54 protein-coding genes, 1 tRNA gene and 3 pseudogenes (1 of these 58 cut by a window edge) are annotated in these 56,957 nt (G+C 66.2%); 25 read left to right on the forward strand and 33 right to left on the reverse strand.

Annotated features, from left to right (window positions below; genetic code table 11):
- Positions 1-50: 50 nt before the first annotated feature.
- On the reverse strand, positions 51-1,112 hold the full coding sequence (locus AC5Y21_RS10335) for an RDD family protein (protein WP_499911950.1): 1,062 nt from the start codon (positions 1,110-1,112) through the stop codon (positions 51-53).
- Positions 1,113-1,301: 189 nt separating this feature from the next.
- Here AC5Y21_RS10335 and AC5Y21_RS10340 point away from each other — a divergent pair, with 189 nt between their 5' ends.
- Both AC5Y21_RS10340 and AC5Y21_RS10345 read left to right on the forward strand, forming a co-directional pair.
- Positions 1,302-1,748: a Zn-ribbon domain-containing OB-fold protein gene (locus tag AC5Y21_RS10340; RefSeq protein ID WP_499911951.1), complete on the forward strand. Its 447-nt coding sequence runs from the start codon at positions 1,302-1,304 to the stop codon at positions 1,746-1,748.
- Complete coding sequence (locus AC5Y21_RS10345; RefSeq protein ID WP_499911953.1) at positions 1,745-2,947, forward strand: lipid-transfer protein; 1,203 nt, start codon at positions 1,745-1,747, stop codon at positions 2,945-2,947. Before AC5Y21_RS10340 ends, AC5Y21_RS10345 begins: the two co-directional genes overlap by 4 nt.
- A 90-nt stretch (positions 2,948-3,037) precedes the next feature.
- On the opposite strand, the gene AC5Y21_RS10350 is transcribed toward AC5Y21_RS10345, so the two are convergent.
- Positions 3,038-3,652, reverse strand: a complete 615-nt coding sequence (locus AC5Y21_RS10350) for an ANTAR domain-containing response regulator (RefSeq protein ID WP_499911955.1) — start codon at positions 3,650-3,652, stop codon at positions 3,038-3,040.
- A 75-nt stretch (positions 3,653-3,727) separates the two neighbouring features.
- On the opposite strand from AC5Y21_RS10350, the gene AC5Y21_RS10355 reads away from it, so the two are divergent.
- The 8 genes and pseudogenes from AC5Y21_RS10355 (at position 3,728) to cydC (ending at position 12,729) form a co-directional block, all read left to right on the forward strand.
- Positions 3,728-3,801: transfer RNA gene (locus AC5Y21_RS10355), tRNA-Leu, on the forward strand.
- A gap of 332 nt (positions 3,802-4,133) precedes the next feature.
- Positions 4,134-4,640, forward strand: a complete 507-nt coding sequence (locus AC5Y21_RS10360; protein WP_499911957.1) for a DUF488 domain-containing protein — start codon at positions 4,134-4,136, stop codon at positions 4,638-4,640.
- 43 nt (positions 4,641-4,683) lie between these two features.
- Complete coding sequence (locus AC5Y21_RS10365; RefSeq protein WP_499911958.1) at positions 4,684-6,012, forward strand: adenylate/guanylate cyclase domain-containing protein; 1,329 nt, start codon at positions 4,684-4,686, stop codon at positions 6,010-6,012.
- Positions 6,013-6,042: 30 nt separating this feature from the next.
- On the forward strand, positions 6,043-6,684 hold the full coding sequence (locus AC5Y21_RS10370; protein ID WP_499911960.1) for an HdeD family acid-resistance protein: 642 nt from the start codon (positions 6,043-6,045) through the stop codon (positions 6,682-6,684).
- 82 nt (positions 6,685-6,766) lie between these two features.
- Positions 6,767-8,230 (forward strand): cytochrome ubiquinol oxidase subunit I, encoded by a 1,464-nt coding sequence (locus tag AC5Y21_RS10375; RefSeq protein WP_499911962.1) that lies wholly within the window; start codon positions 6,767-6,769, stop codon positions 8,228-8,230.
- 24 nt (positions 8,231-8,254) lie between these two features.
- Complete coding sequence (gene cydB / locus AC5Y21_RS10380) at positions 8,255-9,295, forward strand: cytochrome d ubiquinol oxidase subunit II (protein ID WP_499911964.1); 1,041 nt, start codon at positions 8,255-8,257, stop codon at positions 9,293-9,295.
- Positions 9,296-9,381: 86 nt separating this feature from the next.
- Positions 9,382-11,001: a thiol reductant ABC exporter subunit CydD gene (gene cydD, locus AC5Y21_RS10385; RefSeq protein ID WP_499912071.1), complete on the forward strand. Its 1,620-nt coding sequence runs from the start codon at positions 9,382-9,384 to the stop codon at positions 10,999-11,001.
- A pseudogene (gene cydC / locus AC5Y21_RS10390) lies at positions 10,988-12,729 on the forward strand (thiol reductant ABC exporter subunit CydC). The gene cydD and the pseudogene cydC overlap by 14 nt, the downstream one beginning before the upstream one ends.
- Here the strand turns inward: cydC and AC5Y21_RS10395 are convergent.
- From AC5Y21_RS10395 to AC5Y21_RS10440, 10 genes are all read right to left on the reverse strand, one after another.
- Positions 12,642-14,039 (reverse strand): bifunctional lysylphosphatidylglycerol flippase/synthetase MprF, encoded by a 1,398-nt coding sequence (locus AC5Y21_RS10395; RefSeq protein ID WP_499911966.1) that lies wholly within the window; start codon positions 14,037-14,039, stop codon positions 12,642-12,644. The pseudogene cydC and the gene AC5Y21_RS10395 sit on opposite strands and share 88 nt — an antisense overlap.
- Before the next feature lie 142 nt (positions 14,040-14,181).
- On the reverse strand, positions 14,182-15,048 hold the full coding sequence (locus AC5Y21_RS10400; protein WP_499911968.1) for an acyl-CoA thioesterase II: 867 nt from the start codon (positions 15,046-15,048) through the stop codon (positions 14,182-14,184).
- 3 nt (positions 15,049-15,051) lie between these two features.
- Positions 15,052-16,470, reverse strand: a complete 1,419-nt coding sequence (gene pyk / locus AC5Y21_RS10405) for a pyruvate kinase (protein ID WP_499911970.1) — start codon at positions 16,468-16,470, stop codon at positions 15,052-15,054.
- Between the two features lie 97 nt (positions 16,471-16,567).
- Positions 16,568-16,921 (reverse strand): DUF2752 domain-containing protein, encoded by a 354-nt coding sequence (locus AC5Y21_RS10410; protein ID WP_499912072.1) that lies wholly within the window; start codon positions 16,919-16,921, stop codon positions 16,568-16,570.
- Positions 16,922-17,104: 183 nt separating this feature from the next.
- The gene (gene lgt, locus AC5Y21_RS10415) at positions 17,105-19,750 is read right to left on the reverse strand and encodes a prolipoprotein diacylglyceryl transferase (protein ID WP_499911971.1); all 2,646 of its coding nucleotides are present in this window, start codon (positions 19,748-19,750) and stop codon (positions 17,105-17,107) included.
- Positions 19,747-20,559, reverse strand: coding sequence for a tryptophan synthase subunit alpha (trpA, locus tag AC5Y21_RS10420; RefSeq protein WP_499911973.1), 813 nt, complete (start codon positions 20,557-20,559; stop codon positions 19,747-19,749). The genes lgt and trpA overlap by 4 nt, the downstream gene beginning before the upstream one ends.
- The gene (trpB, locus tag AC5Y21_RS10425) at positions 20,559-21,836 is read right to left on the reverse strand and encodes a tryptophan synthase subunit beta (RefSeq protein WP_499911974.1); all 1,278 of its coding nucleotides are present in this window, start codon (positions 21,834-21,836) and stop codon (positions 20,559-20,561) included. The genes trpA and trpB overlap by 1 nt, the downstream gene beginning before the upstream one ends.
- Before the next feature lie 35 nt (positions 21,837-21,871).
- On the reverse strand, positions 21,872-22,690 hold the full coding sequence (gene trpC / locus AC5Y21_RS10430) for an indole-3-glycerol phosphate synthase TrpC (RefSeq protein WP_499911976.1): 819 nt from the start codon (positions 22,688-22,690) through the stop codon (positions 21,872-21,874).
- Between the two features lie 144 nt (positions 22,691-22,834).
- Positions 22,835-23,533: a TIGR02234 family membrane protein gene (locus AC5Y21_RS10435; protein WP_499911977.1), complete on the reverse strand. Its 699-nt coding sequence runs from the start codon at positions 23,531-23,533 to the stop codon at positions 22,835-22,837.
- Positions 23,533-25,080, reverse strand: a complete 1,548-nt coding sequence (locus AC5Y21_RS10440; RefSeq protein WP_499911979.1) for an anthranilate synthase component I — start codon at positions 25,078-25,080, stop codon at positions 23,533-23,535. Before AC5Y21_RS10440 ends, AC5Y21_RS10435 begins: the two co-directional genes overlap by 1 nt.
- Before the next feature lie 129 nt (positions 25,081-25,209).
- On the opposite strand from AC5Y21_RS10440, the gene AC5Y21_RS10445 reads away from it, so the two are divergent.
- Positions 25,210-25,665, forward strand: coding sequence for a peroxiredoxin (locus AC5Y21_RS10445; RefSeq protein WP_499911980.1), 456 nt, complete (start codon positions 25,210-25,212; stop codon positions 25,663-25,665).
- Between the two features lie 71 nt (positions 25,666-25,736).
- Here the strand turns inward: AC5Y21_RS10445 and AC5Y21_RS10450 are convergent, their stop codons facing one another.
- Entirely contained in the window at positions 25,737-26,828 is a 1,092-nt protein-coding gene (locus tag AC5Y21_RS10450) for a calcium:cation antiporter (protein ID WP_499911982.1), read from the reverse strand.
- Positions 26,829-26,939: 111 nt separating this feature from the next.
- Between AC5Y21_RS10450 and AC5Y21_RS10455 the strand changes: the two are divergent.
- Positions 26,940-27,098: pseudogene (locus AC5Y21_RS10455) on the forward strand (hypothetical protein); the annotation flags it as partial.
- Positions 27,099-27,103: 5 nt separating this feature from the next.
- Entirely contained in the window at positions 27,104-27,427 is a 324-nt protein-coding gene (locus AC5Y21_RS10460) for a TPM domain-containing protein (protein ID WP_499911984.1), read from the forward strand.
- Here AC5Y21_RS10460 and hisI read toward each other — a convergent pair.
- The 9 genes and pseudogenes from hisI to AC5Y21_RS10505 all read right to left on the reverse strand — a co-directional run bounded on the left by hisI (position 27,424) and on the right by AC5Y21_RS10505 (position 34,623).
- Positions 27,424-27,771 carry a phosphoribosyl-AMP cyclohydrolase gene (gene hisI / locus AC5Y21_RS10465; protein WP_499911986.1) on the reverse strand — a complete coding sequence of 116 codons (348 nt, stop codon included), beginning with the start codon at positions 27,769-27,771 and terminating at the stop codon, positions 27,424-27,426. The two genes, AC5Y21_RS10460 and hisI, sit on opposite strands and share 4 nt — an antisense overlap.
- The gene (gene hisF / locus AC5Y21_RS10470; RefSeq protein WP_499911988.1) at positions 27,768-28,553 is read right to left on the reverse strand and encodes an imidazole glycerol phosphate synthase subunit HisF; all 786 of its coding nucleotides are present in this window, start codon (positions 28,551-28,553) and stop codon (positions 27,768-27,770) included. Before hisF ends, hisI begins: the two co-directional genes overlap by 4 nt.
- Before the next feature lies 1 nt (position 28,554).
- Entirely contained in the window at positions 28,555-29,367 is an 813-nt protein-coding gene (locus tag AC5Y21_RS10475; protein WP_499911990.1) for an inositol monophosphatase family protein, read from the reverse strand.
- A gap of 8 nt (positions 29,368-29,375) precedes the next feature.
- Positions 29,376-30,131, reverse strand: a complete 756-nt coding sequence (gene priA / locus AC5Y21_RS10480; protein WP_499911991.1) for a bifunctional 1-(5-phosphoribosyl)-5-((5-phosphoribosylamino)methylideneamino)imidazole-4-carboxamide isomerase/phosphoribosylanthranilate isomerase PriA — start codon at positions 30,129-30,131, stop codon at positions 29,376-29,378.
- Between the two features lie 4 nt (positions 30,132-30,135).
- A complete protein-coding gene (gene hisH / locus AC5Y21_RS10485) occupies positions 30,136-30,756 on the reverse strand; it encodes an imidazole glycerol phosphate synthase subunit HisH (protein ID WP_499911993.1) in 621 nt (206 codons plus the stop codon).
- Positions 30,753-31,385 carry an imidazoleglycerol-phosphate dehydratase HisB gene (hisB, locus tag AC5Y21_RS10490; protein ID WP_499911995.1) on the reverse strand — a complete coding sequence of 211 codons (633 nt, stop codon included), beginning with the start codon at positions 31,383-31,385 and terminating at the stop codon, positions 30,753-30,755. The genes hisH and hisB overlap by 4 nt, the downstream gene beginning before the upstream one ends.
- A gap of 218 nt (positions 31,386-31,603) precedes the next feature.
- Positions 31,604-32,728 (reverse strand): annotated as a pseudogene (locus AC5Y21_RS10495) (histidinol-phosphate transaminase); the annotation flags it as partial.
- A complete protein-coding gene (hisD, locus tag AC5Y21_RS10500) occupies positions 32,725-34,041 on the reverse strand; it encodes a histidinol dehydrogenase (RefSeq protein ID WP_499912074.1) in 1,317 nt (438 codons plus the stop codon). The pseudogene AC5Y21_RS10495 and the gene hisD, both read right to left, overlap by 4 nt.
- 84 nt (positions 34,042-34,125) lie before the next feature.
- A complete protein-coding gene (locus AC5Y21_RS10505; RefSeq protein WP_499911997.1) occupies positions 34,126-34,623 on the reverse strand; it encodes a DinB family protein in 498 nt (165 codons plus the stop codon).
- A gap of 78 nt (positions 34,624-34,701) precedes the next feature.
- On the opposite strand from AC5Y21_RS10505, the gene AC5Y21_RS10510 reads away from it, so the two are divergent.
- Entirely contained in the window at positions 34,702-35,112 is a 411-nt protein-coding gene (locus AC5Y21_RS10510) for a nitroreductase family deazaflavin-dependent oxidoreductase (protein WP_499911999.1), read from the forward strand.
- Between the two features lie 148 nt (positions 35,113-35,260).
- Here the strand turns inward: AC5Y21_RS10510 and AC5Y21_RS10515 are convergent, their stop codons facing one another.
- A complete protein-coding gene (locus AC5Y21_RS10515) occupies positions 35,261-36,307 on the reverse strand; it encodes an alcohol dehydrogenase catalytic domain-containing protein (RefSeq protein ID WP_499912001.1) in 1,047 nt (348 codons plus the stop codon).
- Between the two features lie 40 nt (positions 36,308-36,347).
- Between AC5Y21_RS10515 and AC5Y21_RS10520 the strand changes: the two genes are divergently transcribed.
- On the forward strand, positions 36,348-36,914 hold the full coding sequence (locus AC5Y21_RS10520) for a TetR/AcrR family transcriptional regulator (RefSeq protein ID WP_499912003.1): 567 nt from the start codon (positions 36,348-36,350) through the stop codon (positions 36,912-36,914).
- Here AC5Y21_RS10520 and nadC read toward each other — a convergent pair.
- The 3 genes from nadC to nadA are packed head-to-tail and all read right to left on the reverse strand — an operon-like array spanning position 36,911 to position 40,406.
- Positions 36,911-37,771, reverse strand: a complete 861-nt coding sequence (gene nadC, locus AC5Y21_RS10525; RefSeq protein ID WP_499912005.1) for a carboxylating nicotinate-nucleotide diphosphorylase — start codon at positions 37,769-37,771, stop codon at positions 36,911-36,913. The genes AC5Y21_RS10520 and nadC overlap by 4 nt on opposite strands.
- The gene (locus AC5Y21_RS10530; RefSeq protein WP_499912007.1) at positions 37,771-39,360 is read right to left on the reverse strand and encodes an L-aspartate oxidase; all 1,590 of its coding nucleotides are present in this window, start codon (positions 39,358-39,360) and stop codon (positions 37,771-37,773) included. The genes nadC and AC5Y21_RS10530 overlap by 1 nt, the downstream gene beginning before the upstream one ends.
- On the reverse strand, positions 39,357-40,406 hold the full coding sequence (gene nadA / locus AC5Y21_RS10535) for a quinolinate synthase NadA (RefSeq protein WP_499912009.1): 1,050 nt from the start codon (positions 40,404-40,406) through the stop codon (positions 39,357-39,359). The genes AC5Y21_RS10530 and nadA overlap by 4 nt, the downstream gene beginning before the upstream one ends.
- Before the next feature lie 48 nt (positions 40,407-40,454).
- Here nadA and AC5Y21_RS10540 point away from each other — a divergent pair, with 48 nt between their 5' ends.
- Both AC5Y21_RS10540 and AC5Y21_RS10545 read left to right on the forward strand, forming a co-directional pair.
- Positions 40,455-41,162, forward strand: coding sequence for an NUDIX hydrolase (locus AC5Y21_RS10540; protein WP_499912011.1), 708 nt, complete (start codon positions 40,455-40,457; stop codon positions 41,160-41,162).
- A gap of 191 nt (positions 41,163-41,353) precedes the next feature.
- Positions 41,354-42,694 carry a lipase family protein gene (locus AC5Y21_RS10545; RefSeq protein ID WP_499912013.1) on the forward strand — a complete coding sequence of 447 codons (1,341 nt, stop codon included), beginning with the start codon at positions 41,354-41,356 and terminating at the stop codon, positions 42,692-42,694.
- Here AC5Y21_RS10545 and AC5Y21_RS10550 read toward each other — a convergent pair.
- Genes AC5Y21_RS10550 through bioB form a run of 3 tightly spaced genes read right to left on the reverse strand, consistent with a single transcriptional unit; the run spans position 42,689 to position 44,672 of the window.
- The gene (locus tag AC5Y21_RS10550) at positions 42,689-43,375 is read right to left on the reverse strand and encodes a DUF2567 domain-containing protein (RefSeq protein WP_499912015.1); all 687 of its coding nucleotides are present in this window, start codon (positions 43,373-43,375) and stop codon (positions 42,689-42,691) included. The two genes, AC5Y21_RS10545 and AC5Y21_RS10550, sit on opposite strands and share 6 nt — an antisense overlap.
- Complete coding sequence (gene bsaP / locus AC5Y21_RS10555) at positions 43,372-43,608, reverse strand: biotin synthase auxiliary protein BsaP (protein WP_499912017.1); 237 nt, start codon at positions 43,606-43,608, stop codon at positions 43,372-43,374. The genes AC5Y21_RS10550 and bsaP overlap by 4 nt, the downstream gene beginning before the upstream one ends.
- 14 nt (positions 43,609-43,622) lie before the next feature.
- On the reverse strand, positions 43,623-44,672 hold the full coding sequence (gene bioB, locus AC5Y21_RS10560) for a biotin synthase BioB (RefSeq protein WP_499912019.1): 1,050 nt from the start codon (positions 44,670-44,672) through the stop codon (positions 43,623-43,625).
- Positions 44,673-44,808: 136 nt separating this feature from the next.
- Here bioB and AC5Y21_RS10565 point away from each other — a divergent pair, with 136 nt between their 5' ends.
- The 6 genes from AC5Y21_RS10565 (at position 44,809) to AC5Y21_RS10590 (ending at position 52,334) form a co-directional block, all read left to right on the forward strand.
- On the forward strand, positions 44,809-44,964 hold the full coding sequence (locus AC5Y21_RS10565; RefSeq protein WP_499912021.1) for a hypothetical protein: 156 nt from the start codon (positions 44,809-44,811) through the stop codon (positions 44,962-44,964).
- 198 nt (positions 44,965-45,162) lie between these two features.
- Positions 45,163-46,890 (forward strand): hypothetical protein, encoded by a 1,728-nt coding sequence (locus AC5Y21_RS10570; protein ID WP_499912075.1) that lies wholly within the window; start codon positions 45,163-45,165, stop codon positions 46,888-46,890.
- 4 nt (positions 46,891-46,894) lie between these two features.
- The gene (locus AC5Y21_RS10575) at positions 46,895-47,257 is read left to right on the forward strand and encodes a hypothetical protein (protein WP_499912023.1); all 363 of its coding nucleotides are present in this window, start codon (positions 46,895-46,897) and stop codon (positions 47,255-47,257) included.
- Positions 47,254-48,621 carry a hypothetical protein gene (locus tag AC5Y21_RS10580; protein ID WP_499912025.1) on the forward strand — a complete coding sequence of 456 codons (1,368 nt, stop codon included), beginning with the start codon at positions 47,254-47,256 and terminating at the stop codon, positions 48,619-48,621. The genes AC5Y21_RS10575 and AC5Y21_RS10580 overlap by 4 nt, the downstream gene beginning before the upstream one ends.
- A gap of 141 nt (positions 48,622-48,762) precedes the next feature.
- A complete protein-coding gene (locus AC5Y21_RS10585; RefSeq protein ID WP_499912026.1) occupies positions 48,763-50,934 on the forward strand; it encodes an adenylate/guanylate cyclase domain-containing protein in 2,172 nt (723 codons plus the stop codon).
- Complete coding sequence (locus AC5Y21_RS10590; protein ID WP_499912028.1) at positions 50,931-52,334, forward strand: mechanosensitive ion channel domain-containing protein; 1,404 nt, start codon at positions 50,931-50,933, stop codon at positions 52,332-52,334. Before AC5Y21_RS10585 ends, AC5Y21_RS10590 begins: the two co-directional genes overlap by 4 nt.
- A gap of 27 nt (positions 52,335-52,361) precedes the next feature.
- Here the strand turns inward: AC5Y21_RS10590 and AC5Y21_RS10595 are convergent, their stop codons facing one another.
- The 4 genes from AC5Y21_RS10595 to AC5Y21_RS10610 are packed head-to-tail and all read right to left on the reverse strand — an operon-like array spanning position 52,362 to position 56,047.
- Positions 52,362-52,871 carry a 2'-5' RNA ligase family protein gene (locus AC5Y21_RS10595; protein WP_499912029.1) on the reverse strand — a complete coding sequence of 170 codons (510 nt, stop codon included), beginning with the start codon at positions 52,869-52,871 and terminating at the stop codon, positions 52,362-52,364.
- The gene (gene bioD, locus AC5Y21_RS10600) at positions 52,871-53,551 is read right to left on the reverse strand and encodes a dethiobiotin synthase (protein ID WP_499912031.1); all 681 of its coding nucleotides are present in this window, start codon (positions 53,549-53,551) and stop codon (positions 52,871-52,873) included. The genes AC5Y21_RS10595 and bioD overlap by 1 nt, the downstream gene beginning before the upstream one ends.
- Entirely contained in the window at positions 53,548-54,717 is a 1,170-nt protein-coding gene (locus AC5Y21_RS10605) for an 8-amino-7-oxononanoate synthase (RefSeq protein WP_499912032.1), read from the reverse strand. Before AC5Y21_RS10605 ends, bioD begins: the two co-directional genes overlap by 4 nt.
- A gap of 4 nt (positions 54,718-54,721) precedes the next feature.
- The gene (locus tag AC5Y21_RS10610) at positions 54,722-56,047 is read right to left on the reverse strand and encodes an adenosylmethionine--8-amino-7-oxononanoate transaminase (RefSeq protein WP_499912034.1); all 1,326 of its coding nucleotides are present in this window, start codon (positions 56,045-56,047) and stop codon (positions 54,722-54,724) included.
- An 82-nt stretch (positions 56,048-56,129) separates the two neighbouring features.
- Between AC5Y21_RS10610 and AC5Y21_RS10615 the strand changes: the two genes are divergently transcribed.
- Positions 56,130-56,540, forward strand: a complete 411-nt coding sequence (locus AC5Y21_RS10615; RefSeq protein WP_499912035.1) for a hypothetical protein — start codon at positions 56,130-56,132, stop codon at positions 56,538-56,540.
- 277 nt (positions 56,541-56,817) lie between these two features.
- Positions 56,818-56,957, forward strand: the start of a protein-coding gene (gene ripD, locus AC5Y21_RS10620) for an NlpC/P60 family peptidoglycan-binding protein RipD (RefSeq protein ID WP_499912037.1). 670 nt of this gene lie beyond the right edge of the window; 140 of the gene's 810 nt are visible here — the first part of the coding sequence; its start codon is at positions 56,818-56,820; its stop codon lies beyond the right edge, outside the window.

Here is a 56,957-nt window from a genome sequence, read left to right on the forward strand (position 1 = left end):
CCCCCGGTGACATCGAGTCAGCCGCCGCTCATAGCGAAATGTACGACGCGTCATTGCCGTTGCCCAGGGGGCCACTGACGGCCGTCCCAGTAGCGCTGCCGGCCGGGATCGCCCGACGGATCCGGGGACCAACCCGGCGGGGGCGGGTTCGCCATCATCCGCTGTTGTCTCTCCGCCTGGCGTTCCCGGTACGCTGCCGCCTCGGCTTGTCGCGCCGCGACACGCCGGTTGGCGCGCTGTGCGACGAGCACACACACCCCAGTCGGAACGAGAACGCACGCCAGGAACGCAAGCCAACTGTTTTGCCAGCCCCAGTCCTGTCGACCCTGCGCGAAAACGATGATCGCAACGATGCCGGCAACGGGAGCAAGCGCATACGTCAGGCCGTGGTACCGCCGCAAGATCAAGATCCCGGCAGTCCACAACAGCGGCACGAAGAACGCCTGAATGTACGGTTCCAAGATGTGCCCGGGGCCGTAGTTGGGACTCGATCCGTCGCCCGTGACGACAGTGCCGAAAGCCCTCAAGGTCGCCAGACAGACGACCGCGGTGAGGATGGCCGCGGTAGCGAGCACCACGACGCCGACGGCCAGCCGGATTCCCGGTCGCGCCGCGCGGCTGCGCGACGCTCGCGGTGGCCCGGTGGGCAGGCAGACGGTTTGCATGATCATGTCGGCGATCGTCTGCCGTTTAGCGGTGAACAACGGCAGCAGATAGCCGACGTAGCAGAATCCGTCCAGGGTATGGACGAACTGGCGTACCACTGACAACTTGAAGCCGATCGGCTGGCCGGTCCGTTCGCTGACCACCTTGAACTTCAGCACCGATTTGCCGACGCTCGAGCCGGTGGTGCCTTGCCGGTAGCCCGAATTCCAGATCAAGAACGCCAGCAGCGAAAGACTGCCGATCAGTGCGATCAGGGCTCTGGTGCGCTCCGAGCCACCCGCCTCAGCGACGAGCATGTAGACCACGGCGACGACCACGTACCCGACCAGGAAAAGGGTTTGGTCGATGATCGTGGCGCCCACACGCCTCGCCCACGAGGTATAGGTGACCATCGCCGGCTGGCCCAGGGGCGGCCGATAGGGCGCAACAGGCGGCTCTTCGGTCATCGGCCGAACCTCAAATCGCGAGGCCAGTTCGTCGGGTCAACGCTGACCCTACCGCCGTTCGACCTACCAAGGATCCGATTTTGACGACGGTTGGATCGACGGCGGCGCGCGACTACCGCGAAAGCGCTCGGGCGCTCCCGAAACTGGAACACGTTTCAGTTTTTCCGTCGTCGTGAGTAATCTGGCGTGGTGCCAGAAGCTCTTGACAACGTCCAACCGGCAATCGATGGATGGTTCGCCACCGATGACGCCGGTTCCGCGCATCTGATCGGCAGCAAGTGCCCGCAGTGCGCCACCTACGTCTTCCCGCCCCGGGAGAACAACTGCCCCAATCCCGCCTGCGACAGCGACACACTCGAGTCCGTCGCACTGTCCACCCGGGGAAAGCTGTGGAGCTACACCGAAAACCGCTATCCGCCACCGGCGCCCTATCCCGCCCCGGAGCCTTTTGAGCCGTTCGCCATCGCCGCAGTGGAACTGGCCGCCGAGGGGCTGATCGTGCTGGGCAAGGTGGTCGAGGGCACGCTGGCCGCCGACCTGAAAGTGGGCATGGAGATGGAACTCACCACGATGCCGCTGTACACCGACGACGACGGCATCGAGCGCATCGTGCACGCGTGGAGAATCGCATCATGAGCGCGCCCGAGCCGCTTTACATCCTCGGCGCCGGAATGCACCCGTGGGGCAAATGGGGCCGTGACTTCACCGAATACGGCGTGGTCGCCGCGCGGGCTGCCCTGCGCGAGGCCGGCCTGGACTGGCGCCAAATTCAGCTGGTCGCCGGGGCCGACACCATCCGCAACGGATACCCGGGCTTCATCGCCGGATCAACCTTCGCGCAGAAGCTGGGCTGGAACGGCGTGCCCGTCAGCTCCAGCTATGCCGCGTGTGCCAGCGGCTCGCAGGCGCTGCAGAGCGCGCGGGCGCAGATCCTGGCCGGGTTCTGCGACGTTGCGCTGGTGATCGGCGCCGACACCACGCCGAAAGGGGCTTTCGCACCGGTTGGAGGGGAACGCAAGAACGACCCCGACTGGCAGCGGTTCCACCTGATCGGCGCGATGAACCCGGTGTACTTCGCGCTGCTCGCGCGGCGCCGAATGGACCTCTACGGCGCCACATCTGAGGATTTCGCGCAGGTGAAGGTCAAGAACTCCCGGCATGGGCTGCAGAACCCGAATGCCCGCTACCGCAAGGAATCCTCGGTCGACGACGTGCTGGCCAGCCCGGTGGTCAGCGACCCGTTGCGTCAGCTCGACATCTGCGCCACCTCCGATGGCGCTGCCGCGCTGATCGTCGCCAGCGCGGAGTTCGCCCGCCAACATCTCGGCTCGCTGAATGGGGTGCCCTCGGTGCGTGCGGTCAGCACGGTCACCCCGCGCTACCCCCAGCATCTGCCCGAATTGCCAGATATCGCAACGGATTCCACCGCCGCGGTTGCTGCGCCGGAGCGGGTGTTCAAGGATCAGATCCTGGACGCCGCGTATGCGGAGGCGGGAATAGGACCGCAAGACGTAAGTCTGGCCGAGGTCTACGACTTGTCCACCGCGCTGGAACTCGATTGGTATGAACACCTGGGGCTGTGCGCCAAGGGTGAGGCGGAGTCGCTGCTGCGCAGCGGCGCGACCACGATTGGCGGCAAGGTTCCCGTCAACCCGTCGGGCGGGCTCGCGTGCTTCGGTGAGGCCATTCCCGCCCAAGCGATCGCTCAGGTCTGCGAACTGACCTGGCAGCTGCGCGGACAGGCCACCGGCCGTCAGGTGGAGAACGCGACCGTCGGTGTCACCGCGAACCAGGGCCTGTTCGGGCACGGCTCGTCGGTGATCGTGGCTCGCTAGTAGCTATCTCCGTGCCGAGGGTGCGCAAATGTACGTTCAACACGGCGTGTCGCCGTACAAACACGCACGCTCGCGGCCGGACGCCGAGCGTTATTCGGCTGGGTCGGAGAGGGTTTCCAACACGATCTCGGCGACCCGCCTCATGGTGGTGCGCCGGTCCATCGCCGCACGCTGAATCCACTTGAACGCTTCGGGCTCGGTCATGGCCTGTTTGGCCTGCAGCAGGCCTTTGGCCCGTTCGACGAGCTTGCGGGTCTCCAGTCGGTCGGTCAAGGTCGCCACTTCGTGTTCCAGCGCACTGAGCTCGCCGAATCGGCTGACGGCCAATTCGATGGCCGGGATCAGGTCGCTGATCGTGAACGGCTTCACCAGGTAGGCCATCGCGCCCGCATCGCGTGCCCGCTCGACCAGGTCGCGCTGGCTGAACGCGGTCAGCACCACGATTGGAGCAATGCGCTTGCTGGCGATCTCCGACGCGGCGTCGATGCCGTCGCGACGCGGCATCTTCACGTCCATGATCACTAGGTCGGGCTTGTGCAGCTCGGCCAGCTCGACTGCTTCCTGGCCGTCGCCGGCCTCCCCGACGATGTCGTAGCCCTCCTCTCGCAGCATCTCGGCCAAGTCCAATCGGATGAGCGCTTCGTCTTCAGCGATCAGGACCCGGCGCTGCGGAGCGGCGTCGGCGTCGGTGGTGGGGCCCGTCATGACGGACATTCTGTCGTGGGCGGCAACGACCAGCGACGTCGGGGCTCATCTAAGCTAGCTGCCGAGCACAGAGCAGCCCTCGTATCCCAACTGGCAGAGGAAACGGACTCAAAACCCGTCCAGTGTGGGTTCGAATCCCACCGAGGGCACGCATAATGCCTGTTCATGGCGTAGCCGATGGCCCTGAACTAGCCGCTGGCCAGCGATCACGTCACACCTGCCACTCCAGTACCAGAAGGGTGGGATGTTTACGGTCTCCAAAGCGCTATCGCGGGCGATACTACGTTGCAAAACCACTGGCCAAACTTCGTAGGGACTGACGTGACTTACGTGACTGGGCGACGAAACTCCTTGCAGAGCAACCCAATTCAAGCCTAGAAGCTAACCGGCCTACCTTGAAATCGTCCCCACAGTCGACGTTCTAGCCGGCTGCACCGATGAGTCGTGTGAGTTCCAGCCCCACCGAGGGCACACCCAGATAATGCTGTACACGATTGGCCACGGCGCGAAAAACGCCCAGCAACTGACCGACGCACTCCGCCGGTATGACATCGCGCTGCTGATCGACGTGCGTAGTTTCCCGGGCTCGCGCCGCAATCCCGACGTTTCCAAGCAAGCAATGCCGGACTGGCTGTCCGACGCCGGAATCGCCTACCGGCACGAACCGGGTCTTGGTGGACGACGCAAACCGCCCACCAGTCCGCTACCACGTGACCAGTGGTGGGAAAACCCCTCATTCGCCAACTACGCGGCCCACACCCGCACGCAAAGCTTCCAAGAGGCATACCAACGCCTGCTCCGGGAAGCCGACACCCGCAACGTCGCCATCATGTGCGGAGAACCCACCTGGTGGCGCTGCCACCGGCGGATGATCGCTGATCTGGCCACCCACGACGGGCATGAGGTGCAGCACATCATGCCCAACGAATCGCTGTCGCCGCACCACATCTCCGATTGGCTCACCCATGACCCACCGGATCGGTCCTGATCAGACGGCCGACAACATCGAGCTAAGCCGCTAGGCTTGCACCGTGGCGGCCAAGAAATGCGGTGCCGCACCGACCCGGGCGGACGGCGCCCCGCATCGCGACTGTGTCGCGGCGGTGCGGGCTCAAGCCCGCGACCGCAAGCAGCACTACGCAGAAAGCGTCGCGCGGCGCGCTCGGATACTCAGCATTGCCGCGTGGATGGCCGTGATGGTCACCGTGAGCTTTGTCACGATGCAACTGCTGATCGGTGCGTGGCTCTGGCAGGTCATCTCCATCAACATCGCCGCCGCGCTGACCTTTGCGATCGTCCCGATGCTGCACCGATTCGGAGAATTGGTGGCGCCGCTGACATTTATCGGCGCGGCCTACGCGACGGTCTTGGCCAGTGTCTGGGACGTGGGCACCGGGTCCGGCGCCCAGTTCTTCTTCCTGGTTTGCGCCTGTCTGGTGGTGCTGCTGCTGGGCATCGAACACATCGTGTTGGCCAGCTGCCTGGCGGCAATCGCCGGCGGCCTGGTCATTGCGACCGAGTTCCTGGTACCGCGCAACACCGGGCTGCAACCGGCCTGGGCCCAGTCACTGGGCTTCGTCATCACCACCGTGTCCGCAATTGTGGTGGCGGTCGTCGCGGTGTGGTTCGCGCTGCGCGACACGGCACGCGCCGAGGCGGTCATGGAATCGGAGTACGACCGTTCGGAGACCTTACTGGCCAACATGTTGCCGGCCAGCATCGCCGAACGGCTCAAGGATCCGGACCGGGGCGTCATCGCCGACAAGTACGACGACGCCTCGGTTCTGTTCGCCGACATCGCGGGGTTCACCGAGCGGGCCAGCAGCACCGCGCCGGCGGACCTGTTGCGGTTCCTGGACCGTTTGTACAGCGCCTTCGACGAGCTGGTGGACAAGCACGGGCTGGAGAAAATCAAGGTCAGCGGCGACTCCTACATGGTGGTCAGCGGGGTGCCGCGGCCGCGGCCCGACCACGTCGAGGCGCTGGCCAACTTTGCGCTCGACATGGCCGATGCCGCAGCCGCGCTCAAGGATCCGTCCGGCAAGGCGGTACCGATCCGGATCGGCATGGCCAACGGCCCGGTGGTCGCTGGCGTCGTCGGTTCTCGCCGGTTCTTCTACGACGTGTGGGGCGATGCGGTCAACGTCGCTTCCCGGATGGAAACCACCGACTCGGTGGGCCGCATTCAAGTGCCCGAGACGATCTACGAGCGCCTCCAGGACGACTTTGTGCTGCAGGCGCGCGGGAGCATCGACGTCAAGGGCAAGGGCGTCATGCGCACGTGGTATCTCGTCGGTCGTAAGCCCGTCGAAGACTCCGGCGATTTGCTTGTCCAGGAAGCTGACACGGCGAACGTCTAACTCCGTCCGGCCCTATGCCAGAACCGCCACATGCGTCACACTGGTGCCATGGAAACCACCCCTGTTCCAACCCTGTTGCCGCATCTGTGGAAATCCACGCTGATATCGGGAATCTTGTCGCTGGCCGTCGGCATCGCGGTGCTGGCATGGCCTACGAAATCGGTTCTGGTAGCCGCTGTCGCCTTCGGGGTCTACCTGCTGATCACTGGAATCGCACAGGTAGCCTTCGCCTTCAGCCTGCACGTCTCGGCCGGCGGGCGAGTGCTCCTGTTCATCAGCGGGGCGGCCGCGCTCGTCCTGGCGATGCTGGCGTTTCGTCATTTCGGCAAGGGCGACGAGGCGACTGCCGTTTACCTGCTGGCGATCTGGATCGGCATCGGCTTCATTTTCCGAGGTGTGGCAACGACGGTTTCGGCCATCAGCGACCCCACCCTGCCGGGCCGCGGGTGGGAGATCTTCCTGGGTGCGATGAGCCTGTTGGCCGGCCTGATCATGCTCGGGTCACCATTCAACACCATCGTCATCTTGGCGATGGTGGTCGGCATCTGGCTCATCGTCATCGGCACGTTCGAGATCGTGTCCGCGTTCGGGATCCGCAAGGCCTCCAAGACGCTCGGCGGAGCAATTCAACGGATCACCGCGCCTGGTCCGCTGGAATCGCGACCCGAGTGAAATTGCCCGTAGCGCAGGCCCTTGCGCACTACTACACTGTGTCGTAGCAGACTCTCGCCCCTGCAGCCCCCGGAGATGACAGATGAATGTCGTCGACATATCACGGTGGCAGTTCGGTATCACCACCGTCTACCACTTCGTCTTCGTACCGCTCACGATCGGCCTGGCCCCGCTGCTGGCCGTGATGCAGACGGCGTGGCTGGTCACCGATAACGTCGCCTGGTATCGCCTCACCAAGTTCTTCGGCAAGTTGTTCCTGATCAACTTCGCCATCGGCGTGGCAACCGGGATCGTGCAGGAATTCCAGTTCGGCATGAACTGGAGCGAGTACTCGAAGTTCGTCGGCGACATCTTCGGCGCACCGCTGGCCATGGAGGGCCTGGCCGCCTTCTTCTTCGAATCCACCTTCATCGGTCTGTGGATCTTCGGCTGGAGCCGGCTCCCGCGACTGGTCCACCTGGCCTGCATCTGGATCGTCGCCATCGGCGTCAACGTCTCCGCGTTCTTCATCATCGCGGCGAACTCTTTCATGCAGCACCCGGTGGGCGCCCACTACAACCCCGGCACCCGGCGGGCCGAGTTGACCAGCATCATGGCCTTGCTCACCAATAACACTGCGCAGGCGGCGTTTACCCACACGGTCGGTGGCGCGCTGCTGACCGCCGCGACGTTCGTCGCCGCCGTGAGTGCGTGGTGGATGGTTCGTTCGGGGAAAGCCGCCGACGCCCCCGAGTCGGATGCCCGCACCATGTATCGGCCGGCGACACTGCTGGGATGCTGGGTGGCGCTGGCTGCCACAGCCAGTCTGTTCTTCACTGGCGACCACCAGGGCAAGCTGATGTTCCAGCAGCAACCGATGAAGATGGCGTCGGCGGAATCGTTGTGCGACACCCAAACCGACCCGAACTTCTCGATCCTGACCGTCGGCAGGCAGAACAACTGCGACAGCCTGACCCGCGTCATCGAGGTGCCGTATGTGCTGCCCATCCTGGCCGAGGGCCGGGCAGACAACGTCACGCTTCAGGGCGTTCGTGACCTTCAGCAGCAGTACCAACAGCGATTCGGGCCGAACGACTACCGGCCCAACCTCTTTGTCACGTATTGGTCGTTCCGCATGATGATCGGATTGCTTGCGATTCCGGTGCTGTTCGCGTTGTGCGCTCTGTGGCTCACCCGCGGCGGGCGCGTCCCGAATCAGCGGTGGTTCGCGTGGTTCGCACTGCTGACGATTCCGGCGCCGTTCCTGGCCAACAGCGCGGGCTGGGCGTTCACCGAGATGGGACGTCAGCCATGGATTGTGGTGCCGAATCCAACCGGCGATCAGCAGGTACGTCTTACCGTCGCGGCCGGCGTCTCCAACCACGGTTCCGGCTTGGTCGTCACCTCCCTGACGATGTTCACCCTGCTCTACGGGGTGCTTGCGGTGGTGTGGTTCTTCCTGTTGAAACGCTACATCCGCGAAGGACCGCTGGAACACGACGCCGAACCGGCCGCTCCCCGCGCACCCGATGACGACGAGGTGGCGCCGCTGTCCTTTGCTTACTGAAGCGCATTGAGAAGGAGTTGACCGGTGGGATTCCAAGAGTTGTGGTTCGGCGCCATCGCTGTGCTGTTCCTCGGCTTCTTCATCCTGGAGGGGTTCGACTTCGGGGTGGGGATGTTGATGGAACCGATCGCGCGTTGGGGCCACGGCGATCCGGAAACTCACCGCCGCACAGCGCTCAACACCATCGGCCCGATCTGGGACGCCAACGAGGTCTGGCTGATCACTGCCGGCGCAGCGATGTTCGCCGCCTTTCCCGGGTGGTACGCCACCGTCTTCTCGACGCTGTACCTGCCGCTGCTGGCAATCCTGTTCGGCATGATCCTGCGAGTTGTTGCCATCGAATGGCGCGGCAAGATCGACGACACGAAATGGCGAAGCTGGGCCGATTTCGGTATCGCCGCAGGGTCGTGGTTGCCTGCCGTGCTCTGGGGCGTGGCTTTCTCAATTCTGGTGCGCGGATTGCCGGTTGACGCCAAAGGCCAGGTCCACCCGTCGATCGGCGACGTGCTCAACGTCTATACCCTGCTGGGCGGATTGGCCACAGCCGGGCTGTTTTTGCTCTATGGCGCGGTGTTTTTGGCGTTGAAGACCTCCGGCGCGATCCGCGACGACGCCTACCGGATCGCCGTGTGGCTGACGATTCCGGTGACGGGACTTGTTGCGGGCTTCGGGCTTTGGACGCAGCTGGCCCACGGCAAGGGCTGGACCTGGCTGGTGCTGGCAGTTGCGGTGGTGGCGCAGTTGGCCGGAGTGATCCTGGTGTGGCGGCGCGCATCCGACGGTTGGGCGTTCGTCTGCACTCTGGTGGTCGTCGCGGCCGTGGTGGTGCTGTTGTTCGGCTCGCTGTACCCCGATTTGGTGCCCTCGACGCTGAACGAGGAGTGGAGCGTAACGATCTACAACGCCTCGTCGACCCCCTACACCCTCAAGATCATGACCTGGGTGACGGCATTTCTGATTCCAGTCACGGTGGTCTACCAGGGCTGGACGTATTGGGTCTTCCGGCAACGGATCTCGGCTGAGCGCATACCGGCGTCAATCGGCCTGGCGAGGCGCGAGTCCTGAGCACAAACGACTCGCCGGCCACCCCGAAAACCCGGGGCCCGCTCGACCCGCGGCTGTGGCGGGCGTCGCCGGCGGTACGCCGCTATCTGGTCGCCGCGGTGGCCTGCGGAATCGTGATTTCCGGATGCGCCATCGGTTCGGCGATCGTGCTGGCGGGCATCGTCGCACGCGTCGTCAGCGATCCGTCGGCCCATACCCTGCACCACTGGCTGGGTCAACTGTCAATCTTGTTGACGCTGTGGGTTGTCCGGTCGGTGACGAACTGGCTTCAGGCGCGACTGGGCCAGCGGGGCGCCAGCGCGGTGATCGCCGATCTCAACGGTCAGGTGTTGGCGACGGTGACCGCCCGCCAACCCAGGCAATTGGCCGCAGAGCGTGACGCCGCAGCGGTAGTGGTCACCCGTGGGCTGGACGGCTTACGTCCCTACTTCACCGGGTACCTGCCCAGCCTGCTGCTTGCGGCGATCCTGACTCCGGCCACGGTCGCGGTGATTGCCGTCTATGACCTGAAATCGACAGTGATCATCGCGATCACACTGCCGCTGATACCGATTTTCATGGTGCTGATCGGGCTGGCGACTGCCGAACGGTCAGCCGCCGCGCTGGCGGCGATTACGACGCTGCAGGCCCGACTGCTGGATCTGATCGCCGGTATCCCGACGCTGCGGGCGCTGGGCCGCGCCCGCGGTCCGGAACGCCGCATCGCGGAACTCGCTGCGGCGCACCGCCGCTCGGCGATGGCGACGCTGCGGATCGCGTTCCTCTCGGCCCTGGTGCTCGAATTGCTGGCAACACTGGGAGTGGCGCTGGTCGCGGTGAGTATCGGTCTTCGCCTGGTGTTCGGCGAGATGAGTCTGACGGCCGGTCTGACGGTCCTGCTACTGGCGCCGGACGTGTACTGGCCGCTGCGCCGCATCGGCGTGGCATTCCATGCCGCCCAAGACGGTAGAACCGCGGCCGACAAGGCTTTTGCGCTCATCGGCGAGCCAACCGCGTCGACGCCGGGCCGTCAGACAGTCAACGCCCGGCGTGCGGTGATCCGCATCGAAAACCTCAGCGTCGCAGGCCGGGACGGCCGCGCGCCGGCTGATTTGAACGCCGTCCTCGAGCCCGGTCAGGTGACAATGCTGACCGGGCGGAACGGCGCCGGCAAAAGCACCGCACTGCAGGCGATCGCCGGGCTGACCGTACCGTCGTCGGGCCGGGTCACGGTAGCCGGCGTCGACGTCACCGATCTGACACCCGAGGAGTGGTGGCGTCAGCTGTCCTGGCTGCCGCAACGCCCCGTGCTGGTCTCGGGAACCGTCCGCGAGAACCTGCTGCTGCTCGGCGATCTGGACGACCTGGAAAGCGCATGCGCAGCGGCCGGATTCGACAAAGTACTGGCCGAGCTGCCCGACGGGTTGGATACCATGCTGGGCCGCGGCGGCGTGGGCCTGTCCTTGGGCCAGCGACAACGGCTGGGTCTGGCCCGGGCCCTCGGCTCACCGGGCCCGGTGCTGCTGCTCGACGAACCGACCGCGCACCTGGACGCCGACACTGAGGACCGAGTGCTGCGGGCCATCGCCGAGCGGGCCCGCACGGGTGCGACCGTGGTGGTCGTCGGCCATCGGGAGCGAGTCGTCGCTATCGGCGACCAGGTCGTCGAGGTCACCGCGGATGCTCGGGCAGCTCGCGAGATTGAGGTGCGCCATGCGCCAGTCTGATGCCCGGGCGGCGGCGAGCCTGTTGCGCCCGCGCGTCCCCCGCATCCTGGCAGCCATCGCGCTGGGGGTGTTGTCGCTGAGCAGTGCGCTGGCGCTGGCCGGGGTTTCGGCGTGGCTGATCACGCGTGCCTGGCAGATGCCGCCCGTGTTGGACCTATCCGTCGCGGTGGTAGCCGTGCGAACGTTCGCGATTTCGCGGGGCGTGCTGCACTATTGCGAGCGACTGGCCACCCACGACACCGCGCTGCGTGCGGCCGGCACGGCGCGCGCGCAGGTCTATCACCGGCTGGCGCACGGCCCGGCGGCGGCCGCCGTCCGGCTGCACAGCGGTGAGCTGGTGGCACGCGTCGGCGCCGACGTCGACGAACTGGCCGACGTGCTGGTGCGCGCTGTGGTGCCCATCGCCGTCGCGGGAGTGCTGGCACTGGCAGCGACCGCGGTTGTCGGGGCCATTTCCCTGCCGGCCGCAGCGGTACTGGTGATTTGCCTGCTCATCGCCGGCGGTGTTGCGCCCTGGCTGGCCGGCCGGGCAGCGGCGTCGCAGGAAGCGGTTGCCCGGCAACATCATTCCGAGCGTGACACTTCGGCGATGATCGCGCTCGAGCACGCGCCCGAACTTCGGGTCGCCGGCGCGTTGCCGGATGTCATCGCTGAATCGCAACGGCGCCAACGTGCCTGGGGTGACGCCCTCGATGTTGCGGCCCGACCGGCCGCTATCGCCGAGGCGATGCCGACCGCGGCGATCGGCGCCAGCGTGCTCGGCGCCGTCATCGCCGGGATCGGGATGGCGTCCACGGTCGCGCCCACCACGCTCGCGGTCCTGATGTTGTTGCCGCTCTCCGCATTCGAGGCGACGACTGCGCTGCCCGCGGCGGCCGTGCAGTTGACGCGGTCGCGAATCGCGGTCCGTCGCCTGCTCGATTTGGCTCCGCCGATTTTCACGGCCGAAGCCGCAAAACCGATCGCGACGCTACCGGCCGGCGTCGGGCGGTTGTCCGCTGACGTGTCTTACGGACACCGTGCTGCGGATGCGTCCACCCGGGTGACGTTGGACCTGGCGCCGGGCGCACGCATCGCCGTCACCGGAGCCAGCGGTTCCGGCAAGACCACACTGCTGATGACGCTCGCCGGACTGCTGCCGCCACTGCACGGGCAGGTAGCTCTGGACGACACCGACGTGACCCTGTACGACGAGGCTGAATTACACCGCGCGGTGAGCTTTTTCGCCGAGGATGCGCATATCTTCGCCACCACCGTCCGAGACAACTTACTCGTTGCCCGCGGGGACTGTCGAGACAACGAACTAGTAGCTGCCCTGGCAGCGGTCGGCCTCGGCGGGTGGCTCGCCGGTCTGCCCGAGGGCCTGTCGACGGTGTTGACCGGTGGCGCACAAGCCGTCTCGGCCGGCCAGCGCAGACGGCTGCTGCTTGCACGCGCGATCATCTCCCCCGCCCGCATCGTCCTGCTCGACGAGCCGACCGAGCACCTCGACCCGACCGACGCCGACCCGATCCTGCGTGACCTACTGAGCCCGAATTCCACCCTGATGACGACGGACAGAACGGTGGTTGTCGCCACGCACCATGTGCCCCCCGACATTCGCTGTCCCGAATTGTCCGTCGGCTCGGCCGATTAGCCCTTCAGAGGTGTCGCCGGCGCGGCATGAACTCCAGCGACAACAGGGCCAACAGCAGGGGAAACAGGTGGGTCAACGACACCAGCGCGTAACGCCGCGCATCCAGCGCGTGGAACTTGCGCACATATCGGTACAACGACTCGAGCGCGACCAACGGGTCCAGAAAATGGATCAACCGGTAGAAGACGCGCTGCAACCTACTGCGATCCTTGTCCTCGAAGATCTCGGGGAACGCCGCGAAGGCCAACGATACCCGCTGCGCCCCTTCATCCTTAGCCGCCTTGATCATGTCGATGCTGAGCCGCTCGTCGATGCCGTTCGGAGATCCGCGACGCCGCCACGGAACATCCAGGCTGATTTCGCTGCCACCGCCGGCGGTCGCATATCGGTGGAAACCCTGAACCCGTCCCGAGGCATCCCTGGCGATGATCAGTCGGATACCGGGGAAGCGGCCCTCCAGCACACCGTCCAGGTTCATGTAGAACCCGCGATCGGTGTGGGCCCCGCTAGGTGAGGCCCGCACCACGTCAGTCAGCTCGGCCAGCTGCTTGTCGTCGAGTTCCTGCTCTGACACGATCTCGGTCGTGATGCCGGCGTTGTGGGTGCGCTGCACCGCTTGGCGAAGATTGCGGAACTTGCGGCCGACCATCTCAAAGTTTGCGGCGTCGACCACCACATCACAGCCGATCGGTATGTGCCGCAACGATTGTCCGATCACCGCGGGGTTACTCCACAGCTCTAATCGCCGCTCACTGCATCCCACCACCGCGATCCGCCACCCACGCATATGGCACGTGGCGGCGAAATCGGCGACCAGTTGGGGGAATTCGACCTCCTCGCCGATCGGGTCACCACCGACGACAGCAATCCCCATCCGCGTCCGATACGCCAACGCAGCGGTGGCGCCAGTGTTGAAGTGGTAGCTCTTGCCCGTCTGCATGGCGAACGGCGCCAACGGATCCGCGGTCGTGGCATCGATCAATCTCCACGCTCGCGGGAGATCGGCAGGGTTGGGATGCGACGATGTCGCCCACATCAACACCATCCCAGAGCTGGCGATCAACACGTCACCGAGCAGATCGAACGCCAACACGTGCGCACCCAGACCTGCCAGCAAAAATAATGCGGCCGCCGTGGCGTGCGTCGCGGTCACCGGACGTCCCAGGAAAATGCCGCGCGCGATGAACGCCACCGCAGCCAAAACGGTCAACGACCAGCCCAGCCGTCCCGCGTAATGCCATTCCGGGTGGTCGTAATGGCGGGCGAGAATCCCTACCAGCCAACATGTCGCACAGAACAGCGCCAACGCCCCGGTCCATCGGGCGATTCGGGAGTCGACGTGAACGACGATGCGTTCGCGCGCGCGAAGCCTCGGTACGACATCTACCGCCGGCCCGTTCACGCTCACCTCCCGATGCGCTGTCCGTCAGCTGAGCGGCATATCTGCCGCCTGTCCCATCGACTACCCGGCTACCAACAAAATACGCCGATCGCCGTCGCCGCCGAGCCCATTTCGGACGGTTGTCCTGCAGGCCCATACCTGACTATCGGCGGGCGGCCGGAAAATATTTCAGAACGCCTTCTTGCACCACCGTGGCGATGAGTTGTCCGGAGCGATCGAAGAAGTGCCCCGTGCCCAGTCCGCGTGAATCCGCAGCCACCGGTGACGACGTCGAATACAGCACCCAGTCGCCGAAATTGACGGGCCGGTGAAACCATACCGAGTGATTGGCCGACGCCGCGAAGATGCGATCGAATCCCCACGACAGCCCGTGCGTAGTAATGACCGAATCCAGCACGGTGGTATCCGAGGAATACAGCATGGTCGCGGTGTGCAGTACGGGATCGTCGGGCATCGGGCCCATGGCTTTGAGCCAAACCCGGTTGTGGGCAAGCCGATCGCCCTTCTCCCGCATCACCCAGGCCGGGTCGTTGGTGTAGCGCCATTCGATCGGCTGCAGGGCCTTGACGAAATGCGGAACGGTTTCCTCGTAGCCGCGCAGCAGCTCACCGATCGGCGGCAACGTATGCGGTTCAGGCACTTCCGGCGGCTCGACGGCGTGCTCGAGTCCGCGACCGCCGGACATGTAGGAGATCATCGCCGAGGACAGCAGCATGCCGTCCTGAACCGCGTCGACCCGCCGGTTGGCGAAGCGCCGCTCGTCGCGCAGCCGGGACACGTGGAATTCGATGTCTTTTGCGGTATCACCACCGTTGATGAAATGCACCGAAACTGCACTGGGCGGCAGGTCGTCGCGAGTCAGCGTACGACTGCTCGCGACGAACGACTGCGCCACCAGCAGCCCACCAAATGTGCGCAACGGGTTCTTGCTGGGATGGGATCCGATGAAGCGGTCGTCGTTGACGCGCTCGAGATTCAGTACCGCCAGCAGTTCGTCGAAGTCAGACACTCTTTAGACGTCGTCCTCGCCGATCCGGTGCACATGGATCAGGTTGGTCGAACCTACCGTCCCGGGCGGCGCGCCAGCGACGATGACCACCAAGTCACCGCGCTTGTATCGGCCAAGTTCCAGCAGGGACTTGTCGACCTGGCGGATCATGCCGTCGGTGGACGTCATCACCGGCACGATGAACGTCTCTGTGCCCCAGGTCATGGCGAGCTGGCTGCGCACCTCCGGCCACGCGGTGAAAGCCAGCAGCGGCAGCGGAGTGTGCAGGCGGGCGAGTCGGCGCACGGTATCGCCGGACTGGGTGAACGCCACCAGCGCTTTGGCGTCGAGTCGCTCCCCGATATCGCGGGCAGCGTAGGAGATCACACCCCGCTTGGTGCGCGGGACATGCGTCAAAGGCGGTGCGGCCGTGGAGTTTTCCTCGACTGCGCACACGATTCGCGACATGGTCCGGACGGCGGCCATCGGGTACTTCCCCACCGAGGTTTCGCCGGACAACATCAGCGCGTCGGCGCCGTCGAGCACCGCGTTGGCAACGTCGGAGGCCTCGGCGCGGGTGGGCCGCGAGTTCTCGATCATCGAGTCGAGCATCTGGGTCGCGACGATGACCGGTTTCGCGTTCTCCCTGGCCATCTGAATGGCGCGCTTCTGTACCAACGGGACCTCTTCAAGGGGCAACTCGACGCCCAGGTCGCCGCGGGCCACCATGATGGCGTCGAAAGCCAGCACGATGGCTTCCAGATTGTCGATGGCTTCCGGCTTTTCCAGCTTGGCGATCACCGGCACGCGGCGTCCGACCCGATCCATCACCTCGTGGACCAGCTCGACATCGGACGGTGAGCGCACGAAGGAAAGGGCGACCAGGTCGACGCCGAGTTCCAGCGCGAACGTGAGATCCTCAATGTCCTTTTCCGATAGCGCTGGAGCGGTCACGTTCATGCCGGGCAGCGACAACCCCTTGTTGTTGCTGACCGGACCGCCTTCGGTGACGGTGCAGACGACGTCGTCGCCGTCGATGCCTGACACCACCAGCCCGACCTTGCCGTCGTCGACCAGTACCCGGTCGCCGACCACGGCGTCCTTCGCGAGCTTTTTGTAGGTCGTCGAGACCCGGTCGTGGCTACCTTGGCAATCGGCGACGGTGATCCGAACGGTTTCACCGTCTGCCCAATAGGTGGGTCCCGTGGCGAAGCGCCCCAGCCTGAGCTTTGGGCCCTGCAGATCGGCGAGTACGCCGACCGCACGACCGGTGGCATCGGATGCGCTCCGCACCCGCTCGTAGACGATCTTGTGGTCGGCGTAGTCGCCGTGGCTGAAGTTCATTCGGGCGACGTCCATTCCGGCCTCGACCAGCGCCAGGATCGACTCCTCCGATTGGGATGCAGGGCCAAGTGTGCAGACGATCTTCCCGCGTCGCGTCACGCCGAACCAGCATAGTCGCGCTCTTCTGCCCTTGGGGGCAGTCGAAGATTGCGACGCACTTAACTCTGCGGTCGCATTCTGCGTGAATTTCGGTGCACTAGCCGCTGAGAAGTGTCGGGACCAACGGGAAGCCGGGCAGGTTACGCAGCACGGTCCACGCGACCGTCAGGACCACGATTGTCACCACCGCCGGTACTGGTAACTCCGATCGGCCGTTGCGGCGGCGCATCACGATCCACCCCGCCAGCAGCGGGATGCCGACCAGCGCGAAGATGTTGTCGTTGATGCTGGCGGCAAAATCCCCGTGCAGCAGATCGTGCGTCATCCGAAGACCACCGCAGAACGGACAATTCCAGCCGGTGAGCAACTTGAACGGACATAGCGGATAGAACGAATCCGGGTGGTGCGGGTCGACGAGGCCGATGTAGCCGAGCGCGCCGGCAAGGAGCACGCCCGACGCAATTGCGCTGTAGCGATAACCACGACGCGCTCTGGGTTGTGAGCACTCGAATTCCGACGGCTGAGACGACGACGAGCCGAGCTCCCCAGCGCCATGCCGCGACGGATTAGCCATCGTTTCAGCATGCCAGATGAGCTGTGCCCTCGGGCGCGACAAGTGGGGCTCGGCAGGGCGCTACCGGCCCGACCGTGACCTCAGACTCCGCAGTCGTTGCCGCCAGCGCTCCCGGGTTGAGGCGGGTCTGCCCGACGTCACGGCAGGTGTGGGGCTCCCAGTTGCCGTGTCCGCTTTGGGCTTCTCGGCAACAGGCGCTTCGGAGTCGACGTCATCGTCTGTCGTCTCGTCTGGCTCGGGTTCCTCGACGACGTCTGCGGCTTCCTCAACGTCAGGCTCGGCGGCTTCAGCTTCCGGCTCTACGGGCGCGGGCTCGGGCTCCGCGACCTCAGCTTCCGCTGCCTCTGCCTCAGCCTCTTCAGCTTCCGGCTCCTCGACCTCAGGTTCCCCAACAGTCTCCGCCCTAATGTCCTCACCCTCCGAGGCATGAGCCTCTTCAGGCTCTGCCTCGGGCTCGGCGGGCTCGGGCATCGCTTCTTCCGCCTCCACGTGCTCGGATTCGGGCTCCGCAGCTTCCGGCTCGGTGACTTCCGGCTCTACGGGCTCGGGCTCCGTGGCCTCAGCTTCCAATGCCTCCGTCTCGGCTTCCGGCTCTTCGGCCTCAGGTTCCCCGACAGTCTCCGCCTCGATATCCTCACCTTCTGGGGCCTGAGCCTCTCCAGGCTCAACTGCCTCGGGCTCGGCGGACTCGGGCATCGCTTCGTCCAGCTCTACAGGCTCGGGCTCCGCAGCTTCCGGCTCGGCGACTTCCGGCTCTGCCGGCCCGGGCTCCGCAACCTCAGCTTCCAATGCCGCTGCTTCGGCTTCGGGTTCGGCGGCGGCTTCTGGCTCGACGACCTCGGGTTCGGCGGCTTCCGGCTCGACGGGCTCGGGTTCCGCAGCAGCCTGCGCCTCGACTTCGTCAGCCTCCAACTGAGCCTCTGCTGACTCAAGCTCGTCTGACTCAGGCTCGACGGGCTCGGGTGCGGTGGCCTCCGGCTCGACGGGCTCGGGTTCGACAGCCTCTGGCGCTGCAGCTTCCCCGTCCGCGACTTCTGGCTTCGCAAATCCGGCCTTGACGTCTTCGGGCGCCGCGACTTCGAGACTTCGCGCCTTCTGTCTCCGCGACCGGAGCCTGCGAAGCCACCCGCCGGCCTCGGGTTCTGCGACTTCAGCCGCCGCGACTTCCGGCGCTGCCTCGTCTGCCCCGACGACCGCGTCGATCTCAGCCGCCTCGGCCTCAGGCTCCGCGACTTCAGACTCCGCGATCTCAGGTTCCTCAGCAGCTTTCGGCTCTACAGGCTCAGGCTCCGCCTCTTCCTGCTCCGCGATCTCAGGTTCCTGAGCAGCTTCCGGTTCTACGGCAGGCTCCGCGACTTCAGACTCCGCGATCTGAGGTTCCTCAGCAGCTTCCGGCTCTACAGGCTCTGGCTCCGCGGCTTCCGGCGCAACAACTTCTTCCTCCGCGACTTCTTCCTCCGCGACTTCGGGACTTTGCGCCTTCTGCTTCCCCGACCGAAGCCTGCGAAGCCACCCGCCGGCCTCGGGTTCCGCGACTTCAGCCGCTGCGACTTCCGGCGCCGTCTCTTCCGCCCCGACGCCCTCATCGACCTCAGCCGCCTCGGCCTTCGCGGCCTCAGACTCGATGACCTCAGCCGGTACGGCCTCCGCCTCTGCCGCCGCAGCCTCTCCGCCTTCAGGCTCCGCGACTTCAGGTTCAGCGCCTTTTCCAGGCTCCGCCACTTCTGAAAAGTCAACCAGTTTGTCGTCCGCGCCCAGACCCTCCGCCGCCACGGCGCCCGACGCGACAGGCACCGGCTCAGGTTCTGGCGCCTCCTCGGCAACCGGCCCGGTGCCACGCAGCATCCCGGGTTCCTCGCGGCCCTTCGTCGCAAGAATGATGTAGACGACAGCCCCGATGAACACGAATGTCGATGTGAACGAATTGATCCGGATGCCGGCGATATGTGTGGCGGCGTCGTCGCGCAGTAGCTCGACCCAGAATCGGCCAGCACAGTACAGGGCCACATAGAGCCCGAACAGTCGACCATGACTGAGCGTGAAGCGTCGGTCCAGGTAAATCAACGCCACGAATACCACGACGTTCCAGATCAATTCGTACAGGAACGTCGGCTGTACAACGAACGCCACCTGCCCGGTCGAGACGCCGTCGAGTGAATGAACATCGACGAATCCCGCGGGATCCCGACGGTAGAAGATCTCCAGACCCCACGGCAACGTGGTTTCACGACCGTAGAGCTCTTGGTTGAAATAGTTTCCGAGCCGGCCTATCGCTTGCGCCAGAACAACTCCGGGAGCAACGGCATCGAGCATGGCCGTGAATGAAATTCCGCGCCGCCGACAGCCGATCCAGCCACCGAGAACACCGAGAGCTATTGCGCCCCAGATACCCAAGCCGCCGTCCCAGATCCGCAGTGCCGCGAGGAATCCGGCGCCGCCCGGGGCGAAATACGTCCGCCAATCCGTAGCCAGGTGGTACAGGCGGCCGCCGATCAGACCGAACGGCACCACCCACAAGGCGATGTCATAGACCACTCCGCGCTGTCCGCCGCGGGCTGCCCAGCGCCGGTCGCTGATCAACAGCGCGACCACGATGCCGATGATGATGAAGAACGCGTAGGCACGAATGGGTAGCGGTCCCAGGTGCCAGACACCGCGGGGCGGGCTCGGAAAGTACGCAACCCACCTAGTCGTCGCGGCCGTCATTCGGGCACCCTTTGGCGCACACCGGCGGCGAGTTCTTCGGTCAGTGCGCGCAACTTCGGCAAACCGTCAGTCAATGCCGACACCAACGCCGAACCGACGATGACACCGTCGGCGTAGCCGCCGATCTGCGCGGCTTGCTCTCCCGAGCGCACCCCAAGGCCGACGCCAACAGGTATGTCAGACACTGCCTTCACCCTCCCCACCAGCTCGGGTGCGGCCTGCGACACCGCATCACGCGCCCCGGTCACCCCCATTGTCGACGCCGCGTATACGAATCCGCGCGACGCCTCGACGGTGTTCGCCAAACGTTGCGGCGTCGACGACGGCGCCACCAGGAAGATCCGATCCAACCGGTGCTCGTCGGACGCCACCAGCCACTGCTGTGCCTCATCGGGAATGAGATCAGGCGTGATGATCCCGTGCCCTCCCGCCGCGGCCAGATCGCGCGCAAACGCATCAACCCCGTAACGCAGCACCGGATTCCAATACGTCATGACTACCGCTCGCCCACCGGCCCTGCTTATGGCCTCGACCGCAGCCAGCGTGTCCCTGACCCGGACTCCTCCGCTCAGCGCAGCCTCAGTGGCTCTCTGGATGGTGGGGCCATCCATTCCTGGATCCGAGTACGGAACTCCGACTTCGACTATGTCGCAACCAGATTCGACAAGAGCCGTCATCGCGTCCAGTGAAGTTGGCACGTCTGGAAATCCGGTGGGAAGGTAGCCGATCAGGGCCGCGCGATCGTCCTGACGACATGATTCGAAAACCGGTCCGAGCCTGCTCGTTTCGCTCTGTTCCACAATCATCATCAGCTCGAATCCGATGGCTTGCCCAGTAGCCCGAACCACTTCGCGGCGGTTTCGACGTCCTTATCGCCGCGACCCGACAGGTTCACCACAATGACCGCGCCACTACCCAACTCGGCACCCAGCTTGAGCGCGCCAGCCACCGCATGCGCGGATTCGATAGCCGGGATGATGCCTTCTGCGCGGCACAACAGACCGAACGCGTCCATTGCCTCCGCGTCGGTGATGGGCCGGTACTCCGCCCGCCCGGTTTCCTTGAGCCACGCGTGTTCCGGGCCCACCCCTGGATAGTCCAAACCAGCCGAGATCGAATGGGATTCGATAGTTTGCCCATCTTCGTCCTGCAGCAGGTAGGAGAACGATCCCTGGAAGGCACCCGGCGAACCGCCGCTGAATGTCGCGGCGTGCCTGCCAGTCTCGACGCCATCGCCCGCCGCCTCGAAGCCGACCAGCCGCACGCCGGGGTCGTCGAGAAACGCGTGAAAGATCCCGATGGCGTTGGAGCCACCACCGACGCACGCGGTCACCGCGTCGGGCAATCGGCCTATCTGATCCTGGATCTGCGCGCGCGTCTCCAGCCCGATGATGCGCTGGAAATCACGCACCATCGCGGGAAAGGGATGCGGCCCGGCCGCGGTGCCGAAGCAATAGTAGGTGTTGTCGGCATTGGTAACCCAATCCCGGAATGCCTCGTTGATAGCGTCTTTGAGCGTTTGCGAGCCGGTCTCGACCGACACCACCTCGGCACCGAGCAGTCGCATCCGTGCGACGTTGAGCGCCTGCCGCGCGGTGTCGACGGCGCCCATGTAGACGACACAGTCCAAGCCGAGCAGCGCGCACGCGGTGGCCGTGGCCACCCCGTGTTGGCCGGCCCCGGTCTCGGCGATCACCCGAGACTTGCCCATTCGCTGTGCGAGTAAAGCCTGGCCGAGTACGTTGTTGATCTTGTGAGAACCGGTGTGATTCAGGTCTTCTCGCTTGAGGAAGATTCGCGCGGACCCCGCGTGCTCGCGCAGGCGCGTGGCCTCATACAGCGGTGACGGCCTACCAGCGTAGTTCGCCTGCAACTTGTCCAAGGTATCCAGAAAGTCCTGGTTGACGCGCTCCTTCTCGTAGGCGGTGGTGACTTCTTCGATCACCGCCATGAGTGCTTCGGGAACGTAGCGGCCGCCCCAACCAGCGGAGCCGCCGAAATGACCGCGCGAATCAGGGTCGTGGCGCGTGGGTTCGGCGATCGCAGCACTCGTGCGCGGAAGACCCGGGCGGGAAAGATCTGACATCACCGATGCTCGCGGCGCACGCGGCTCACCAACGGCTAGCGGGCCGGTTTCGGACAGGACGGATGGGTACCGGCAGTGACCAGATCGGCAACCGCCGCACGAGGGTCACCACTTTTGACCAGACCTTCACCGACCAGCACAGCGTCGGCACCCGCACCGGCGTATGCCAATAGATCACCAGTGTGACGCACACCCGATTCGGCGATCCGGATCACGTTGCTCGGCAGTCCAGGTGCGATCCGCGCGAAGCAATCCCGGTCGACTTCAAGTGTCGCGAGATCACGCGCGTTGACACCGATCACCCCGGCGCCGGCCTTCAATGCCCGATCGGCTTCCTGCTCGGTGTGGACCTCGACAAGAGCGGTCATGCCCAGTGATTCGGTGCGGTCCAGCATCGAGACCAACGCCGACTGGTCCAATGCGGCCACGATAAGCAACAACATGTCGGCGCCGTGCGCGCGCGCCTCGTGGATCTGATAAGGCTGCACCACAAAGTCTTTGCGCAATATCGGAATCGCAACAGCTGCGCGCACCGCATCAAGGTCATCGAGCGAGCCTTGGAAACGTCGCTCCTCGGTCAGCACGCTGATGATGCGTGCACCGCCATCCTCGTAAGCCCGTGCCAGCTTTGCCGGGTCGGCGATGGTGGCCAGCGTGCCTGCCGACGGGCTGGCACGCTTAACCTCGGCAATGACACCGATTCCGGGCTCGCGCAGGGCGGCCATCACGTCGAGCGGGGGCGGCGCGGCTGCAGCGGCGGCCTTGATTTCCGAGAGGCTCACGACGGCTTCGCGCGCGGCAACGTCGGCCCGGACTCCCTCGAGGATGGAGTCAAGGACGGTTGCCGGACTCATGCCTGCGCTTCCTCTCCCTCTGTCGTCCCACTGCGCTCACTCTGCATTCCCTCTGCGGTCTCACTGCCACCGCGCTGTCGCTTGCGGCCGATAGCCGAATTTCGCGACGTTCATGAAGGGTAGCGGCCGTCGGCGCGCGGTCCGTCACCGACCCTCGGTGTCCGACTCGGGCGGCGGATCGGTCGGGTCGCGGCCCTCGTCAAGGGCGTCCCAGATCATCCGTTCCGACATGCCCCCGTTCGGTGCAGCCGCGTTGTCCTGACTGGCACCGTCGCCGCGCGCCATCGATCGGCGGGCCGCAGGCGCCGCATATTTCGTGGTGCTCCCCGAGTCAGCCCCGACCATCGAAACCGACCGCATCAACAAAACGGCGGCGATCAACGTGCATACGGCTGAGGCGACCGCGACTCCTGCTCCCCAGTAGTGCCGCTCGCTTCCCACCAACGACACCACCGGGATATGTGCGAGATCGGCTCCACGCAGCGACACGTCCGGGATCACCCACAGACTGATGCCGAGATAGCCGACGGCAAAACTTGCCATCGCGAGCAGCCCAGCCAACAGCCGCATCGGCCAGCCACGCACTGCGATCGCTGCGACGGCCGCGGCGAGCATCAACACAGCCAGCGGCAGCAGAGCCGTCGACCACGATGCGCCGGACAGCGCCACCGATTTGGGCTGGCCCAGCCCGTCGAAGGACCGGATAACGACCCAGCGCAGCCGGGACGCCGTCCACAGCAGACCGGCGGCAACCACCAGCAGGACCTGGGCGATCCCAATCGTCAACCGGCTGGTAAGCCGACGGGGCCGATCGGGCCGGACGCTTTTGGTGTCCGGAGCCACTAGGGTTCTCCCGCGGAGTTGCCCGCCTCCGGAGCCGCGAGGGTCTCGGCGGCGGCGACGGCACTGAGCACGGCGCGCGCCTTGTTGGTCGCCTCGTTGTATTCGTACGGCCCGTTGGAGTCGGCCACTACCCCACCACCGGCCTGAACGTACGCGGTGCCGTCGCGCATCAGCGCGGTGCGGATGGCGATCGCAAAGTCGGCGTTGCCTGCGAAGTCTAGGTAGCCGACCACGCCGCCGTAGAGGCCGCGACGCGTCTTCTCCACCTCTTCAATCAGCTCCATGGCCCGGACCTTCGGCGCGCCCGACAGAGTGCCTGCCGGGAAGCAAGCGGTCACCGCGTCCAGGGCGGTGCGGCCTTCGCCCAGCATCCCGGTCACGGTGGACACCAGGTGCATGACGTGGCTGTAGCGTTCGATGTGGCTGTAATCCTCGACGCGAACGGTGCCCGGAGTACACACCCGGCCCAGGTCGTTACGACCCAGGTCAACCAGCATCAGGTGCTCGGCCAGCTCTTTCTCGTCGGTCAGCAGTTCCTTTTCCAGCAGCTGATCCTCTTCGTCGTTCAGCCCGCGCCAGCGAGTTCCGGCGATCGGATGCGTTGTCGCCCGGCCTTCGCTGACCGTGACCAGCGCCTCCGGACTGGATCCGACGATCGAAAAGTCCGTTGCGCCATCACTATTCGGCACGTGCAGCAGATACATGTAAGGGCTGGGATTGGTGACCCGCAGGATGCGGTACACGTCGATCGGATCGACGTCGGTGTCCACCTCGAAGCGCTGCGACGGCACAACCTGAAAGGCTTCACCTGCGGCGATCTGCTCCACCAGGTACTCGACGATCTTGCCGTATTCCTCGACGGAGCGTTGCGCTCGATGCCGCGGCTCGGGCCTGCTGAAGGTGGCCACGGTCGACGGCAGCGGCTGACCCAGCGCCGCAGTCATGACGTCCAGCCGGGCAACCGCGTCGTCGTAGGCCCAGTCGACCCGCTCGTCGGTGCCATTCCAGTTCACGGCGTTGGCGATCAGCGTGATGGTGCCCTCGTGATGGTCCACCGCGGCCACATCGGTGGCCAGCAAGAGCAGCATGTCCGGCAACTGGAGGTCATCGACGGCCATTTCAGGCAGGCGTTCCAGACGTCGCACCAGGTCGTAGGCGAAGAAACCGACCATGCCGCCCGACAACGGCGGGAGCCCTGGCACTGGCCCGGTCGCCAGCAATTCCAGCGTCGCCCGCAGTGCTTGTAGCGGATCGCCCCCGGTGGGCGCGTCCTGCGGCACCGTGCCCAGCCAGACCGCTTCGCCGTCGCGCACCGTCAGCGCTGACGGCGATCCCGCACCGATGAACGACCACCGCGACCAGGACCGGCCGTTTTCGGCGGATTCCAGCAGAAAGGTGCCGGGACGATTGGCGGCGAGTTTGCGGTACGCCGACAGCGGGGTCTCGCTGTCGGCCAAGACCTTACGGGTCACCGGAACCACACGGTGTTCGCCCGCCAGGTGGCGAAAGTCCTCGCGTGAGGTCTCGGCGGCGAGGTGAGGGTGCACCGCACCATCCTCCCAGATCCGCTGATGCAGCTCGCCAGCGTAACGCCAGGGCGATTTCTCCGGCGGGTTTTAGCAGTGGCGTTACGTTCGCGGGCAGCACGGTGGGTTGCGAGGCGTAGCGTGACGGCCATGAAAACTGGTGACATCGTGGCCGACTTCGAACTTCCCGATCAGAGCGGAACGCCACGCAAGCTCAGTGCCCTGCTTGCCGATGGGCCCATCGCCTTGTTCTTTTATCCCGCGGCGATGACGCCGGGCTGCACCAAGGAAGCCTGCCACTTCCGGGACTTGGCGGCAGAATTCGCCGCAGTTGGCGCCAGCAGGGTCGGCATCAGCGTCGATCCCGTTCAAAAGCAGGCCAAGTTCGCCGAGACGCAGAACTTCGACTATCCGCTGCTGTCGGACACCGACGGCACGGTCGCCGCGCAGTTCGGCGTCAAGCGTGGTCTGCTCGGCAAGTTGATCCCGGTCAAGCGCACCACCTTCGTCATCGACACGGACCGTCGCGTGCTCGACGTGATCTCGAGCGAGATCAGCATGGACACCCACGCCGACAAAGCGCTGCAGACGCTTCGCGGGCGGTAACCCGCTTGGCGAGCAGACGCGAAAGCCCCCCATTTCGTAGCGAGATTGGGGGCTTTTGCGTCTGCTCGGCCTTAGGGGTTGGCGGCCATGAACACATAGGCCGCCAGCAGTACCAAATGCAATTCGCCCTGCAGTCGGGTGGCCCGGCCGGGCACGACGGTCAGCACGCTGATCACGACGGTCGCCAGTAACAGCACCAAATGCATACCACCGAGGCCCAGCAACAACGGTCCCTTGATCCAGATGGAGGCAAGTGCGATGACCGGGATGGTGAGCCCAATGCTGGCCATCGCCGACCCGTAGGCCAGGTTGAGGCTGGTCTGGATGCGGCCCTGCCGCGCCGCGCGCCCCGCCGCGAGTGTCTCCGGCAACAGCACCAACGCGGCGATCACCACGCCGACGAACGACTGCGGGAAGCCGGCCACGGACACCGCGTGAGAAATTGCCGGCGATTCCTGCTCGGCCAGACCCACCACCGCAACCAGCGCGACCAGCAGCAACGCCAGGCTCGTCAACGCGCTGCTGACACTCGGCGGCTCCGCATGGCTTTCATCCTCGAACAGGCTCTGTTGACCCTTCTGCGCGATCGGCAGAAAAAAGTCCCGGTGCCGCACCGTTTGCGTGAAGACGAACAGCAGATAGACCACGAGCGAGGCGATCGCCGCAAACGCAAGCTGCCCCGGCGAGAACTCGGGACCACGCTGACTGGTGGTGAACGAGGGCAGCACCAGGCTCAGCGTGGCCAATGTGGTTACCGTGGCCAGCGCGGCGCCGCTGCCATGGGCGTTGAACAACGTCACCCCGTAGTGGTGGGAACCGAGTAGCAGCGACAAACCGGCGATCCCGTTCATGGTGATCATCAGGGCGGCGAAGGCGGTGTCCCTGGCCAGGGTCGCCGCCTCGTTTCCGCCTTGCGCCATGAACGTCACGATCAGAGCCACCTCGATGGTCGTCACCGCGACGGCGAGCACCAGCGAGCCGAACGGTTCGCCGACGCGGTGTGCGACCACCTCGGCGTGGTGGACCGCCGCCAGAACTGCGCCACCAAGCAACACGGCCGCCACCATCGCGGCGGCTGGCCCGAGGTGCTCGCCCCACGTCACCGCCAGTACGACGATGGCGAGCAGCGGTACCACCACGGTCCAGGACACACGTTTCAACATTGACCGCCATTCTTGTTCAAGGCATCCGACCGGCTTGCGGCAGCACAAGGGCGCGGGCTGCTCTCTCCAGGTATCCGGTTGCCGCAGTCCAGCCGTCAGTAGCATGCTCACATGCCGCAACGCGATGGCCTCAGCGAAGGTGAGGTGTTCGCCGGATACACCATCATCCGACGGCTGGGGGCCGGCGGAATGGGGCAGGTGTATCTGGCCCAGCATCCGCGGCTGCCCCGCCGTGACGCCCTGAAGATCCTGCCGCACGATGTGAGCGCGACGCAGTGGAGAGAGCCGTCAAGAAGCTGTACGACGAGCGCGGCACCCGCCTGTGGGTGGTGTACGTCAGCGACTTCGGTGGCCTCATACCCGCGAAATGGGCCGAGAACACTATGCGCGCCAACAATTTCGGCGACACCGACGCTATCCTGGGCGTCGCCACCGACGCGCGCGCCTTCTCGTTCCGAGTGCCGGAAGCGGTGAGCAGAGGAAAAGTCATCGAAGTCGAGATCATCCGCCGCGACCACATCCGGCCAGCCGTTGAGCGCAGCGACTGGGCTCTCGCCGCGATCGAAGCGGCCAACGGGCTGGATCGATTGCCCGGCTAGTCCTCTTGTTCGAGCAGCACGGTCGAGTCGAAGCAACTGTGGTCGCCGGTGTGGCACGCGCCGCCCACCTGGTCGACCGTCAACAGCACCGTGTCGCCGTCGCAGTCCAGGCGGACCGAGTGGACGTGCTGGGTGTGCCCGGAAGTCGCGCCCTTGATCCACTGCTCGCCGCGGGACCGCGAATAGTAGGTAGCCTCACGGGTTTCCAGGGTGCGGGCCAATGCCGCGTCGTCCATCCAGGCGACCATCAGCACGTCGCCGCTGCCACGCTCCTGCACCACAGCGGTGAACAGGCCGTCGGCGTTGCGCTTCAGTCGCGCGGCGATGTCCGGGTCCAGCGTCATCGCACGGAGATCCCTTCCGCGGCCATGGCCGCCTTCACCTGTCCGATCGACAGCTCGCCGAAGTGAAAGACGCTGGCCGCCAAGACCGCGTCGGCGCCGGCGGCAACCGCGGGTGCGAAGTGCTCCACCGCGCCGGCTCCTCCGCTGGCGATCACCGGGACGGTCACCGCGGCGCGCACCGCTCGTAGCATCGGCAGGTCGAACCCGGCTTTGGTGCCGTCGGCATCCATTGAGTTCAGCAGGATCTCGCCCACTCCGAGCTCGGCGCCGCGAGCCGCCCACTCGACGGCATCGATGCCGGTGCCACGCCGACCGCCGTGTGTGGTGACCTCCCAGCCCGACGGTGTCGGTTCCGAGCCGGGCGGCACCGTTCGCGCGTCGACGGATAACACGATGCACTGGGAACCGAACTGGTTGGCCATTTCCGCCAACAGTTCCGGGCGGGCGATGGCGGCGGTGTTGACCGAGACTTTGTCGGCCCCCGCGCGCAACAACACGTCGACGTCAGAAACCGCGCGAACCCCACCGCCGACGGTCAGCGGGATGAACACCTGCTCCGCGGTGTGGCGAACCACTTCCAACATGGTGGCCCGGCCCGACGACGAGGCGGTCACGTCGAGAAATGTCAGCTCGTCGGCGCCCTCGGCGTCATAGACAGCGGCGAGTTCCACCGGATCACCGGCGTCCCGGAGGTTTTCGAAGTTGACGCCCTTGACCACCCGCCCGTCGTCGACGTCCAGGCATGGGATCACCCGTACGGCAAGGCCGCTACCGGAATACACCTCAGTAGTCCTCCGGTTCGCCTGTGCTGCGTACGATTTCGAGTATCTCGCGGTGCGTGCCAGGCGCGGCGGCCAGTGTGGATCGCGATTCCGGGGTCCACGGTTCGCCGGCCAATTCGGTGACGATACCGCCGGCGGCTTGCACCAGCGCCACGCCCGCTGCGTGGTCCCAGACGTGGCCGCCGAAACTGATTGCTGCACCGAGGATTCCATCGGCAACGTAGGCCAGGTCGATGCCGGTCGAGCCGTGCATACGCAACCGCGACGACACCCGGCTGAGATTCTCCAGCAGCGCTACCCGGTAGCGCCCCGGGAAGCGGCCCCGTGAGTCGGCGCTGAAGCTGCCGACCCCGACCAGCGCCTCAGACAGTTCGGTGTGATCCAGCGCCGTTTGCGGGACACCGTTTTTCGTCAGCGGACCACCCGCGACGGCGGTGTAGCGCTCGTCGGTGAACGGCAGCCAGGTCAGGCCGGCCACCGGCTCGCCATTGTGCAGCAGACCCAACAAGATCGCGGCCATCGGTGATCCCGCGGCGTAGTTGAACGTGCCGTCGACCGGGTCGAGCACCCAGACCCATGGTGAGTCGACGGCCGAGCCACCGAACTCCTCACCGTGCACGCCGATTCCGGTGGCCTCGACCAGCGCGTCGACCACCTGCCGCTCGATAGCCAGGTCGACTTCGGTGGCGAAGTCGTTGCCCTTCTTACGGACCGCCGAATCAGCACGGTGGCCGTCCAAGAACCGCGGCACCGCCGCATCCAGGATCGCCGACGCCTGCTCAACCAGGGGGGCCACCCGCCCGTTCACATCCATTGCGGGGCTTAGCCTCGCACCGCAGCCAGCGCCTGCGGCAAGGTGAAACGTCCGGCGTACAAGGCCTTCCCGACGATGGCGCCCTCCACGCCCCGGTCGGTGAGGGTCGCAATAGCACGCAGGTCGTCGAGGCTGGACACGCCGCCGGATGCGATCACCGGAGCGTCGGTGCGATCGGCGACACCGGCCAGTAGCTCCAGATTGGGACCACCAAGCGTGCCGTCCTTGGTGACGTCGGTGACGACGAATCGCGAACAGCCTTCACCGTCAAGGCGTTCCAGCACCTCCCACAGGTCACCACCGTCGGTTTCCCAGCCGCGACCACGCAGGCGGTGCTCGCCCGCCGGATTGCCCTTGTCGAGCTGAACGTCCAACCCGACGGCGACCTTGTCACCGTGCTCGGTAATCACCTGCGCGCACCACTGCGGGTTTTCCAGTGCCGCCGTTCCCAGGTTGACCCGTGCACAGCCGGTGGCCAGGGCCGCGGCAAGCGAATCGTCGTCGCGGATGCCGCCGGAGAGCTCGACGTGCACGTCGAGCTTGCCGACCACCTCGGCCAGCAGTTCGCGGTTGGAGCCGCGGCCGAATGCGGCGTCCAGATCGACCAGGTGAATCCACTCGGCACCGTCGCGCTGCCAGCCCAATGCGGCGTCCAACGCTGAGCCATACTCGGTTTCGCTGCCGGCCTTACCCTGGACCAGGCGCACGGCGCGGCCCTCCACCACGTCGACGGCGGGCAACAAGATCAGTGGCATGACCGGCATCCTTCTAAAGTCCCTCGACCCAGTTGCTGAGCACGGCCGCACCCGCGTCCCCGCTCTTCTCCGGGTGGAACTGTGTGGCGGCTAGCGGCCCGTCTTCCACCGCGGCCAAGAACGGTACCTGGTGGGTAGCCCAGGTCAGCAGCGCCTCGGACGAGCCTTTCCAGCATTGCGCGGCGTAGGAATGCACGAAGTAGAACCGATAGTCGGCGTCCAATCCCTTGAACAGCGCACTGCCCGGCGCCGCGTTCACGACGTTCCAGCCCATGTGCGGGATCACCGGCGCGTCCAGCCGCGTGACGGCACCGGGCCATTGGCCGCAGCCTTTCGTCTCGACCCCGAACTCGACCCCGCGGGCGAACAAGATCTGCATGCCGACACAGACCCCCAGCACCGGACGCCCGGCCGCCACCCGATCGGCGATGATCCGCTCCCCCGCGATTTTGCGGAGACCGGTCATACACGCTTCGAAAGCGCCCACCCCCGGTACCACTAACCCGTCGGCGGCCGCAGCGGCTGTCGCGTCGGCCGTCACTTCGACCGAGGCACCCGCCCGCTGCAGCGCCCGCTGCGCCGACCGCAGGTTGCCCGAGCCGTAATCCAACACCACCACGGATTTCGTGCTCACAGAACACCTTTGGTCGACGGCACGCCCGCGACGCGGGGATCGGGCTCGACCGCTTGGCGCAACGCGCGGGCGACGGCTTTGTACTGCGCCTCGGTGATGTGGTGCGGGTCGCGACCGTACAGCACGCGAACGTGCAGCGCGATGCGGGCGTTGGCCGCTAGCGACTCGAAGACATGCCGGTTAATGACAGTGTGGTAGGGCACCGAGCTACCGGCAATGGTGGTGTGCTGCAGGTGATCCGGCTCTCCGGTGTGAACGCAGTAGGGCCGGCCGGACACGTCGACGGCGGCGTGGGCCAGCGTCTCGTCCATCGGGATGAACGCGTCCCCGAAGCGGCGGATGCCCTTCTTGTCGCCCAGGGCCTCGCGGAGAGCCTGACCCAATGCGATCGCGGTGTCCTCGATGGTGTGATGCGCCTCGATCTCGACATCGCCTTTGGTGCGCACCGTCAGGTCGAAGCTGGCGTGGGTGCCCAGCGAGGTGAGCATGTGGTCGTAGAACGGCACGCCGGTGTCGACATTGACCTGCCCCGTGCCGTCGAGGTCCAGTTCGATGACGATGTCGGTTTCCTTGGTGCGACGTTCGATACGCGCACGCCGGGCGGCTGTCCCAATTTCGGTGGCGGTCACGGTGCTCCTAACACATGGTCGCGACCCGCTTCGCCCGGCTTCGCCGCGCTTGCGATCGCTCCTGAGACATGGTCGCGACCCGCTTCGCCCGGCTTCGCCGCGCTTGCAATCGCTCCTGAGACATGGTCGCGACCCGCTTCGCCCGGCTTCGCCGCGCTTGCAATCGCTCCTGAGACATGGTCGCGACCCGCTTCGCCCGGCTTCGCCGCGCTTGCGATCGCTCCTACGGGGATGGGGGTGAGTTCGGTAGGTGCGATCTGGGCGCTCGCTCGCAGAAACGCGTCGTTTTCGTGGGCAAGCCCCGTGGTGGCGCGCAGGTAGCCGGGGATCCCGACGTCGCGGATCAGCACGCCCACATCCAGATAGTGCTGCCAAGCGGTCGCCACGTCGGCGAATTCTCCGAAAAGCACGAAGTTGGCGTCGCTTGGGATCACCCGAAAACCTATGCCGGACAACGCTGTTATCACCCGCTCGCGTTCGGCGATCAACGTGGCGACGCTGCCCAGAGTGTCGTCGGCGTGGCGCAGCGCCGCCCGCGCAGCGGCTTGGGTGACAGACGACAGGTGATACGGCAAGCGCACCAACAGCATCGCGTCGATCACCGCCGGTGTGGCGATCAAGTACCCGAGCCGCCCGCCGGCGAAAGCGAACGCCTTGCTCATGGTGCGGGTGACGACGAGCCTGGTCGGATATTCCTCCACCAGCGCCACCGCGCTGGGTTGCGACGAGAACTCACCGTAGGCCTCGTCGACAATCAGAATTCCAGGAACCACGTCCAGCAGCCTGCGTAGATCTGGTAGTGAAACGCTTTGCCCGGACGGGTTGTTCGGGCTGGCGATGAACACCACATCGGGCTTGCGTTCCGCGACGGCGGCGACGGCGGCGTCGACGTCGAGGCCGAAGTCGTCGGCACGGGCGGTCTCGATCCATTCGGTGTGGGTGCCATCGGAGATGATCGGGTGCATCGAGTAGGAGGGAACGAAACCTATCGCGGTGCGCCCCGGCCCGCCGAACGCCTGCAGTAGCTGCTGCAGAATCTCATTGGAACCGTTGGCCGCCCAAAGGTTTTCGACACTCAACTGGGTGCCGGTCTGAGCGGTGAGGTAAGCGGCCAGGTCGGTGCGCAGGGCGACCGCGTCGCGGTCGGGGTAGCGGTGCAGGTCTGTCGCCGCCTCTTGCACCGACCGCACCAGGTCGTCGACCAGCGCCCTCGTGGGCGGGTGCGGGTTCTCGTTGGTGTTCAACCGCACGGGTACCGCCAATTGCGGTGCGCCGTAGGGCGACTTGCCGCGCAGGTCGTCGCGCAGCGGCAGGTCGTCCAGCGTGGGTCGTGGCCCGCTCATCGTTCGAACCTCCGCCGTACCGCCTCGCCGTGCGACGGTAGGTCTTCGGCCTTGGCCAGCGTGACCACATGTCCGGAGACGTCTTTAAGCGCCGCCTCGGTGTAGTCGACGACGTGAATGCCTCGCAGGAACGTCTGTACCGACAGCCCACTGGCGTGCCGGGCGCTGCCGACGGTCGGCAACACGTGGTTGGACCCGGCACAGTAATCGCCCAGGCTTACCGGCGCCCAGGGCCCGACGAAAATAGCGCCGGCCGCACGGATACGCCCGGCGACCTGCGGCGCGTCGACGGTCTGAATCTCCAGATGCTCAGCGGCATAGGCGTTCACGACTTCGACGCCGGCGTCCAGGTCGTCGACCAGAATGATCGCCGATTGCCGTCCACTCAACGCCGCGGTGACCCGCTCGCGGTGCACGGTGGTCTGCAGCTGGGTGGTCAGTTCGGCATCGGTGGCGCCGGCCAGCTCGAGGCTTGGGGTCACCAGGACGCTGGCTGCCATCTCGTCGTGCTCGGCCTGGCTGATCAGGTCGGCCGCCACGTGGGCGGGATCGGCGGTGTGGTCGGCCAGGATCGCGATCTCGGTCGGTCCGGCTTCGGCGTCGATGCCGACCCGCGATCGGCACAGCCGCTTGGCGGCGGTGACATAGATATTGCCGGGACCAGTGACCATGTCGACCGGCGTCAGCTCGGAACCGTCGAGATCGGTGCCGCCGTAGGCCAGCAACGCCACCGCCTGCGCACCGCCCACGGCCCACACCTCGTCGACTCCCAACAGCCGGGCCGCGGCCAAGATGGTCGGGTGGGGCAGGCCGTCAAACGCCGCCTGCGGCGGACTGGCCACCACCAGCGAATCGACGCCGGCGACCTGGGCCGGCACCACGTTCATCACCACGCTGGACGGGTACACCGCGTTACCGCCAGGCACATACAGACCCACCCGCTCGACGGGAACCCACCGCTCGGTGACCGTCGCGCCGGGGCCGAGCGTGGTCGTGACGTCGGTCCGGCGCTGGTCGGCATGCACGGCGCGGGTTCGCTCGATCATCACCCGCAGTGCGTCGCGGACGTCGCGGTCCAGTCCGGCCACCGCGGCGTCCAGCGCCGCGTCGGGAACACGAACGGTCGGGGGCCGCACGTCGTCGAACGACTCCCCGAATTCAAGCGCCGCCTCGGCCCCGTGCTCGGCCACGGCCTGCACGATCGGCCTTACCTTGGGCAGGACGCTCTCCACGTCCGCACCGCCGCGCGGCAGGGCGGCCCGCAGCCGGGCAGTCGTCAACTGCGCGCCCCGCAGGTCGATGCGGGCCATCAGGGGCGTCCTACTCACTTGGACCTCACGTTGCCCATTGTCCCAGAGGAGCTCAAATGGATATCCGATCAGGTCGTGGAGACCTGGTCAGAGCTGGTTGCGAATATCAAGGAGGTGATGCTGCACCTCGTGCATCGTATGTACGGCCACCCACCGCAACGACCGCTCGCAACTTTGCGGGTAGTGGTAGACGACCAGGCGATCCCAGTCATCGCGGGACAGGCGAGCCAGGACGTTGGCGAACAGCTGTGCCGCGTCCGTGAGCTGGCGGGACACATCTTCGGGGTCCTGTTCGGCATAGCCGTCGTGCACAACACGCTCGTCGCGTCCCAGCGGAGTGCAGTCCGGCCGATCCACCCGGCGGGCCGCAAGCACCCGTTCGCGCTGCACCAGCAACATGTCCCGCAGATGGCATCCATACTCCAAAGGCGACCACACGCCGGGCCGACGCCGCGACCTGAGGTCGATATCGCGGTCGCGCAAGACTGCCACCACCTCGGCGACCCGCGTCCGGATATCCCTTGCGACCGTCGCAGACTGACTGAGGTCGTAGCCGAAACCGCAGTCCGCACATTGATCCACCACCCCGCCATTCTTACGGCCCCAAATCCCAGCGGTACAGTCCCGTTCAGAGCCGCGCGTCATGGCTTAGAAGGGAGCGACATGTCCGCCAAGGATCACCCCAACAACGCCCCGGGCGTCCCGATGGTCTATCCAGTGTGGTTCGAGAACATCCAGGTCAAATACATCAACCCGGCACTCAAGCCCATCGCGCGTTACCTGCCCGGCGCCGCCACCATCGAGCATCGCGGTCGCAAGTCGGGCAAGCCGTACAAAACCATCGTGACCACCTACCGCAAGGGCAATGTGCTGTCGATCGCGCTTGGCCACGGGAAGACCGACTGGGTGAAAAACGTGCTGGCGGCCGGCGAGGCCTACGTGCATTTCACCCGCAGCGGCTTGCACATCATCAATCCCCGGATTCTGCCCGCCGGTTCGGACGGCGCGGACTTGCCGTGGCTGGTGCGCCTGCAGCTGCGCCGGATGGCGGTGTTGGTGGCTGACATCGCTTGAGCCCGATTCGGGTGTGTAGTGAGGGCGTCGAGCGTGTAGTGACGGCTTTCGCCGTGTAATGGGGGTGGAGGTTTGGCAATTTTTCCGCCCAGGACTCACGGCCAAAGCCCAGGATTAACGCCCAAAGCCCACGATTCACAAACCCACGCTAGGTCCTGGTGAAGACGGTCTTCCCAGTCATCGTCGGCCAGGCCGACGGAGCGTCTTCCCAGGCGACGACACGGTCGACGGCCGGCGCCAGATCCAATCCGCCGGCGAGCAACTCGAGCACCCGCGGGATGACCGCGCGGGCGTTGACGCGTCCGGTCACGTACTTCACGCCATGGCTGTACATCGACAGCAACGGCATCTCGACCGTGGGCCGGAAGTAGACACCGGTGTCGGTACACACGCCGTCTGGCCAGGTCGCGCGCAGCGTCGCCGCCAACAGCGCCGGATCGGTCGACGTGTGGACGGTGACCGGGTAGCGGTCCCACGACTTGTCGGGTTTGGCTAATTTGGCTATGTCGTGGACCACGGCCCCGAGCTTCTCGGCGGCCGCCAGCCGCTGCGGGTCGGTGTCGACGTAGTCGACGTGAGTCCCTAACGCGGCCGCGAAGGCGGCTGCGTACAGCCCGATCGACAATCGGCCGACCACCAGCACGCGGCGGTCGATCTCATCGAGGCTGGCCAGCTCGCCGATGAAGGGCCCGATGGTGCGCCAGCCGTCGGGAATGTTGTCCGACAGCGACGCCCACCCGACCAGAGCCACCGGATCGACGGTGTCGGCGATGGGGACCAGCATCGCGTCGGCGTAGGGCACGAGCACCAGGTCCGACAGAAAGCCGCCGCCGTCCAGTCCGGAGATCGGGGCCATGCCATACGTCGACATCAGAGGTAGTGAGCCACAGGAACCAGTCACACCCCGACGGCATTGAGGGCAGGCTCCGCAGCTCATCTGAAAGGGCACGACGACCCGGTCGCCCACCCGGACGCTGGTCACGTCGTCGCCGAGCGCGACGACTTCGGCCAGGCCCTCGTGCCCGACGGCGTGTCCCGGCGGCACCGGCAGCCAGCCTTGGCTGACACCGACATCGAGATCGCAACAGGCCACCACCAGCGGCCGGACCAGCGCCTGCTGCGGCGCGGTAATCGTCGGCTCGGGCACCTCGCGCCACGCGTAGCGCCCGGCATCTTCATACGTCAACTGCCTCATCTCAGCATTCTTGAGTGGTCACTCAAGTATTGTCAAGGTTATGCCGAGACCAGATCGCAGCCGCGCAGCTCTCCTCGACAACGCCGCCACGCTGTTTCGCCGGCAGGGCTACGCGGCGACCGGACTCAACCAGATCCTCGACGCGGCCGGCGTCAAGCCTGGCTCGCTGTATCACCACTTCCCGCAGGGCAAGCAGCAGTTGGCCGCCGCGGTCGTCGACACCGCCGGCGCCGGCATCGAGCAGCTACTGCGTCGGCTTCTGGCCACCGGCCGCCCGGTGGCGGACATCGTCGATCGGTGGATCGACGTGATGGCGGCCGGGCTCGCCGGCGACCACCGCGACGGCTGCCCCATCGAGCCGCTCGCCACCGAGTCGGTGAACGCGAGTCAACAAGTGCGCGCGGTCTCGGCCCGGGTCTTCACGGGTTGGGCGATGGCGATCGAGGATCGATTGCGGTCGGAAGGCTGGACCACTGAAAAGGCGGAAAGTGTTGCCCTAGCGGTGATCTCGTTGATCGAGGGGGCGTTGATGCTGTCCCGGATAGCCGGCGATGCGGCCGCGCTGCATGCCGCCAAGTCCGCGGCGCGCACGTTGCTGAGCAGCTAAGGCATGTCCAGGCCGACATCGAGCGCGCGCACCGAATGGGTCAGCGCACCCACCGCCAGATAGTCCACACCCGTCGCGGCATAGGTGGCCGCGCTCTCAAGGCTGAGCCCGCCGGACGACTCGAGCAGTACGGTGGGCGCGCGAGCGTCCCGTCGCTGCACGGCGATCTGCGTCTGCCACACCGGGAAGTTGTCCAGCAGGACTAGCTCGGGCTTTTCGGCCAGCACGTCGTCAAGCTGCTCAAGTGAGTCGACTTCGACCTCACACGGCAGATCGGGGGCGGCCTCGCGCACCGCCCGCAGCGCCTCGACGACCGAGCCCGCGGCCGCCACATGGTTGTCCTTGATCAGGGCGGCGTCGCCCAGGCCCAGTCGGTGGTTGACGCCCCCGCCCACCCGCACAGCGTATTTCTGCAGGTGACGCAGGCCAGGCAGAGTCTTGCGGGTGTCACGGATCTTGGCCTTGGTGCCCGCGACGGCGTCGACCCAGGCCGCTGTGACGGTGGCGATGCCCGACAAGTGGCAGACCAGGTTCAGCATGGTCCGCTCGGCCGTCAACAGGCCGCGAGTCTGCGCCTGCACCGTCATCAACGGCTCACCCGGCTGCAACCGGGTCCCGTCGGCAACGCGGTCAAGCACCTGGTAACCGCTGGACCCGATCACCTCGTCCAGGACCAGCAATGCGACGTCGACCCCGGCGATCACGCCAGGCTCCCGAGTCACCATCGACGCCGTGGCCACTGCCTCGCCGGGGACCGTCGCGATGGTGGTGACATCGGGTCCGTAGCGCAGGTCTTCGTCCAGACCGCGCCGAATGGCGTCTCGAGCGGCCGACAGCTCGCAATCGGACAGCATCATCAGCAGACCGCCGCAAGCGCCTGCGCGCAGACTCCGTTGCCGTCGTCGGCCAGTCGGACCACGATGCTGCGTGCCTGGTCCGGGTCGGCACAGTCGTATTCGGCGCGGTGGTGACAACCCCGGCTTTCGTTGCGTGCCAGAGCCGCGGCGGCCACCGCCCGTGCGGTCACTGTCAACGCGACGTCCTCGAAGTCGCGGCGGCCGGTCGGGGTGCGAAGCTGAGCCGCCGACAACTTGCCAGACAGTCGCTGCAGGCCCACGGCGTCGCGCAGCACCGAGGCGTCCCGGCTCATCGCGCGTTGCAGATCAGCGCGCTCCAGCGCGGTGTGGTGAGCCGGCTCCGGCAGGGTCGCGAACGAACCGCCTGCCGCCGCCGCATGTTCGGCAGCGGCTTTCCCGGCACGGCCGCCGACCACCAACCCCTCGAGCAAACTGTTGGACGCCAACCGGTTGGCGCCGTGCATTCCGGTTCGGGCCACCTCGCCCGCGGCGAACAGACCCGGCAGCTCGGTCTGGCCGTAGACATCGGTAACCACCCCGCCGCAGCTGTAGTGCGCTCCCGGAACGACCGGGATGGGTTGCCGGACGGGGTCGATGCCGGCCGACCGGCACGCGGCTGTGACGGTGGGAAACCGCGAATCGAAGCCGTCGATGCCGCGTGCGTCGAGGTAGGCACACGAATCGCCGGTGGCCCGCAGCCGCGCGTCGATGGCCGCCGCGACGATGTCGCGCGGCGCCAAATCACCCATCGGATGGACACCGGCCATGATCGAATCGCCTTGCCGGTCAACCAGAGTCGCCCCTTCACCGCGGATGGCCTCGGTGACCAGTGGCCGTCGGCCACCCGTTTTGCCGCTGCGAGAAGCGGCGAAAAGCATCGTCGGGTGGAACTGGATGAACTCGAGATCGCTGACCGCGACCCCGGCCCACAGCCCCAGGGCGATGCCGTCGCCGGTGGAACCGTCGGGATTGGTAGTGGCGCGGTAGAGATGCCCGAGCCCACCGCTGGCCAGGATCACCGACGGAGCACTGATGATGCCGCAGCCGTGGGGGTTCAGCACCAAGACCCCGTTCACCGCTGCACCGTCGTGCAGCACCCGCAAGCCCACATGACTGTTGCGGATATCCAGGGCAGCGGCGGCATGGTCGAGCGCACGCTGGACCTCGGCGCCGGTGGCGTCGCCGCCGGCGTGCACGATACGGCGCCGCGAGTGGCCGCCTTCGCGGGTGAGCGCCCACCGGCCGGGGACCGATTCGTCGAATCGCGCTCCGTCGCAGACCAATTCGGTTACCGCGCGATAGCCGTCGGCGACGATGGAGTACACCGCGTCGGGATCGCACATGCCCGCGCCGGCGGCCAGCGTGTCGGTGACGTGGGCGTCGATCGAATCGTCGCTGTCCGGGTGGTCGGGAAGCACGACGGCGATGCCGCCTTGCGCGTAGCGCGTCGCCGTTACCCCGAGCGCCTTGCTCAGCACCACAACGCGACTACCGGCGCGGTGAGCGGCCAGCGCGGCGGCCAAGCCGGCCACGCCGGTGCCGATGACGACGACGTCGGCCCTGTCCCGCCAAGCGGGGCCGGTCGTCATTCGCCGCCGCCCGGTTGCCCGATTGCGATCATGCGCTGGACACTGCGGCGGCCCGCCGCGGCGATCTGCGGATCGACATGGACCTCGTCGGCGCCTTCGACCAGACAGCGCAACAGCGCCGCCGGGGTGATCATCTTCATGTATTTGCACGAGGCGCGGTCGTTGACCGCCCGGAAGTCGACCTGCGGCGCCGCGCGACGCAGCTGATGCAACATCCCGACCTCGGTGGCGACCAGGACCTGGCGGGCATGGGTCTGATGGGCGGCGTCCAGCATGCCGCCGGTGGACAGGATCTTCACCCGGTCGGCCGGAAAGGCGCCTTCCCCCGCGAGGTACAAAGCCGAAGTGGCACAACCACATTCCGGGTGCACATACAACTCAGCCTCCGGATTCGCGCGGGCCTGCTCGGCGAGCTCGTCGCCGTTGATCCCGGCATGCACGTGGCATTCGCCGGCCCAGATATGCATGTTCTTGCGGCCGGTCACCCGGCGCACGTGGGCGCCCAGGAATTGGTCCGGACAGAACAGCACCTCTCGGTCGGGGTCGATGGAGGCCACCACGTCGACCGCGTTCGACGAGGTGCAGCAGATATCGGTGAGCGCCTTGACCGCCGCTGTGGTGTTGACATAGGAGACGACGACCGCGTCGGGGTGCTCGTCCTTCCAGGCACGCAGCTCGTCGGGGCTGATCGAATCGGCCAGTGAGCAGCCGGCACGCTGATCCGGAATCAGCACGGTCTTGTCGGGGCTGAGGATTTTGGCGGTCTCGGCCATGAAGTGCACACCGCAGAACACGATGGTCTCTTCGGCGGCTTCGGCGGCGATCCGCGACAGTGCCAGCGAATCACCCACATGGTCGGCGACGTCTTGAATCGCGGGCAACTGGTAGTTGTGCGCCAGCACCGTGGCGTTGCGTGCGCGTGCCAGTCGGCGGATCTCGGCGGCCCACTGCGCGTCGCCGTCGACCCCGGCGTATCCGGTTGGGGAGTCGGTGACGCCGGCCATCAGATCGCCCGCGAGCGTGTCCGTGCGGCTCAGGACCGTCATTGGTCCGCTCCTTTCGCACCAGGAGGTTTTCGACTTACAATCGAAAACATGCCCAATGGTAGCACCTCGCATGAAGTGCTCGCGGTTGTGTTCCAGGTTCGCCCGGTTACGGGAGAGCCTCACACCGAAAAACCGGAGCTTAACGTGCTGTTATGGCAGCGTGCCCGGGATCCGCAACGGGGCGCCTGGTCCCTGCCGGGCGGACGGCTGCGCAACGACGAGGATATGATCACCTCGGTTCGTCGCCAGCTGGCCGAAAAGGTCGACCTGCGAGAGCTATCTCACCTCGAACAGCTCGCTGTGTTCTCCGACCCACACCGGGTGCCGGGCACCCGGATGATCGCATCGACGTTTCTGGGCCTGGTGCCCTCCCCCGCCACCCCCGAACTGCCGTCAGACACCCGCTGGCATCCGGTCAGTTCGCTGCCGCCGATGGCGTTCGACCACGGCCCGATGGTGACGCACGCCCACACCAGACTCGCCGCCAAGATGTCCTACACAAATATCGGATTCGCCTTGGCGCCAAGAGAATTCGCTCTTTCTGCGCTTCGCGACATCTACGGCGCGGCATTGGGCTATCAAGTCGACGCGACCAATCTGCAACGGGTACTGGTCCGCCGGGGAGTCATCACCCAGACCGGCACCTTCGCCCAATCCGGCCGTAGCGGCGGCCGTCCGGCGGCCATATACCGGTTCACCGACGCACAGCTGCGGGTCACCGACGAATTCGCCGCACTCAGACCTCCGGGGCCGTGAGGGGTGACGCGAGACACGCGGATGCGTGTAGAGGTTTGTGCCGGAGCCGGTAAATTGGTAAGAAATCAGTAAGAAACAACGCTGGCAAGTTGCCGGCGTTTAAATGTGGCTGGCCAAACCGCACGGCCACTACGGTTTGGTTGGCGGCCATTCGTTCGTGAGAATGCCGGATGGCCATGAAGGGAGCCTCAATGGTTGAGCTCGGCAATCTGGCAAGTGCGACTGGCGCGGAGTGGATCGGCCGCCCGCCGCATGAGGAGTTGCAGCGCAAGGTACGACCGCTCCTTCCTACCGACGACCCCTTCTACCAGCCCCCGCCGGGCTATCAGCACGCCGAGCCCGGGACGGTCCTGCGCTCGCGTGACGTCGAGCTGGCGCTTCTCGGCCTGATCCCGCAGCGCGTGAGCGCTATCCAACTGCTGTACCGGACGATGGACCTGAACGGCCGGCCCGAGGCGGCGGTGACCACGGTGATCGTCCCGGCAGAACGTGCTCCGGGGCAGGTCTGTCCGCTGCTGTCGTATCAATGCGCGATCGACGCGGTGTCGTCGCGCTGCTTCCCGTCCTATGCGCTGCGGCGCAAGGCGAAGGCCATTGGCTCGATCAGCCAATTGGAGCTCTTCCTGATCACCGCGGCCGTCGCCGAGGGGTGGGCGGTTTCCGTACCCGACCATGAGGGTCTGCACGGGATGTGGGGCGTGCCCTGCGAGCCCGGCTACCGGGTCCTGGACGGCATTCGTGCCGCCCAGAAGTCGGAACGCATCGCGCTGTCCCCTGAGGCGCCGATCGGGCTGTGGGGGTACTCCGGCGGTGGCCTGGCCAGCGCGTGGGCCGCCGAAATGAGCGGCCAGTACGCGCCCGAGCTGGACATTGTCGGAGCGGTGCTGGGCTCGCCGGTCGGCGACCTCGGCAATACCTTCCGCCGCCTCAACGGCACCTTCCTGGCGGGCTTGCCCGGACTGGTGGTCGCCGCGCTGCAGCATGCGTACCCCGACCTGGACCGGGTGATCAAAGAGCACACCAACGACGAGGGCCGCGCGCTGCTCGAACGGCTGGAAAAGATGACGACGGCGGGCGCGATCATCCATATGGCCGGTAAGAACATGGGCGACTACCTGGACGAGCCGCTCGAAGACACGCTGTCGAGACCGGAGATTTCGCACGTCTTCGACGTGATCAGGCTGGGCGCCGCGGTGCCCACGCCGCCGGTCTTGATCGTGCAGGCCGTACACGACTACCTGATCGACGTTCACGACATCGACACGCTGGCCGACGCCTATTCGGCCGGCGGCGCCGACGTCACCTACCACCGCGACGCGTTCAACGAGCACATGCTCCTGCACCCGCTGTCTGCCCCGATGGCGCTTCGCTGGCTCACCGACCGCTTCGCCCGCCGCCCGCTGACGCAGCATCTGATCAGGACCAAATGGCCCACGGCGTTCAACCCGATGACCTACGCCGGCATGGCGCGACTTGCCGTGATCGCGGCCAAGGTCATCACCGGCAAGAAGGTGGGCCGCCGCCCGCTATGACACGGCCCCCTCCGGGGCCTCCGGGTGCACCGACTCCACGAACCCCGGTTTCTCGGGGCTGGCGGCCCGCGGCGTAGCGCCCAGGTCGTCGCGTGCGTTCGCAGCCGCCAGCACGGCGTATACCAGCAAGGCGACGGTCGCCGGCCACACGAGCGTGGCCGCCCCCTGCAGCGGTTTGCGCGCGTAGAACACCGGTGGCGCCTGGATGACGTAAGCGATTCGGTGCTCACCGCTCAGCGGAACAGCGTCGAAATTCAAATCGCCGTAGCGCAGCCGGATCAACACCGCCCCTACCGCAGCCGCAACGGCGGCCGCCGCCACCAGACCGACCAATAGCGCGAGAACCATGCCGGGCCCTCGCTGCTCGCGCCACTGCCACAGCAGTACCGGCGCCACCACCGCCACCACGGTGGCCAGACCGAGCAGCAAAGTGGGCGCGACGAAAAAGTGCTGGGAATCGGTGCCCAGATAGTCGTGCACCCGCTCACCCGTGCGAGTGATCGCCACCACCGCGTGAATCGGCGGGGCGATCCAGGCCCACAGCCCGCCGATCAGCAGCCCGGTCGCCGATAGCGCCAGCGCCACCTTGATGGCCGGGCGTGCCGACGACCTGCGCCGCGGGCCAACAGACACGACAGGCACGGCAGGGCCGGCAGGAACGTGAGCGGGATACTCCGTCATCGCTGCGCCTCTGCATCGGCCGAGTCCACCTGTCCGTGCCGCGAGCATTGCGCCCACCAGCCGTCGGGGCGGACCTGCACGACCATCCGGCGTCCGCACTGGGCGCAGAACCGGGGGGGCTCGAGGCCCAATTGAGCCGCTGTCGGGCTGGTCGTACCCGCCAATTCGCCGGTGTAGACGTTGTAGACACCGGCACTGACCGGAGCGCCCAGTGCACCCGCTTCTGAAGCCACGGCTTCCCTGTCTCTTACAAGCTGGCGTTGAGCGCCTTGATCGGCATTTGCAGATCGTCGAGCAGTTCCAGATCGGCCTCGGCGGGGCGACCCAGCGTGGTCAGGTAGTTCCCGACGATCACGGCGTTGATACCGCCCAGGATGCCCTGCTTGGCGCCGAGGTCACCGAGGGTGATCTCGCGGCCACCGGCGAAGCGCAGCATGGTGCGCGGCAACGCCAGCCGGAAGGCGGCAACCGACTTCAGAGCCTCACTGACCGGCATCACCTCGAGGTCGCCGAACGGGGTGCCGGGCCGCGGATTCAGGAAGTTCAACGGCACCTCGTCGGGACCGAGTTCCGCGAGATCTGCGGCGAATTCCGCGCGCTGCTCGAGCGTCTCCCCCATGCCGAGGATGCCGCCGCAGCACACCTCCATTCCGGCGTCGCGCACCATCGACAGCGTCTGCCAGCGCTCTTCCCAGGTGTGGGTGGTCACCACGTTGGTGAAGAAGGACCGGGCGGTCTCGAGGTTGTGGTTGTAGCGGTGCACGCCCATGTCCGCGAGTCGGTCCACCTGCTCGGCGCTCAGCATTCCCAACGAGCACGCAATGTTGATGTCGACTTCGTTGCGAATGGCCTCGATGCCCGCCGCGACCTGGGCCATCAACCGCTCGTCAGGTCCCCGCACCGCGGCCACGATGCAGAACTCGGTGGCGCCGGACTTGGCGGTCTGCTTGGCAGCCTCGACCAGGCTGGGGATGTTCAGCCAGGCGCTGCGCACCGGCGACTCGAAGAGCCCCGACTGGGAGCAGAAGTGGCAATCCTCCGGACAACCGCCGGTTTTCAGGCTGATGATGCCCTCGACCTCGACTTCGGGGCCACACCAGCGCATCCGCACCTCGTGGGCCAGCGCCAGCAGCTCCTCGAGCCGGTCGTCGGGCAGCTGCAGCACCTGTAGCACCTGGTCCTTGGTCAATCCCTCTCCGCGCTCCAGCACTTGCTCGCGGGCATTGGCCAAAATGGCGGTCACAATGTCCGAGTCGTGGCCGGCCTGTGCCGTCGGTCGAGTTGCCGCTTGCGTCACGTACTCCCCTGCCTCTTTGTTCGTGGCCGAGCCTTGCGAGCATGCAACCACACCTGCCCCATCGGACAGCGCTGAATAAAAGGTGTTCAAAGTAGGGTAACGGGCGCAGATCACGAGGCCGCCGGGGTATACCAGCATGGTGACCGACCCGCACGTGGCGTATCTGGCGCACCACATGCTGCTGCTGGCAGTACCGGCTTTTCTGCCGGCGGTGGTCGTTGTCGGGGTGGTCTTGTACGTCGCGTTGAAGGACCGGCGCAACGGCACGCCTTCGGACAAAAATCAGGATTGACGCAGGCTGGATCGGGGCATTCTCAGCGAGTCGCGAGCTTACTGCGAAGTAAGTTCCAGCGGCTAAGATCAACTTTCCCGGCGAGCGTGAGAGGCAGTAACCGTGGAGATAGGAATCGTTGCGGAGGCGCCGGCCCGAGGCGCGGGACTCAACCAGGTGATCGGGCTCTCGATTGCCGCGGTGGTGATAGCCGCGGTGATGCTGTGGGTGGGTCACGCGCATCGCAGCCGTCGGATCGATTGGCTGGGCCGATTCGCCGACTGGATGGGCGTCAAGTTCAAGCGCCCGTCGTGGGTGGCGCTCCCGGTGCTGGTGTACACCACGTCGATCATTTGCGCCCTGTTCGGGTTCATCTGGGACGTCAGCTGGCACATCGGTAACGGCCGCGACCCCGGCCCGCTGGCCAATCCGGCGCACTATTTCATCATCATCGGCCTGTTCGGGATCTTCGTCGGCGGAATGTTGGCGATCGTGTTGCCGTTCGACAAGCCCGGGCCGGCCGCCGTGCGCATCACCAGCAATTGGTATGCACCGGTCGGCGGCATCCTGATGGCGGGTTGCGGGCTCTACGCGATGATCGGTTTTCCGCTCGACGACATCTGGCACCGGATCTTCGGCCAAGACGTCACCCTATGGGGCCCAACGCATTTGATGATGATCGGCGGCGCCGGCTTCTCCCTGTTCGCGGTATTGATGCTGGAGCGCGAAGGCGAAGCGGCACAAGGCGAAAAGGTCGCATTCGGCACGTTCATCTCGTTCCTGCGCTACCTGTCATTCGGCGGAATGTTCATCGGCTTGTCGGTCTATCAGATCGAATACGACTTCGGCGTCGAACAATTCCGCCTGGTACTACAGCCGATGATGATCGCCGCGGCGGGCGCGGTGGCGGCGGTCGCCGCACGGATCACCATGGGCCGCGGCGCTGCGATCATCGCCGCCGTGTTTGCCATTGCACTGCGTGGTGTTGTCGCGCTCCTGGTCGGGCCTGTGCTGGGTGCTCCGATCAACTGGTTCCCGCTCTATCTGGGCCCCGCGGTGGTGGTCGAGTTGCTGGCGCTGACACCGCTGCTGCGGCGCCCGATCGCCTTCGGTGCGGTCGCCGGCCTGGGTGTGAGCACCATCGGGCTGTGGCTGGAGTCGCTCTGGATCAGCGCGGTGTACCACTACCCGTGGCCGGTCAGCATGTGGGCCGAGGCCCTGGCGATGGCGGTGCCGGTAGGGGTCTTGACCGGCGTCTGCGGGGCATTGTTCGGCATGGTGCTCACCGGCCAGCGCCTGCCCAACCGCCCGGTCGGCATCGCGGTTGTGGTTGCGACGGTGCTGGTGATCGGCGGTGCGGTGGCCAACGGGTTGCACATCGTGGTGCCGCGACAAGACACCGCCAAGATCACCTTGACGGACCTGCCCGGCAGCCCACCCGGCCAGCGCATGGTGTCGGTCGATCTGCAGCTCAACCCGACCAATATGGTCAGCGACCACCCCGAATGGGTGACCGTGCTGTCCTGGCAGGGACGAATGGAAAACGACCGGGGTCTGCTGATCGACCGGCTCCGGAAAGTCGACTCAGGGCACTATGTTTCCACCCAGCCGGTGCCCGTTTGGGGATCGTGGAAGACGCTGATGCGGATTCAAGACGGCTACACCATGACGGCTGTGCCGATCTTCGCACCAGAAGATGCCGCCATTCCCGCGCCCGAGGTGAAAGCGGAGTCGACGACCCGGCCGTTCGTCCAGGAGATCACCATCCTGCAGCGGGAACGCGACCAGAGTGCGCCGGCATGGTTGTTCACGGCCGGTTCGATCGTGGTGCTCATCTTCACGTTGATGGTCATCGCCGGGCTGACCTGGGGCGCGGGACGCCTCAACAACGCTGTCGGCGAGCCGGAGCCGGTCGAGGACAAGCAGCCGGTGCCGAAAGCGGCGTAACGCGATGCGATTTCGCAACACCCTCATCGCGACGTGGGTGACGGCCTTGGCTTGCGGCCTGGTTGGCTGCGGCGGTTCGCCGAGCCAACCCCCAGCAGCAGGCCTGGACGTCAACGTCACCATCGCGAACGGCCAGGTCACCCCGACCAACGCGGAACTGCAGGCCAAGGTGAACCAGCAGATCACGTTGAAAGTCACCAGCGACGCCGCTGACGAGCTGCACGTGCACTCGACCCCCGACCACAAGTTCCAGGTCGCGGCCGCACCGAATCAGACGTTTCAGTTCACCGTCGGCGTTCCGGGCCAGGTCGAGGTCGAACTGCACCACCTGAAGCGCACAATCGCCACCATTCAAGTGCGCCCGTGACCGGCGCCGGCGCCGCGGTGGTGCTGGCGCACGGTCTTGGCGGCTCCGGTGATCTTCCGGTCCCCTACGCCTACGCGATGGTCGGCGCCGCGTGGGCGTTGACGTTCACGTTCGCCTTGGTGGCGTTCGCCTGGCGGCGGCCACGGTTCGATCCGCTCAAGCCGGGGCGGCCGTTGCCGACGGCGGTCACCACGCTCGTCGATGCCCGCGCGACGCGGTGGGCGGCCGCAGGAGTCGCGCTGGTTTTCGCGGTGTGGGTGGTGGCGGCCGGGGTGCGGGGTCCGGAAACACAGTCGAACGCGCTGCTCGGGGCGTTCTACGTGCTGCTGTGGGTCGGGCTGGTGGCGGCTTCGTTGTGCTGCGGACCGGTGTGGCGAGTGATCTCGCCGATGCGCACCGTGTACCTGCTGCTTCGGCGCTTGGCGCCAGAGCGACTCGGGCAGTCACGGTGGTCCTATCCGGAAGCTTGGGGGTATCGGCCCGCCGCGGTCGGGCTGTTCGCGTTCGTCTGGATGGAGCTGGCCAGCCCGGACTCGGCGTCGCTGCCCTGGGTGCGGGCCTGGCTGCTGATTTATGCCGCGGCGATGCTGATCGGAGCCTGGCTGTGCGGGCAGCGTTGGCTGGCCCGGGCCGACCCGTTCGGTGTGTACAGCGTCGCGGTCTCGCGTCTGTGCCCGTTTCGGCGCAATCCGGCCACCGGAAGAATCGTCGTGGGGAACCCGCTCGACCACCTGCCGTCGCTGCCCGTGCGGCCGGGTGTGGTCGTGCTGCTGGCGGTGTTACTCGGGTCGACGGCGTTCGACAGCTTCTCGTCGTCACCCACTTGGCGAAACTTCGCCGACCGGCTGACGCGCGCAGCACATGGTGTGCCGGTGACGGTTTCGTCGTCCGTGCTCCGCACGGTCGGGCTGATTGTGTTCATTGCGGTTGTGGCAGTGACCTTTTCGCTGGCCGCCCGGGCCACCGGCGGGCTGGACCGCGAGCAGCGTCGCGCTTTGCCGGGCAAGATGGCCCACTCGTTGATCCCGATCGTGGTGGGCTATATTTTCGCGCACTATCTGACCTATCTGGTGGAGCGCGGACAGCAGGCCGTCTTCGCCATGGCCGACCCGTTCGGCCGGGGGTGGAACCTGCTGGGGCTGGCGCACCTGCACGTCGCCTACGTGTTGTCGGCGCATCCCCCGGTGCTCGCCGCGATCAAGGTGGGATGCGTGGTCACCGGGCACATCGTGGCGGTGATCGCGGCACACGACAAGGCACTGCGGCTGCTGCCGGATGGGCATCAGCTGACCGGTCAGCTCACCATGATGCTGGTCATGGTCGGCTACACGTTCACCGGTTTGTATTTGCTGTTCGGCGGGTAGGTGTGCGGGCGCACCCCCCGCTGTCGCGGGTTTCGGGCCGTGCACCAGCATGTATCTGAGGCTGACGAAGCTGGTTTCCAGCGGTTGCAAAAGCTGCAAAGGCTTTGTGGTCGCGCCGGTCCGCAACCGAGAGGAAGTCAATTGTCGACGCAGCGCCGGACCGAGCCGGTACCTCCGGACGAAGCGACCCCGGCCCCCAGGGGCAAGCGTCGCCCGCGTCCGCTGTCTCGGATCAGCATCCAGTCCAAGGTGATGATCATGCTGCTGGTGTCCAGCCTGATGTCACTGGGCGTGATCGGGGTGGTCGGGTACGTCTCCATTCGCCGTGCCCTGCTGCCTGCCGCTTCCGAACGGATGACGCAGTTGCGTGAGGCGCAGAAGCGCGCAATCGAGACGCTGTTCTCGGATCTGACGAATTCGCTGATCATCTATAGCCGCGGAACTACCGCCCTGGAGGCGGTTCAGGCGTTCACAGCCGGGTTCGACCAACTGGCGAACGCGACGATCGATCCCGGGCAGCAGCAGGCGCTGGTGAACTATTACAACGACAAGCTGATCAAGCCAGTCGAGCGGGACACCGGCACCAAGCTGGATCTGGACGCCGTACTGCCGAGCAACAATTCGCAGAAATACCTGCAGGCGCACTACACCGCGGCCGGGGCTTCGCCCGCATCCGACGACGCCGGCGACGGCAGCGCGTGGTCAGCGGCGAATGCCCGCTTCAACAACTACTTTCGCGAGATCGCGACCCGCTTCGAATACCGCGACGCGCTGCTACTCGACACGCGCGGCAACGTCGTTTACAGCGTGAACAAGAGCGCCGCCCTCGGTACCAATCTCCTCACCGGTCCGTACCGGCAATCCAACCTGCGCGGCGCCTACGAGAAAGCGATGGCCGCAAGTTCGGTGGATTTCGTGTGGATCACCGACTTTCAGCCCTATCAGCCCGCTCAAGGCATACCCATCGCGTGGTTGGTGGCACCGATCGGCGCACCCGGCGGAGCGTCGGGCGTCCTGGCCCTGCCCTTGCCGATCCTGAAAATCAACCGCATCATGACGACCGACAAGCATTGGGAAGCCGTCGGGATGGGCAAGACCGGCGAGACCTATCTCGCCGGCCCCGACAACCTGATGCGTTCTGATTCACGGCTATTCCTCGAAGATCCAAGGCGATTCAAGAGTGAGGCGATAGCGGCAGGCACTCGATCCGATACCGTCGACAAAGCCATCAAGTGGGGTGGCACGACGCTGGTCCAGCCCGTCGCGACGACGGCTGTCCGCGCCGCCGAACGCGGCGAGACCGGAACCGTCATCGACACCGATTATCTCGGTCGTCGGGAACTGGCGGCCTACGGTCCGCTGTCGGTGCCGAATTCCGACCTGCACTGGTCGATTGTGGCGGCCAGAGAAACCGCCGAAGCCAACGCCCGGATCGTGTCGGTCACCCAAACGCTGGTGTTGACCATTGCAGCAATGGTTTTCGTCATCTGCGTGGCTGCGCTGCTGGTCGCCCAGGTATTCGTGCGGCCCATCCGGCGGTTGCAGGCCGGCGCGGAGGAGATCAGCGCAGGGAACTACGATGTCGCGATTCCGGTGACATCGCGCGATGAAATCGGTGAACTCACCGACACTTTCAACGATATGAGCCGGAGTCTGCAGATGAAGGAAGTTCTGCTGACCCAACAACGAAAGGAAAACGACCGTCTCCTCGGGTCGTTGATGCCTGAGCCGGTTGCGCAGCGTTACCGCGAGGGTGAACAGACGATTGCGTCGGAACACCAGGACGTCACCGTCATCTTCGCCGACATCGTCGGCCTCGACGAGATCTCGAATGATTTGACCGGCCACGAACTGGTGGGCATCGTCGACGAACTGATCAAGGAAATCGATTCCGCCGCGGAAGCGCTTGGCGTCGAGCCGATTCGCACCTTGCACAACGGCTACCTCGCCAGTTGCGGGCTGAATTTCCCCCGCCTGGACAGCGTGCACCGGACCGTCGAATTCGCCGTCGAGATGCAGGACATCATCGAGCGCTTTAACAGCAAAACGGGCCATCATCTGGCGCTCCGAGCCGGTATCAACACGGGCAACGTCATCAGTGGACTGGTCGGACGCTCCAGCATCGTGTACGACATGTGGGGCGCAGCGGTCAACCTGGCCCACCAGATGCGCAGCAGCACAACACAATCGGGGGTTTACGTCACCGCACAGGTATACGACGCCATGCACGATATCCGGCAGTTCACACCAGCGGGCACCATTACCGTCGGCGGCACCGAACAGCAGATCTGGCGATTGACGGAGGACCAGTGAGCACCATGGACTCGTCATCGATTTACTGGGCAGCCGGTGTGGTGTTCGGCTTGCCGCTGCTGTTGATCGGCCTGACCGAGTGGCACCAGAGCCTGGTCCGCAAGAAGAGTTATCTGGCCCGGCCCGTTCTGTTGCTGCGCACTTATCTGGTCCCGTTGGGTGCGCTGCTGGTGCTGCTGGTGAATGTGGCGAGGGTGCCGGCACAGATCAGCTCGGTGCGCGTGCTGGCGACGGTGTTCGGCTTCGTGGTGCTGTTGCTGTTGCTGTCGGGGCTCAACGCAACCGTGTTCGAGGGTGCACCACAAGGGTCCTGGCGCCAGCGGATCCCGGGCATCTTCCTCGATGTGACCCGGTTCTTGCTGATCGGTGTGGGTCTGGCGGTCATCTTGTCGTATGTGTGGGGCGTGCGCGTCGGCGGCCTTTTCACGGCGCTGGGTGTGACGTCGGTGGTCATCGGTCTGATGCTGCAAAATTCCGTCGGGCAGATCGTGTCCGGCCTGTTCATGTTGTTCGAGCAGCCGTTCCGCATCGGCGACTGGCTGGACACCCCGGCGGCTCGGGGCCAGATCGTGGAGGCCAACTGGCGTTCCGTCCATATCCGGACCGGGCGCGGACTGCAGATCACCCCCAACTCGGTGCTCGCGACCACCTCGTTCACCAACCTCAGCCGTCCGCCCGGCGGCCACCAACTGGTGATAACAACCACGTTCGCCGAGGCCGACCCGCCGGACCGGGTGTGTGCGGTGCTGTCTCAGGTCGCCGACGCTTTGCCGCAGCGCAAAGCCGATGTTGCGGCCACGGCGGTGCCTACCGGTGGCGCCGAGTATCACGTCACCGTGGGGTTGAAGTCGCCCGCTGACGACGTCGCAGCGCAAGCTACTTTTCTGCGTTGGCTCTGGTACGCGGCTCGGCGCGAGGGTCTTCACCTCGATGGCGCCGACGACGACTTTTCGACGACTGAGCGCGTCGAGAAAGCGCTGCGGACCTTTGTGGCGCCGGTATTGCGGCTTACCCAAACGGATCAGCAGTCACTAGGATCGCACGCCAAACTTGTCCGCTACGGGGCGAACGAGATCGTCGAGCATGCCGGTCGGGTGCCCAGCAAGATGACTTTTCTGATCGCGGGGAGCGTGCGACTGACGGCCGTCGCTCAGGATGGGTCGGCCCTCGGACTGGGCACTATGGACGAGGGCTCATTCCTCGGGGTGACTGCGCTGACCCGGCAACCCAACCTGGCCGATGCGCGGGCCATATCGGAAGTGACAGCGCTGGAAATAGACCGCGAGCACCTCGTCCAGTTCGTCATGAGCAAGCCTTTGCTGCTGCAAGACCTGGGCCGCGCCATCGACGAGCAACGCGCCAGGATTCAACAAGCCACAATGGCCGAACAGGCAGTGTGACAAGGCATTCGATCGACCTCGCGGGGCTTAGCCGATCGGGTGCTCGGCGCGTTTGTTGCCCTCCCAGCGCCGCAAGCCGGCGAAGCGGCCGTCAATCTGCGCCGGCCGGCCCGCAATGCGCAGTGCCCGGCCCAGTTGCGGACCACCGACCCGGCGAGCCAGCGTGACGTGTGCGGTCCACTGACCCGGCAGGCTGTTGGACATCGGCGCCGGTGACAGATGCGGCAGACACAGCCGATGCACCTCGGCGTGCAGGGCCAGCAGCTCGCTGGTCGGCACCACCAGCCGGGCGAATACGACGTTGGCCCGGCCGAACAGCACCGATGCGCCTACCGCGGCCTTGAGCGGGAGCCGCGCGGCGACTGGAGACAGCAACTGGTCGACGGCGGGGTCGATGTGTTCGGCGACTGCCAGCGTCACATGCGGCCGGCTGGCCGGGGCCTGGCTGGGTATTCCGGCGCCGGCCAGCTCGTCCCAGATGCGGCGGATCGCGGCCTCGGTGTCGCGGTCGAAGACCAACTCGATCGAATGGACCATCAGCGCGCCAGCGCCGTCACCCAGTCGCGGTCGAACGCGGCCGCGCTCATCGTCGCGAAGTCGGCGGCGCTCATCGATCCCGCCCCGGCGGGTAGCGCCGCCCGCACGGGTGCCAGCCGGGCCAGCGCACCGAGATTCGAGGTCTCCACCAAGCCGGGCCGCCCCGGCCAGCTGCCGATCACCAGTCCGGCGCACGAAATCTGATGTGTGGCAAGCGCTTCCAAGGTGAGCGCGGTGTGGTTGAGGGTGCCGAGTTCCGCACTGACGGCCACCAGGGCCGCGGCGCCGAGGTCGGCGGCGAGATCACGCAACGTCACCCCGGCCTGGCCGAGCTGGACCAGCAGACCCCCGGCGCCTTCGACCAACGTCAGCCGTCCGGGCCGGTCCAGTCCACGGATGAGCTCCAACAGCTCGTCGCGGGTGGGCAGCGCCATCCCGGCCTGCTCGGCCGCGGCGTCCGGCGCCATCGGCTGCGGATATCGCGCCAGCCCTACGAGCTCGGTCACCCTGGACAGCCGGGCCACGTCGGCGAGGTCGTCGTCGCCGTCGGCAGTCCCGGTCTGCACCGGCTTGCACACCGCCACGTCGATTCCGGCCTGGCACGCGTAAGACGCCAACGCCGCGGTGACGACGGTCTTGCCGACGCCCGTGCCGGTCCCGGTGATGACCAGGACAGTCAACGGCGTGAATCGGGTGGACCCCGAAGAACATCAGTCAGCACCCGCTCAGCAACTGCAAGCTCGGTGGCGTCGAGGGACGCACGCGCCGAAAGCCGCAGCCGCGAAGTCCCGGCCGGCACGGTGGGGGGCCGGAAGCACCCCACCCGCACGCCGGCGTCCAGGCAGGCGGTGGCGGCGGCCAGCGCCACGTCCGGATCACCGAGGATTACCGACACCACCGCCGACTCAGGCCCAGGAGTCACATCGCAGATCCCGGCCAGGATGCGGGCATGTCGCAGCACCGCCTCCGGTCGCCACGGCTCGGCCCGCAAAACCCGCAGCGCGGCCTGCGCGGCGCCCACCGCCGCCGGGGCCAGCCCGGTGTCGAAGATGAACGGGCGGGCGGCATCGATCAGGTGATCTCGAACCGCATGCGGCCCGAGCACCACGCCGCCCTGACTGCCCAGCGCCTTGGACAGCGTCGTAGTCATCACCAGATCGGGTGCGCCCGCCAGCCCGAGCTCGTGCACCAGCCCGCGGCCGTTGCCGCGCACACCCAGACCGTGCGCCTCGTCGACAATGAGCAGTGCGCGATGGCGTCGGCACACGTCGTGCAGTTCACGGACCGGGGCCAGCGCGCCGTCGGCGCTGAATACCGAGTCGGTGATGACGACGGCTCGCTCCTCGTGGCGCGATTCCAGGGCCGCGTTCACGGCGTCCACGTCGCAGTGCGGCGTGACCACCACTCGAGCGCGCGACAGCCGGCAGGCATCCACCAGGGAAGCGTGCGAATAGGCGTCGGACACCAGCAGCGAGCCGGGTCCCGAGAGTCCGACGACGGCCCCGAGGTTGGCCGTGTAGCCGGAGGAGAACAGCAGGCCCGCCGGGGCGTCCATGTAGTCGGCGAGTTCGGACTCGAACTGCTGGTGCAGTTCGGTGTCGCCGGTGACCAGGCGTGAACCGGTGGCACCGGCGCCCCAGGTGCGCAGCGCCCGGACCCCACCTTCGATGACGTCGGGATGCTGCGACAGGCCGAGGTAGTCGTTGGACGCCAGATCAAGCTCGGTGGCGACGGCGGGACGGGGCCGCAGCGCACGACGCAGTCCGGCCGCGCGGCGCTGCTCCTCCACCTCCTCCAGCCAGGCCAGCGGTGACAGCTCGATCGGCGTCTGCCGGCTGGCGTTCATGGGCTTAAAGCCTACGAGAGCCGATCAGCCCGGCGACCTCGACCATCGCAGAGGTGATCTGCGCGATCTCGCCGGGCGGGCAGATGTAGGGCGGCATTGCGTAGATCAGGTTGCGGAACGGGCGCAGCCACACGCCGCGGTCAAGTGCCGCCGGGGTGGCGACGGCCAGGTCGACGGGCCGGTCGCATTCGATGACGCCGATGGCGCCACACACCCGGACATCGGTCACTGCGGGCAGCCCCCGACCGGCTTCCAGGCCGGCCGACAAGCCGGCGGCGATCTCTGCCACCCGCGACCGCCAGTCCTGGGCGAGCAGCACCTCGACGCTTGCCACCGACACCGCACACGCCAGCGGATTGGCCATGAAGGTGGGCCCGTGCATCAGCGCGCCGGCCTCACCCGCGCTGATGGTGTGCGCGATGCCGGTCGTGCACAAGGTCGCCGCCAAGCTGAGGTATCCGCCGGTCAGCGCCTTGCCGACGCACATGATGTCTGGGCTCACGCCGGCATGGTCGGCGGCGAACAGTTCGCCGGTGCGGCCGAAGCCCGTCGCGATCTCGTCGAAGATCAGCAACACGTCATGACGCCCGCAGATCTCTCGTAGGTCCCGCAGATAGTCCGGGTCGTGAAAGCGCATCCCGCCGGCGCCCTGTACGACCGGCTCGACGACCACCGCCGCCAGCTCATCCGCGTGACGAGCCAGTTGCGCCTCGAACGCCGCGCTGTAGCCGGGGTCGTAGTCGCGGGGTACCTGCGGGGCGAAAACCTGGGCGGCCAGCACGGCATTTTCCCCGGACCACAGTTCGTGCATGCCGCCGTCGGGATCGCAGATGCTCATCGGCGTGAAGGTGTCGCCGTGGTAGCCGCCCCGCCAGGTCATCAGGCGATGCTTGGCGGGCCGCCCCCGGCTGCGCCAGTACTGCAGCGCCATCTTCACCGCCACCTCGACCGATACCGATCCGGAGTCGCTGAAGAAGACCGTCTGCAGCCCCGCCGGGGTGATGTCGACCAGCAGTTGCGCCAGCCGGGCCGCCGGCTCGTGGGTGAGCCCGCCGAACATGACGTGGTTCATGACGCCGAGCTGGTGGGTCAGCGCCGCGTCCAACACCGGGTGGCCGTGCCCGTGGATCGCCGTCCACCAGGAGCTCATCGCGTCGAGCACCTCTATCGGCTTGCCGTCGCGAATCAGGGTCAGCCACGCGCCGCGGGCGGCCACCGCGACGGCGGGCGGTATGACTTCAGCGCCGATGGTGCTGTAGGGATGCCACAGATGGGCCTCGTCGATCGCGCTGACCTGCTCGGGTGTCAGCCCGGGAGTCATCGCAGACATAGAGACCGAGGGTAGGCGGCTGGCTGGGCCGATCTTCGCCGCGGGTCGCAGAAACCCCCGAGATCGGGAAGCATCTAGCGGCATGGCTTCGCCGCAACCGCCGCACGACGCCGGCGACTCCGACGGCCGGGACCCGCAGACCCTCCGGCTGCGGATCGCCGTCTGGGACGTGGTCGGCACCTGCGCACTGTTGACGCTGCTCGTCGTCATGGCGACCACGACGAGCTTGCCCTCGCGACTGTTCGGCTTCGCCGCCGACGCGTGCCCGGACGGCAGTTGCGGACTGGTCCCCTTCGGCGCCGATCAATACATCTACCCGGTGATGTGGGGCGGTATCGGTGCGGCCGTTGCGGCGGCTGCGATCGGCCCGATCGTTTCCCTGCTGCGGGGCTGGTACATGTTCTTCTGGCCCATCATGGCGGCCGCCATCCTCATGCTCAGCTCTCTGGCCGGCTACGCTCTGACAACTTTCAGCGAACGATATTGGCACTGACGCCGCTGCGACGGCGCCGCCGCATACCCTCATCTGAGAGTCACATCACAGCTGGACAGCCAGCATTCGGCTGGGCAGTCACCGTGCGATCTCATTCCGACAAATAATCCTCCGCGGATCTGGCGGTTGGTCTTTTCTGTTGCAAAAGTGTCTGTAGTGACTGGTGTGAATAGAGGTGGGCCACGGGAGCCCCGCCATCGCGCGAGTCATGGAACGACAGCCGACGCGCGTAGTCATCGCGCCGAGGCATAAAACCCCAAGAGAGGGTGAAATCAGAATGAAACGCATCTACGCCTTCGCCATCGGTCTGGTGATGTCGGTTGCCCCTGTGGCGGTCACACCCAGTCTCGCGGCTGCGGACCCGGGCGCCCGGCCGATGGACTACCAACAGGCCACCGACGTGGTGGTTGCCCGCGG

The organism is Mycobacterium sp. NGS41, assembly GCF_059812725.1.

Excerpts from the sequence above, each read along its gene's own strand:
- AC5Y21_RS10335 (WP_499911950.1), bottom strand. The coding sequence starts at position 1,112 with ATGACCGAAGAGCCGCCTGTTGCGCCCTATCGGCCGCCCCTGGGCCAG.
- AC5Y21_RS10345 (WP_499911953.1), top strand. The coding sequence starts at position 1,745 with ATGAGCGCGCCCGAGCCGCTTTACATCCTCGGCGCCGGAATGCACCCG.
- AC5Y21_RS10350 (WP_499911955.1), bottom strand. The coding sequence starts at position 3,652 with ATGACGGGCCCCACCACCGACGCCGACGCCGCTCCGCAGCGCCGGGTC.
- AC5Y21_RS10360 (WP_499911957.1), top strand. The coding sequence starts at position 4,134 with ATGCTGTACACGATTGGCCACGGCGCGAAAAACGCCCAGCAACTGACC.
- AC5Y21_RS10370 (WP_499911960.1), top strand. The coding sequence starts at position 6,043 with ATGCGTCACACTGGTGCCATGGAAACCACCCCTGTTCCAACCCTGTTG.
- AC5Y21_RS10375 (WP_499911962.1), top strand. The coding sequence starts at position 6,767 with ATGAATGTCGTCGACATATCACGGTGGCAGTTCGGTATCACCACCGTC.
- lgt (WP_499911971.1), bottom strand. The coding sequence starts at position 19,750 with ATGACGGCCGCGACGACTAGGTGGGTTGCGTACTTTCCGAGCCCGCCC.
- trpA (WP_499911973.1), bottom strand. The coding sequence starts at position 20,559 with ATGATGATTGTGGAACAGAGCGAAACGAGCAGGCTCGGACCGGTTTTC.
- trpB (WP_499911974.1), bottom strand. The coding sequence starts at position 21,836 with ATGTCAGATCTTTCCCGCCCGGGTCTTCCGCGCACGAGTGCTGCGATC.
- trpC (WP_499911976.1), bottom strand. The coding sequence starts at position 22,690 with ATGAGTCCGGCAACCGTCCTTGACTCCATCCTCGAGGGAGTCCGGGCC.
- AC5Y21_RS10445 (WP_499911980.1), top strand. The coding sequence starts at position 25,210 with ATGAAAACTGGTGACATCGTGGCCGACTTCGAACTTCCCGATCAGAGC.
- AC5Y21_RS10450 (WP_499911982.1), bottom strand. The coding sequence starts at position 26,828 with ATGTTGAAACGTGTGTCCTGGACCGTGGTGGTACCGCTGCTCGCCATC.
- hisI (WP_499911986.1), bottom strand. The coding sequence starts at position 27,771 with ATGACGCTGGACCCGGACATCGCCGCGCGACTGAAGCGCAACGCCGAC.
- AC5Y21_RS10475 (WP_499911990.1), bottom strand. The coding sequence starts at position 29,367 with ATGGATGTGAACGGGCGGGTGGCCCCCCTGGTTGAGCAGGCGTCGGCG.
- priA (WP_499911991.1), bottom strand. The coding sequence starts at position 30,131 with ATGCCGGTCATGCCACTGATCTTGTTGCCCGCCGTCGACGTGGTGGAG.
- AC5Y21_RS10510 (WP_499911999.1), top strand. The coding sequence starts at position 34,702 with ATGTCCGCCAAGGATCACCCCAACAACGCCCCGGGCGTCCCGATGGTC.
- AC5Y21_RS10515 (WP_499912001.1), bottom strand. The coding sequence starts at position 36,307 with ATGAGGCAGTTGACGTATGAAGATGCCGGGCGCTACGCGTGGCGCGAG.
- AC5Y21_RS10520 (WP_499912003.1), top strand. The coding sequence starts at position 36,348 with ATGCCGAGACCAGATCGCAGCCGCGCAGCTCTCCTCGACAACGCCGCC.
- nadC (WP_499912005.1), bottom strand. The coding sequence starts at position 37,771 with ATGATGCTGTCCGATTGCGAGCTGTCGGCCGCTCGAGACGCCATTCGG.
- AC5Y21_RS10530 (WP_499912007.1), bottom strand. The coding sequence starts at position 39,360 with ATGACGACCGGCCCCGCTTGGCGGGACAGGGCCGACGTCGTCGTCATC.
- nadA (WP_499912009.1), bottom strand. The coding sequence starts at position 40,406 with ATGACGGTCCTGAGCCGCACGGACACGCTCGCGGGCGATCTGATGGCC.
- AC5Y21_RS10540 (WP_499912011.1), top strand. The coding sequence starts at position 40,455 with ATGCCCAATGGTAGCACCTCGCATGAAGTGCTCGCGGTTGTGTTCCAG.
- AC5Y21_RS10545 (WP_499912013.1), top strand. The coding sequence starts at position 41,354 with ATGGTTGAGCTCGGCAATCTGGCAAGTGCGACTGGCGCGGAGTGGATC.
- AC5Y21_RS10550 (WP_499912015.1), bottom strand. The coding sequence starts at position 43,375 with ATGACGGAGTATCCCGCTCACGTTCCTGCCGGCCCTGCCGTGCCTGTC.
- AC5Y21_RS10565 (WP_499912021.1), top strand. The coding sequence starts at position 44,809 with ATGGTGACCGACCCGCACGTGGCGTATCTGGCGCACCACATGCTGCTG.
- AC5Y21_RS10570 (WP_499912075.1), top strand. The coding sequence starts at position 45,163 with ATGCTGTGGGTGGGTCACGCGCATCGCAGCCGTCGGATCGATTGGCTG.
- AC5Y21_RS10575 (WP_499912023.1), top strand. The coding sequence starts at position 46,895 with ATGCGATTTCGCAACACCCTCATCGCGACGTGGGTGACGGCCTTGGCT.
- AC5Y21_RS10595 (WP_499912029.1), bottom strand. The coding sequence starts at position 52,871 with ATGGTCCATTCGATCGAGTTGGTCTTCGACCGCGACACCGAGGCCGCG.
- AC5Y21_RS10605 (WP_499912032.1), bottom strand. The coding sequence starts at position 54,717 with ATGAACGCCAGCCGGCAGACGCCGATCGAGCTGTCACCGCTGGCCTGG.
- AC5Y21_RS10610 (WP_499912034.1), bottom strand. The coding sequence starts at position 56,047 with ATGTCTGCGATGACTCCCGGGCTGACACCCGAGCAGGTCAGCGCGATC.
- AC5Y21_RS10615 (WP_499912035.1), top strand. The coding sequence starts at position 56,130 with ATGGCTTCGCCGCAACCGCCGCACGACGCCGGCGACTCCGACGGCCGG.